We start from the raw sequence: 57,671 nt of genomic DNA, 5'->3' as shown, positions 1-57,671 counted from the left end.
ACGCTGCAGTACCAAATAATTATCGCTCATTTTTTTCTCAGACTCTCGTGCAAGCAAAATATAATCACTACCATGACGCGCCCCGATTTGGACTGCCCAAAGATCGTAATTCACTTTTTTGCTATCTACATTCGTTAGCTCAACAAAAAACGAAGGCTTGTGTTCTGCAGTTTCTAACTCGTTGCGTTCATAAGCCTCATACACATTTACCCAACAATGAAACACGCCATAGTTTTGAAAACGATACCACATATGATCACCATCAGAATCCGTAAATCGCCAATCACCAAATTTAGATCGATTTACGCAACCAAATTCGTCTTCATTTGTGAAATGTTGAGGCCAAACATTGTCATCAGAGGCTGACCACAGCGGCACATCAGAATGAATGAGATCATCATATAACTCATCATCTGAAGCTTGGGCCGTGCAAAATACGGTTAGCATTAGAGATAAAAACAATAATCGAAATCAACCCATTGTAGGTTAAATAGACCTTAGTTTGGATTTTTACAACCTCAGGCGTCCTAAAATAGCCTAGCTAAAATCAATTGGGTTATTTCCGCTTTCGGGGGTTTCATTAAATCAAATTTTAAAGCTTCTAACGTCCTGTGTGGATGGCTCCCACTTTGCAAGGGTTCATTCGAATGATTTTGACCTAAGTTAGGTACGGCCCTGTGTCCGGCCTGTTAGCGCGGTTTAGACCGCTGGCCCTAATGGTTTCCGCGAACAAGGTTCCATTCCGCAATTCGGACTATTGATGTCCGGGACATTAGACGGTTTATCCTCGCTCCCGGTCTAACCGGTTCGCCATCACTCTCATCGTCCTTGTAAACTGATTGCACCTACTCCTTTGTTAGTCTAGTTTTATTACGCTTTATGCCGCCGTTCTCGGTGCGTAAGGTTGATTCTTCGTCAGCACCGCCCAGATGATATGGGCCGTGCTATTCGCCATTGCTACTGTCGCGAGCCTTATTGGTTTGCGCTCCAATATTGAAAGGGTCCATGGGTCAACGCGTTCAGGATGACTGCGGGCCATTCTGACCCGCGAGGACATACCCACGACGACAAGCTGGCGTAGATACCGATCTCCCATACGCGATATTTTGCCAAGGCGTTCTTTACCGCCGTTGGATTTATTGAGCGGCGTTAGTCCGATCCATGCTGCAAGGTCACGCCCGCTCTTAAACTGATGAGCACTGCCGATGGTCGCAACAATGGCTGACGCATTGTTCGGGCCGATACCTGGTATGGTCTGGAGGAGTTTGATACGCCCATCTGCTTTCGCGACGTCTGCAATGGCCTTGCCAAGCTCTATGATACGAACGTTCAAAGACAGAAGCTGCTGACACAATGACTGGATAACACCTAGCGCCACATCTGGCAGGTCTGGATAAATATCTCGCTTAACATCTTCCGCAAATCGGCGGATATGGTCCAAGCCCTTCGGGATAATCACACCGAACTCGCCGAGAAGGCCGCGTGTCGTGTTCGAGAGTTGTGTCCTTTGCCCAACCATGACTTCACGCGCACGGTGTTGAGACAATAAGGCTTGTTGCTCGGCTGATTTAATCTCGACAAAGCGCATGGTCGGACGTGTCACCGCTTCGCATATGGCTTCTGCATCAGCAGCATCAGACTTGCCACGTTTGACATAAGGCTTCACATAACTCGGCGGCATCAACTTAACCTGATGACCGAGGGCTGTCAGCTCGCGGCCCCAATAATGGGCGCTACTGCAAGCTTCAATACCTATGAGGCAAGGCTCAAGCTTGGCAAAGAACGGCAGTACGCGTGCTCGCCGCAGGGGTTTATTGAAGGCGATACTTCCATCTTCCGTCACACCGTGGACTTGAAAAATGTTCTTGGCTAAGTCTAATCCTATTGTGGTAATACGCATTTGGGTGGCTCCTATGGTTCACAGTTATTGATAACAACTGCATTATGGCGAAGCTAAACGCCGGGGACAGGAGCCATCCACACCATCCGCTAAGTCCCCACGCCTGCCTAAACTCCGCCCCGCACTAACCGTCCCGGTCTTGCCTCTGTCACCGCGTCATTCGCGATAACTTGCTCCCCTTTCACAAAGGTGGCTTTATAGCCTTTGACGGACTGTATGAGGCGTTGGCCGCCTGCGGGAAGGTCTTGGACCATTTCTGGCATGGCGAGGTCTAGGCCGTCATAATCGATGATGTTGATGTCGGCGCGCATGCCAACTTTTAATCTTCCGCGATCTGTGAGGCCGAGATAATCCGCGCCATCCGCTGTGAGCATTTGCACAGCGCGTTTTAGCGCGATTCCGTCGTTGCCTTTGCGAATGCGGTCGCGTGTCCAGTGGGACAGCAGATAAGTCGGGAAACTGGCATCGCAAATTGTGCCGACATGGGCGCCGCCATCAGAGAGTCCCGGCAGCGCTTTGGGGTGTTTCATCATGGTCAGCACATTATCGTAATTCATCTCGTAATAATTATAGACGGGGTAATAGATGAGGGCTTTGCCATCATCTTCAAGCATCATGTCATAGGCTTGTTCCCAGACACTCACGCCATTTTTACGGGCTAGGGCGGCGATAGACGTGGCGTTGGTTTGCTCGTAATCGACTTTACCGGCGTAATCTAATTTGAATTGCTTCTCGGCGATGTGTTCAAAATTTTCAATCATCACATCAACAACGGGCGGGACGGGGCTACCTTCTCCGGACAGCTTTATCGGCGACTCCGAGAGGAGCTGTTTTTTAAACTCTGGGTCTTTTAAAATCGCGACACGCTCGGCCAAGGTTTTCTCGCGAATGGCGAGATAGCTTGGAAAAGCCATAAGCGGATGAAAGGTGCAGTTCAGCCCTGTAAAAGACCCGATAGCACGAGGCGCGACTTGGAAGGAGATATCCAGACCATCGGCATTCATGGCCTCTGTGCGGCGTATGATGTTCTTCCAATCGTCAGGCGCGAAGTCGCGTTCCATAAGCGACATCGAGCCTTTATGGCCGTGACCTGCGCGGTAAAAGGCTTCCATCAAATCGAACTCAGTCTCAAAGCTCTCGCCTTCACGGAGCATGTCAAAATCATTCACGACCTGTAATACGCCGTGATCTAGGCCTTCAAAGGCTTGGGCGATGCCGACAAGCTCGTCCTTGCCTGCCTCAGAGCCGGGCGTCCATTGACCGTCGGAACTTTTGTGGAAATCACTGCGGCCAATGGAAAAGCCGAGCGCGCCTGATTCTAAAGCTTCGCGGGTGAGCTCGCGCATTTTCTTGATATCTGTATCATTAGCGGGTTCATTAAAGACGGCGCGGTCACCCATTGCGTAAACGCGCAAGGGGTCATGGGGCATCATGACAGCGAAATCTATCGTGTGCGGCTTGGCATCAATGGCGTCCATATATTCGGGGAAGGTCTCCCATTGCCAATCCATACCTTCATGCAGGGCGGTTCCGGGGATATCTTCGACGCCCTCCATGAGGCGGATGAGCTTATCGCGGTCTTCGGTGCGGCAAGGCGCAAAGCCCACGCCGCAATTGCCAAGCAGGGCGGTGGTGACGCCGTGATTGACGGAGGGTTTCATTTCCTCATCCCAGCTAATTTGCCCGTCATAATGGGTGTGTAAATCGATAAAGCCGGGGGTTACGATATGGCCTTTAGCGGATATGGTTTGGGCCGCTTCGCCAGCGCAATCCCCGATCTCGATAATGAGTCCGTCTTTAATCCCGATATTGGTTATGACGCCGTCATCGCCATTACCGTCAAACACTAATCCGTCTGTGATTTTGAGATCAAACATGTCTGTCGCTCCATCTGTAAAAGGCTACCAAAGCCGTTCCGCCTATAATATGCCACGCGCCCCAAGCCCCTGCAATAGCGCCTGCACCGCCTAGGCCTTCGAGTTGGGTCAGGAGTATAACAATGCCCAAGCCTGAATTTTGTATACCGACTTCAAGCGTTATGGCGCGGCGCGAGGGGATGTCCGCGCGAGCCAGTCGCGCAAAGATATTTCCCAATAAGAAAGCCAGAAGATTATGAAGGATCACGATCCCGACTAGTCCTAAGCCTAGCGTAATATAGACAGGCGTAAATTTCCAACAGGCCATAATGATGATACCCGCGAGTAAAGCTGCGCCCAATGTCGCCATAGGCTTTTGTAGTTTTTCAGCGGCGGTAGGGCGAAACTTTGCCAATAGCATTCCAGCAATCAGCGGCAGGGCCAATATAATCAATGTCTGCATTAAGAAGCTAACAATGTTCAGGTTTATCTCTGTCAGTAGGTTATTGGTTGGCGGATATAACGAACTCCAAAACAGGATGGAGACTGGCGTTAGAAAGGCCGCAAAGAGGCTTGACGTCGCGGTTAAGGAAACAGAGAGGGCCGTATTCGCCCGCCCGAACAGCGCCAAGATATTGGACACGCTTCCGCCGGGGCAACAGGCGACAAGGATCATGCCCAGAGCCACGCTGGGAATTGGCTTTAGAATAAAGCACAATCCTATTGTCAGAAGCGGCAGGCCAATAATTTGCCCGATCACGCCCGCCAAATAAATCGCGGGTTGTTGTTTAAAAAACCGAAAATGCTCAAGGCGAAGGCTAAGCGCGACGGCGAACATCATAATGGCAATCGCTATAGCGAGCGCGCTCTCCGCTCCGCCGCCCATAGAGAGGCGGAAGTTATCTATTTCGCTAGGACTCATTTTTGAACGGGACGAATATCACCGGCCAATACGACGCCCCAGACCTCTATGTCAGGCCAGTTTTCTGGCGCGGTCGTAAGCGGGTTTGTTTCCAATATCGCAAAATCGGCACGCTTTCCGACTTCAAGCGAGCCTATTTCGTCTTCGAGACCCAGAGACCAAGCCGCGTCGAGTGTGATAGCTTTAAGGGCTTGCTCGCGCGTAATCTTTTCATCTGCATTGCTTACACCGCCTTGGCGCGTTTCGCGGGTCATATGTACGCTAGCCGCCTTAAGCGGTTGGGGCGGGGCGAGCGGCGCGTCTGAATGAACTGTCGTATGAATGCCAGCTTTAATTGCGGAGGCGAGGGGCGTTATGAAATCTGTCTTATCACCAATCGCCTCTTTGTAATCCTCGCCCATATATTTGACGTAGTGAGAGGCTGCGGAAATACCAACGCCAAGCTCGGCGGCGGTTTTTATCTGCTCAGGCGTGAAAAGCCCGCCATGCTCAATGACTAGCCTTTGACCGCCCTCGCCAGGTTTCATTTCTGAAAATGCCTTCAGTGTCGAGTCTTGCGCCGCGTCTCCATTAGAGTGGATATGGATATCCAGGCCCACATCCCAATAACGCCGCATGAGAGATGCCAAGTCTTGCGGTTCTGTCACCCAAAGACCATCCGTGCCTTTGGATTGCCCGCCAATATATCCGGGAGCGGACATTTTCATGGTCTGAGAATAAAAAGCAGCATCAGTGAATAATTTGACTTGCGGCAAGACACGCGGAATGGCGTCTTTATTGCGGGCCATCTCTATGATGCGCAGATTGGCTATATTCTGAAATTCTTGCGTAAAGGCGCGGTGTTCCGGCACGAGGTAGAGGTTATAATTATCCTCAGCAGAATAATGCGCCTTGATGTAGTTGTCTTCCAAGGCGCGGCCAAAAATTCCGTAGCCCATTTCAGCCACACTTGTGACGCCGGAGCGCGCAAAAATCGCTTCATAGCCTTCCCAGCCGCGCTGAATATGCTCGGGCGCCAAGAGGATAGGGCCAACTGTTTGGAAAAGTGCCAAACCCGCATCTTCATATATACGGCCGTTAAGCTCGCCATTATCGTCAAGCCCAACTCCATGAAATTTTTCGGCCAAGGCAGGCGTCAGATTGGCGGCATCTATCGCGGCGCTATTCAAGTAAAAATCATGCCCCGAAAAATGCCAGATGAAAATAGGGCGCGTTTTAGATATTAAGTCAAGATCTTGGCGCGTCAAATCCCCTTGGACGAGATTATGATAGCCATAGAGTATAAGCGGGCCCTCAGCTGCTATGCTTTCAAACTCTGCGATTTTTGCCATAAGCGAGGCTTTGTCAGGTAATCCTTTCACGGTGCCTTTCGGTGTTTCCATATCCCAAGGCGGAATGAAGTCGAGACCATACATCATTGAGCCCAAAACCATATGGATATGAGGATCGATTAAACCCGGCGTGATTGTTTTGCCTTCAAAGCGGTTATCTATATCCGCACCTTTCAGTTGAGCGCTTAAGGGTTTCAGATCGCCAATAGCAACGATGTTGCCCTCGCTGTTCACAGCAATAGCTTCCGCGTTAGGCATGTCCTCATAAACAGTTAGAATATGGTTTGCTGTATATATCGTGATGTCTTTGCCCGGTAAGTTGCTGGAATTCGAACAGGCCGTTAGGAAAGCCAGCCCCGCGCATAATAATAATCTCTTCATTCCCCAAACCTTTTTCATTTTTCTTTAGTCTAGCTTGACTCCGGCTCTAATTCCAAGCTTAAAGCCGCCTGTCAGAGGGTCAGACGATCGCGTTCAGAAATGTGCGAGGAAAGTCCGGGCTCCATTAAGGCAGGATGCCGGTTAACGCCCGGCCGCTGAGTTTTCGGACTTGGTGAGGGAAAGTGCCACAGAAAACAAACAGCTCATTATGAGCAATGGTGAAAAGGTGCGGTAAGAGCGCACCGCCGCAAGGGCAACTAAGCGGGCAAGGTAAACCCCATCCGGAGCAAGACCAAATAGGAACGGCATTATGGTGAGCCTTATCATCGCTGTTCGGGTGTGTCGCTTGAGGGCGTTGGTAACAGCGTTCCCAGAGGAATGATCGTCACGGCGTAAGCCGTACAGAACCCGGCTTATTGGCTCTCTGGCATCAACAATGACCGCTCGCCCCCTTTGGGCGGGCTGTAGTGTCATTGTTGATGGGGTGCGTTTGTGAAATCACTTAAAACTTAAAAGTCAAATCAGCGGGGGCTGTAGTGGGTTTGTGAGTGCTCTATCGCCTTGGTATTTTGTCGAGTTTGAATTTGTGAGTCGCGGTCTTAGGGGCATGGTGTTTTATAAATTCACAAGCTTCGTAAAAATCAGCTGGGTTAATACCTGTGCTAACCATACTAAATGCGGCTGAGCGATTGAAGGTCATGTAAGAAAAATGAACTCTATCATCCTTAAAGTAAATTTTCTTCAAGCCCGTCCATCTCTGCGTTTCACCACGATGGTTTGTGATGCCGTCAGGTGTTAATTCATAAATTGTCACACCATCTCGTAATTGACGGTCAAGCAAGCGGCTTTGAGACCAGAGCAATTTGCCTCCCCAGATGGTACCGAATAAAATAGCAATACCCAAAAATTTTGCATTTGTTGCTTGCGGTTCAAGAGCCGTAACTGTGATTAGTTCATAAGAGATCCAACAGGCACCGAAGAATGCTAATAGAAGGGGTAGGAGCCTCCATTTCGTATTATCAGATTCGCGAACAGTCTTTTCATCAAGCTTCAGCGCTATGATCTCTTTCAATTCAACTACTCCGGTACCGGAAATCCGCGATCCCGCATGAGGGGCGCGATATCCGCGTCGCGGCCTCTGAACGCGCGATAGGCGTCAGCAGGGTCCATCGCATTGCGGGGCTCGAACAGATACTTCACGAGCTTCGCCGCGACATCCGCATCATAATAACCACCAGGTGCTTCCTGAAACGCTTCTGATGCATCCGAGGTTAAAACGTCCGCCCACATATAGCCGTAATAGCCCGCGCTATAGCCTTCGCCTGAGAAGATGTGCCCGAAATGAGTAGAGCGGTGGCGCATAACGATCTCTTCTGGCATGCCCAACTCTTTGAGGGTTTCACGCTCAAAGGCGTCAGGATCAATGCCTGTTGGGTCGGTCGTGTGATAGCGCATATCGACCAGCGCTGAAGCCAGATATTCTGTTGTCGAAAAGCCTTGGTTAAAGGTCGCGGCATCTTTGATTTTTTGTCTTAAGTCTGCAGGCATCGGTTCGCCTGTTTCGTGATGGATGAGATATGTCTCAACCACTTCATCAGTAGAGAGCCAACGCTCTAAGAGCTGTGACTGAAACTCTGTGTAATCGCGCACACCGCCATTCAGAGTCGGGTAAGCGACATTGCTTGAGAGGAAATGGAGCGCGTGACCAAATTCGTGGAAGAAGGTCGTCGCATCATCCCAAGATACCAAGACAGGTTCTCCCGGCGCCGCTTTGACAAAATTTGAATTGTTCGAAGACAGCACATTTGTCACGCCGTCATATGTCGTATGTGATCGATAAGTCGTGGCCCACGCGCCAGAGCGTTTGCCAGGGCGGGCAAAGGGATCAAGATACCAGAGGCCGATATTCTCTCCGCTATCCTTATCTGTTACTTCCCAAACATTTACGTCAGGATGGAAGACAGGAACGGAGCCTTTGGGAACAGGGGCAAAGCTGAAATTGAAAAGTTCACCTGCCACAAAGAACATAGCATCGGTGAGTTTATCGAGCTGTAAATACTGTTTCACCTCATCACTGTCGAGATCATATTTGTCCTTGCGGACTTTCTCGGCGTAGTAGCGGTAATCCCAAGGCGCGATGGTAATGTCTGCGCCTTCCTTATCGGCAATGGCTTGCATATCCGCAACTTCCTCAGCAACACGGCCAATCGCGGCGGGCCAAACAGCTTCCATAAGCTCCAACGCGCGTTCAGGCGTTCCGGCCATGCGGTCTGCGAGACGCCATTGCGCATAATTGTCATATCCAAGCAAAGCAACCCGTTCGTCGCGGAGTTGTAAAATTTCAGCGATAATATCATTATTATCATGCTCATCGCCATTATCACCGCGCGAGTAATAGGTCTCCCAGACTTTCTGGCGCAAATCCCGCTCATCTGAATAGGTGAGGAAGGGGGACATAGAGGAGCGTGTATTTGTAATCGCATATTGCCCGTCTTTGCCATTTGCTGTGGCCGTTGCAGCGGCTGCCTTAATGTAGCCTTCTGAAAGGCCGCTTAATTGGTCTTCATTGATATAAAGGATATAACCTTCTTCATCGGCGAGTACATTATTGCCAAACTTTGTATGCAGGGCTGAGAGCCGCTTATTGATGGCGGCGTAGCGGGCTTTGTCGTCAGCGTTCAATGTTGCGCCATTGCGGGCAAATCCGTCATAGACGAGCTTGATGAGGCGCTGTTGGTCCGGGCGCATGTCCTTTACTGCGTCGCTTTCATAGATCGCTTTGATACGATTAAAAAGTTTTTCGTTCTGCGTGATTTTCGAACTGAACTCCGAGAGCTTTGGAGCCATTTCGCCTTGGATAGCGCGAAATGCGGGTGACGACTTATTTGAACTCCATATGCCCCAATATTCAAACACGCGTCCCAGCTCTTCGCCGGATTTTTCCATCGGCAATATCGTGTTTTCAAAAGTTGGCGCTTCAGGATTATTGGCTATCGCCTCTACCTCTTTGAGGTTTTTCTCCATACCCCACTCAAGCGCGGGCTTGAGGACTGAAAGGTCCATTTTGTCAAACGCGGGGACGCCGCCATAGGGGCCTTTAAACTCAGAGAGCAAAACATTGTCGATAGCGGGCATTTCCACTGATGGCATAATAACCTTTGAGTTTTGTGGGGCGGAGTTTTCAGACATGCTCATATCATTAGGCGCTTTCATGGAGGAGTCAGAGCACGCGATAAGCGTAATAGCGAGAATGGATGTGGCTGTTAGAAGTGTTTTGCGCATGATGAAACCTTTTGTGAATCTTTCCTCTGTATAAGCATATTTTACGGGCTTCCAAGGGCTGCCCCGATTTCGCGCGGCTATGGGTCGAAAATTCAGGCTAAATTCACGGATTTTTCCCAGATTTATGCTTAATAATTACATAAATAGGCATTGTATCCCATATAATCCCATGTTATCCCATATGAATGCGGCGGTATTAGGCACTGGCGTTAAAGGGAAAATCGGGATGTTTTTGTCCACCGTGACGAATAGCTTGGATGCTAAGGGGCGTGTTTCTGTCCCTGCAGATTTCCGCGCGACAATTTCTGAGACGCCGTCCAAATCAGCGTTTGATGGGATTGTGGTCTGGCCCAGCCTTGATGGGGCCTATCTTGAGGGCGGTGGTATTTCGCTTCTAGAGGACTTTCAAAATTCACTAGATGAGCGCGAGCATTACGATGCTGAGCGGTCCGCCCTTCAGTATAAGATTTTTGCGGCTTCGCGGCAGCTCGCCTTTGATGGCGGCGGTCGCGTGTCTCTGCCTAAAGACTTGCATGAATATGCAGGGCTCAACGGTAAGGTTACATTTGTAGGACTGGGCCGAAGGTTTGAAATTTGGAGCCCGAAAGCGCTCGAAGATCGTCAGGAAGGTTTATTGGCGCTTGCGCGGGAAAGCCGCCATCTGCTCAAAACCGTTAAGCCTTCGGGGGCAAGCTCATGAAGCACTACCCCGTAATGCTCCCTGAGGTTTTGGCGGCCTTAGCTCCGCAAGCGGGTGAAGTTTATGTGGACGGCACATTTGGAAATGGGGGTTACAGCGAGGCTTTTCTAAAGGCGGCTGATTGTAACGTGGTCGGACTTGACCGTGATCCAAATGTTCAACCGAGAGCTGGTGAGTTGGCGGGGCTTTATAATGACCGCTTTCGTCTTATTGAGACCCCTTTTTCAAAGATGGATGAAGTTGGGTTGTCAGGTGTTGATGCCGTTGTTCTCGATATAGGGGTCTCTTCCATGCAGCTTGATCAGGCTGAGCGCGGGTTTTCTTTTATGCGTTCTGGGCCTCTGGATATGCGGATGGGGAATACGGGGCCAACGGCAGCGGATGCAGTGAGAGTTTTGCCTCACTCTGATCTCATTCGCATTTTTCAGGTTTACGGCGAAGAGCGCCGTGCGCGCCGCGCTGCGGATTTTATCCTTCGTGCCCGGGAGGAGGGCGATATTGTTACAACTGAAGAACTTGCGGATATTATAGAGCGGGCTTTGGGTCGCTCGGGTAAAAACCATCCTGCGACGCGGGTCTTCCAAGCCTTACGTATTTTTATCAATGATGAATTGGGTGAATTATATCGTGGCTTATGTGCGGCGGAAAAAATTCTTAAGCCAGGCGGTCGCTTGATTGTTGTGACCTTCCATTCTCTCGAAGACCGTATCGTAAAGTCTTTTGTGCGCCGCCGTGCTGGTGATGTCACGGGAGGGTCTCGTTACTCGCCTGAGGTGAAGCATGAAGGTCCTGCGCCAAGTTTCCTTGAGGGTAAGCGTTCGGTCATCAAGCCGTCCAAAACGGAAGTCGCGGAAAATGCCCGCTCGCGCTCAGCGAAGCTCCGTTTTGCTATTCGTACGGAAGCTGTCCCATTCCCTATGGATGATGACTTGCTGCCGCGCGTGTCCAACCTATCTGATTTGGAGGCGCAATTATGAGCGGCGTTTATATCCCGTCTCATATTCGTGCCGCCAGGCGCATGACGGGCTTCATATTGTTTTTGATTGGTGTCGCTCTGACTGTCGGTCTTTATTATGTTAAAACAAGATCGCAAACGGCGCGAAAGCAATCCGCCGCGTTAGAGCGCCAGATCTCGCAAGAGGAAGCTAATCTTAGCGTGCTTCAGGCTGAAATTGCTTATCTGGAAAGTCCGGACCGTCTTAAGCAATTATCACAACGGCATCTGGGCCTTGAGCCGATAAAAGTGAAAAATGTTCTTGCCGTAAAAGATGTTATGGAAGAATTTCCGTTGCGGCCTAAAATTATTGAGCGTGAAGCCTTAAGTGACGGAGGTGAACCATGAGCGTGACGCCGCCTGATCACTTCCCTCAAGCTCGCACAATGACGGTTGCGGATGATGAATTCGCCTCAGTGTCCGAGGGGCGAATTCGTATTCGCATTGGCGCTTTCATATTTATGTTCGTCCTCTTGCTTGTCGTTTTGCGCTTGGCGGAAGTTTCCCTGTTTGGCGATAAGCGCGGCGCTAATCTTCTGCCCAAAGAGATCACGACGACGCGGGCGGATATTAAGGATCGCAATGGTGAAGTTCTCGCTACAACCCTCAGCACTTACTCTCTTTATGCGGAGCCGCGTAAGGTTTGGAATGTTGAAGAGACTGTTCAAAAGTTAATTTCGGTCAGGCCAGAGTTGGACATAAATGTGCTGCGCGAAAGGCTTTCGGCAAAGCGGTCATTCGTGTGGATTGAGCGCGGCTTAACGCCAAAGGAGCGCCAATCTGTTTTCGCTTTGGGTTTGCCGGGTTTGGCCTTTCGTCAAGAACCAAAAAGGGTATATCCGCGCGGTAACCTCGCCTCTCATATTGCCGGGTTTACGGATGTAGATTTGAATGGTTCGGCGGGAGTGGAGCGGGCCTTTAATGACAGGCTTGCTGAGAAAAACGCGCCCTCTTTAGCGCTTTCAGTTGATATGCGTGTTCAATATGCCGTCGCGGATGAGTTGCAAAAAGGGCTTGAGCGTTTTGAGGCTCTTTCAAATGCGGGTGTCGTTTTGAACCTAAAAACTGGCGAAATTGTTTCCATGGTGAGTTTGCCGAATTTTGATCCGAATGATCCTGGCGCAACATTGCCCGAAACTCGCTTTAATCATGCCTCAATGTCCACCTATGACTTGGGTTCAGTCTTTAAACCCCTGACCATGGCAATGGCTTTGGAGGAGGGGGTTTCCAGCTTAACGGAGCCTCACCCGGTGCAAAAGCCTTTCAAAGTGCGTGATAAATTTATTCGCGAGGATCATCCCAGTAAAGTGCCGCTCGCAATGCCTGACATTCTGGCGCAAAGCTCTAATCGCGGTACAGCTATTTTGGCTTTGCGGGTTGGTGCAGAAAAGCAAAAGCAATATCTTAAAGCTCTGGGATTATTTGATCGTGTGCCGTTCGAGCTTGCTGAAAGCGCTAAGCCTCAAGTTCAAAACCGGTGGATTGATCTGACGACCGTGACTGTGTCTTATGGGCATGGTATTTCAGTCACGCCCTTGGGTCTTGCAGCGGCTATTGGGGCGACGCTTAATGATGGTTTATATGTCACGCCGACCCTTATTAAGCGTGATGCAGCTAATGCAGCTACGCCCCGCCGGGTTTTCTCTTCGAGTACATCACGACACACGCGCGATATGATGCGTTATGTGGTGACTCATGGAACGGGTAAAAAGTCCCGTGTGAAAGGCTATGGCGTCATGGGCAAAACTGGCACGGCCGAAAAGCCTGCTATGGGGGGGTATGATGAAAAGCGTTTGGTTACGTCATATGTAGCGGCTTTTCCTTATGAAGATCCGACATATGTTGTCATGATTACTTATGATGAACCTAAGGCCGTCGAGGGGACATATGGATATGCCACGGCGGGTTGGAATGCCGCCCCAACAGCCGGAGCCGTGATTGAGCGTATTGCGCCGATGCTCGGTGTTCAGCGCAGAATTGACCCCATCGCCATGAGTCCTTTTTCGGAAGAAGCCTTGCCATGACATTGCGTGAGTTAGGCTTTGAAAGCGATGCCCCTGTAACGGGCTTGACCTGTGACAGCCGTGAGGTGAAGCCGGGTTATGTCTTTGCAGCCTTGCCTGGCACGGTAACAGATGGCCGAAAATATATTGAAAGCGCTTTGGAAAATGGCGCTGAGGCTATCCTCTCTACGGGAGCTTTAGAGCTGCCTGTTCCTTATTTAAAGAGTTCAGAGCCGCGCCTGAGTTATGCACAAATGGCTGCTAAACTTTACGCAGGGCAACCCCAAACACTTGTCGCAATGACAGGCACAAATGGAAAAAGTTCGACGGTCGAGTTTTTGCGTCAAATATGGGCCTTTGCCGGTAAACAGGCTGCGTGCTTTGGGACCTTGGGGGTCCAGGCACCCAAGGGATATCGTCCCTTAACTCACACTACGCCCGACGCTGTTGCCTTGCACAAAACTTTGTCTGAATTGAAGGATGAGGGCGTGACTCATGCTGCGATGGAGGCGTCGTCTCATGGCTTGGATCAATACCGCCTGGATGCTGTGAAAATCACGGCGGCGGGTTTCACAAACTTAACGCAGGATCATTTTGATTATCATAGTGACGCCGAAGATTACTTTATGGCCAAGGCTCGTCTTTTTGCAGAGCTGACGCCATCGGATGCGCCTGTAGTTATTAACACGAATGACGCATACGGGCAGCGCCTTGCCCAGATGTGCGAAGAGCGCGGACAAGGTGTCATGCAAGTCGGATGGTCTGGTCAGGATATCCGTATTGATGAAGTTATGCCGCGTGCGTCAAGCCAGATTGTGACACTGGTTGTTGAAGGTGAGCGTCATAAAATTGAACTGCCGCTCGCTGGTGAATTTCAGGTCTTAAATGCTGTGTCTGCTTTAGGCTTGGCACTTGTCACAGGCATCGATAAAATCACGGCGCTTAAAGCTCTTGAAAATCTACACGGCGTCGCAGGCCGCATGGAGCGGGCGGGGCAAACCAAAGACGGGGCGCCAATATTTGTGGACTTTGCTCATACCGAAGATGGTCTTGATAAGCTGCTGCGTTCAGTGAGACCTCACACTATGGGCGACGTGATCGTCGTCTTTGGCTGTGGAGGTGATCGTGACCCGGATAAGCGCTCCAAGATGGGACAAGTTGCGGCGAAGTTAGCCGATGGTGTGATCGTGACTGACGACAATCCGCGCAATGAGGATGCGGCAAATATTCGAAAAGCCGTTCTTGTGGGCTGTCCTGATGCAACTGAAATTGGCGACCGGGCCGAGGCCATCCGAGAGGGCATTAAACGCTTGAAACCTCAAGACTGCCTTGTCATTGCTGGAAAAGGGCATGAGCAAGGCCAAATAGTCGGAACCAAAGTCATCCCGTTTTCAGATGTGGATCAGGTCAAGTGGGCGCTCAAGGAGTTGGGTCATGTCTAAGCCGCTTTGGACATCAGGCGACATTACGCGGGCCGTGGGCGGCGAGTCGGCAGAGCCATTTGAAGTAAACGGGATTTCTATCGATACGCGCACAATTCAGGCCGGAGATTTATTTGTACCGTTAAAAGATATGCGAGATGGTCACGATTTTATACCTATGGCTCTGGAGAAAGGCGCCGGCGGAATACTATCTGAAAAGCCCATGGAGGGTGCTGCGGTCATCATCGAAGATAGCTTACAAGCCTTGCGTGATATGGGGCGGACTGGGACTGAACGGTCAGAGGCCTTGCGCATCGCCGTCACGGGAAGCGTTGGGAAAACCAGCGTAAAAGAAGCGCTTGCTGACATGTTTGCCGCTTTCGGACCTACACATAAGTCTCTCAAATCATATAATAATCATTGGGGCGTCCCGCTTACTATGGCGAGAATGCCCATCAACTCCAAATATGGCATTTTTGAAATGGGAATGAACCATGCCGGAGAACTTGCCGATTTATCTAATTTGCTAAGTCCTGAAATAGCACTGATTACAACTGTGGCGCCTGCTCACTTGGCGCATTTCGAAAATGTTGACGCGATTGCTGATGCCAAATCAGAAATCATGGACGGACTTGCCGAAGACGGCATTCTGATTTTGAATGCAGATAATCCTCATACGCCTCAAATACTTAGAAAAGCCAAAGGCAAAAAAGTCATTACATTCGGCCATGACGATAATTGCGATGTAACGATTGTGACCTCGCAAACACATGAGCATGGCAGCAATACGCGCCTTCGTATAAATGCGCAGCAAATTGACGTAACACTGCTAGTGCCAGGAGAGCATTGGATCATGAATGGCGCGGCTTGCATGGCTGTGGCCTATGCTGCAGGTGTCGATCTTCGCAAAGCTGCCAAGGCCCTGCGTGGTGTTAGGGCAGAAAGCGGCCGTGGTGAAATGCACAAGCTTTCATTGGACGGTAAGTCAATAACGGTGATTGATGAAAGCTATAATGCAAATCCGACATCCATGCGGGCGGCCATCAATGTGCTCGGACTCAAGCATGGGCGCCGACTTGCCGTTTTGGGGGATATGGGGGAGTTGGGGAAAGATGAACTTCAATTCCATTCAGATTTAGCAAAACCATTAGAGGCCGCGGCAGTCTCGCGCGTTATTGTAACAGGCGAATGTATGCGGGCGCTCAAAGGGGCCCTGCCTCAATCAATGCGAGGCGCTTGGGCCAAGGATTGGGATGCGGCTTTGCAGGCGCTCAAAGATGAAATTCAAGAGGGCGATGTCGTCTTGGTAAAGGGATCAAACAGTGTCGGCCTTGGTAAGCTGGTAGCGGCATTAAAAAAGGGCACAGCTTAATGTTATACGAAATTTTGGCGAGATATGCAGAGGATTTTCAGGTCTTCAATCTCTTTAATTACATCACTTTCCGCGTTGGCGGAGCTTTGATGACATCAATGATCATTGCCTTCATATTGGGGCCGCGCATGATTGATTTATTGCGCGCCAAGCAAGGTAAAGGACAGCCGATCCGAGAGGATGGGCCGGAAGGACATATTATTAAAAAAGCGGGCACGCCGACAATGGGCGGGCTCTTGATTTTACTATGTGTCATTATTTCGACGTTGCTCTGGGCGGATTTGAAAAACCCGTTTTTATGGACGGTTATGCTGGTCACAGCAGCTTATGGCCTCATTGGCTTTTATGATGATTACTTAAAAGTCTCGCGGCAAAACCCAAAAGGTTTTAGCGGCAAAATAAAAATCATCTTGGAATTCGGGATTGCCGCTGTGGCGTGTTATGTTCTGACAACGGCCTTTCCTCAAACACCAGACGGCTTTGAGACAGGTCTCGCTATACCGTTTTTAAAGGATTTTACGCTCAATCTAGGGGTCTTCTTCATTCCTTTTGGGTGTCTTGTTATTGTAGGCGCGTCCAATGCTGTAAACCTAACGGACGGTTTGGACGGTTTGGCGATTGTTCCCGTGATGATCGCCTGTATGAGCTTGGCCTTTATCGCCTATCTTGTCGGTAATGCAGTATTCTCTGATTATCTTGGCGTTCCCTATGTCCCGGGCTCTGCTGAAATTACGATCTTCTTGGGAGCTATTATAGGCGCCTCATTGGGCTTTCTTTGGTATAATGCACCTCCGGCGATGGTCTTTATGGGTGATACAGGATCACTGGCACTTGGCGGTGCGTTGGGCACCACTGCTGTCGCCATCAAACATGAAATTGTATTGGCCGTTATTGGCGGCTTATTTGTGCTCGAAGCTGTTTCCGTTATTGTGCAGGTGGCTTCATTTAAGCTCACGGGGAAGCGGGTATTCCGCATGGCCCCAATCCACCACCATTTCGAGAAAAAAGGCTGGGCCGAACCCACCATCGTTATACGCTTCTGGATCATTGCAATTATTCTTGCGCTGATCGGTCTTTCCACATTGAAACTTCGGTAACCACATGATCAAAGCCGCCACATTTCAAGGTCAAAAAACCGCTGTCTTCGGATTAGGGCGAACAGGAAACACTGCTGCCCTATCCCTTGCCAGAGGCGGGGCGGATGTCTGGGCATGGGATGATAATGAAGCGGCTCGCAAGGCTGCAAAAGCCCAAGGCGTGAATGTAAAAGACCTGTCCAAAGCCGATTGGTCAGACTTTAATGAGCTTGTGCTCTCACCCGGTGTTCCGCATGAGTTGCCAAAGGCGCATTGGACGGCTGCAAAAGCCAAGACGCACGGCGTTCCGATTATCTGTGACATTGAAATTTTTGCCAGAGAAGTTGCGGCTCGACCCGAACATCAGCGTCCCAAAATTATTACGATTACAGGCACAAATGGAAAATCTACAACAACAGCTTTGATTGGTCATATCCTAAAAGCTTGCGGTAAAGATGCTGAGATCGGCGGAAATATCGGACGCGGTGTACTTGATCTAGATAAGATGCATGCGGGGAAATATTACGTTCTAGAGTTATCTTCTTATCAGCTAGAGCGTACGCAATCCTTACGCGCTAACGCAGCCGTCTTCCTAAATCTCTCACCTGACCATCTTGAGCGGCACGGAACGATGAAGGCTTATGAAGCAGCAAAGCTTCGTATTTTTGATAATCAAACCCATGATGATTCTGCCATTATTGGTGTGGATAATAAAGAAACCAAACGCCTCTTCTCGGAGCTTACAGCTAAAAATGGCCGCCGCATTATTCCCGTGTCTACAAAGAAGTCCTTAGGCCGTGGTATTTCGGTTATGAAAGGTAGGCTCTATTGCAATGTGAGCAGTAAATGTGTGGAGGTGTGTGACCTAACTCACGCCAAAGCCCTGGAAGGTCAGCATAACCATCAAAATGCCGCTGCCGCATATGCTGCTACTCAGTCTCTTGGTTTGGATCCCAAAGCCATAGGCGAGGCGATATTATCTTTTCCAGGACTTGCGCACCGCATGGAAACAATTGGGTCGGCGGGACCTGTGCGTTTTGTCAATGACAGTAAGGCCACAAATGCGGATGCGGCGATGCAAGCTTTGAAGTCCTATGAGAATATTTACTGGATTGCCGGAGGCGTCGCAAAAGCTGGAGGCATTACCCCGCTGGAAAAACATTTCCCGAATATTTCTAAAGCTTACCTCATTGGTGAGTCGTCGCCGGAATTTCATAAAACGCTGACTAAGAAAAACGTCGAACATAAAATCTCAGGCACGCTTGAAAAAGCCGTCCTCTGCGCCACACGTGATGCAATGCAATCCGGCATAGAAAATCCTATAATTTTATTATCTCCGGCTTGCGCAAGTTTTGATCAATTTAAGAATTTTGAAACCAGAGGTGAGGCATTCCGTGAACACGCGAGTCGAATCATTGATTTATTTGAACAAGAGAAAAACAGAATGAGCGCGGCATAGGCTCTGGCCTCCGCTATGGAATTTATCAAGGTATGAGACAAAATCGTATAATTTTAGGAAAAGACTCGAAGGCGTGTGTCAACACGGCGAGGGTCTTTGACGCTACAATAGACGATTTTGACCATACCGCTTTGCAGCGTAACGCTTTTACGCGAGGGCGTCGTCGCAAATGCTCGAAATTGCTAGCAGTTACTTGCGCTTTGCTCCTATCCCTCGCGCAAAATCGTTTCCGTCTTGAAAAATCCATAGCGGAGGCCAGAGCCTAGATGGCATTTACGGCGACACTTTCAACCTCAAGAACAAACCGTTCGCTTATAGGGGAATGGTGGCGAAGCGTTGATCATATTACGCTTGGGTTTTTGGTGTGTCTGATTGGAGCAGGTTTAATCTTAGGCATGGCGGCGTCCCCGGCGGCCAGTGCGCGCTTGGGGATTGAAAACCCTTTTTACTTTCTTTTCCGCCAAGGCTTATTTGTATTTGTAGGTCTTATTGGCGCTTTCATTCTATCTCTAATGACGCCGAGTAATGCACGGCGTATTGGGGTTTTGGCGCTTATAGGCTCTGCGGGGCTTATGGTTTTGTTGCCGTATATTGGGTATGAAGTGAAAGGCTCTGTCAGATGGTTTCGCATTGGGCCCTTTGGCTTGCAACCCTCGGAATTCGCAAAACCCGCCTTTATTGTTTTTGCGGCTTGGATGTTCTCAGTGCGCAAACGTGATGCCAGCGTTCCGGCTGTCGCCATTGTATTTGCTGCTTATCTGGGTCTGATCGCATTGCTGATAAGTCAGCCCGATTTCGGACAGAGTTTTCTCTTAACGCTGTGCTTTGCCGCAGTATTTTTCTTCGCAGGTTTATCGCTTGGCTGGGTCTTATTTATGATGAGTATTTCTATCTTTGGCGCAATTGCGGCTTATATGTCGCTTCCGCATGTCCGCGCACGAGTGGAGAAATTTATGAGCCCCGATAGTTCGGATACCTATCAAACAGATAAGGCCTTGGAGGCCATATCCAATGGCGGGTTTTTTGGGCGCGGTCCGGGTGAAGGCGCCGTGAAATATAGCCTCCCCGATGGGCATACAGATTTCATTTTTGCCGTTACTGTCGAAGAGTTCGGGTTTATGATTTCACTGCTTTTGATTTTTCTGTTAGCCGGTTTTGTCATTCGGTGTTTTCGCAATGCGCTAAAGCTCAATGATTATTTTAGCCAATTAGCAGTCGCGGGACTTGCGACCATGATTGGGATGCAGGTTGTTATCAATCTCTTCGTTAATTTGAATATGGCTCCGTCCAAAGGCATGACATTGCCGTTCATTTCTTATGGCGGATCTTCCATGTTAGCGCTGTGTTTTACGGCCGGACTTATATTATCCTTCACCCGCAAGCGTCCCGGAGCTTACGGCTATGGGCAATAGGCTACTCCTCGCCGCAGGGGGCACAGGCGGTCATATGTTTCCCGCGCAAGCCTTGACGGAAACCCTGAAAGCACAAGGTTGGGACATCGCCATGATGACCGATGCGCGGGGTAAGAAACATGCGGGGCGTATTCCCGCTGATCCAATAATCGAAGTGAAGGCCGCGAGCATAACGCCGCGTAAACCGATTGCCGCCATTCTCGGCACATTCAAACTCGCCAAGGGTGTGATGCAGGCGAGGAGCTTTATCAAAGATTGGAAACCGGATGTTGTTGTTGGGTTTGGCGGCTACCCTGCCTTCCCCGCTATGAGAGCTGCACAGAGCATGGGCGTGCCGACCATAATCCATGAGCAAAATGCAGTTCTGGGGCGCGTCAACCGCGTCTTTGCCACAAAGGCCTTGCATGTAGCGTCAGGGTTTGAGGAATTGCAGCGGCTACCAGAAGGGGCAAGCCATATTTGCACAGGTAACCCATTGCGTGAGCAGGTGCTTAAGGCCGTCCCCAAAAGCTACACGCCTCCCAAAAGCGATATCAACCTTCTTATTGTTGGCGGGAGTTTGGGCGCTAAAATTATAAGTGAAACTATGCCGGCTGCAATTGCTCTATTGCCGCGCGAGATGCGCAAACGCCTGAAGGTCGTGCAGCAGACCCGTCCTGAATATCAAGAGGCCGCCAAAGAAGTTTATAAAGAAGCGGGTGTAGAAGCCATATGCGAGACGTTCTTTTCTGATATAGAAACACACCTCTCCAGAGCACATTACATTGTCGGGCGCGCGGGCGCATCGTCTGTGTCTGAAATGGCGGTGATGGGATTGCCAGCTTTGCTCGTTCCATTGAAAATTGCGATGGATGACCATCAAACGGTCAATGCAAGGGCGTTATCCCGCCTCGATGCCGCCGATATTTTGCCTGAATCAGAGTTTACCCCAGAACAAGTGAAAACTACTCTGGAGGCGAGACTAAATGATTCGAACTGGCTTAAAAGAGCGTCCAAGCAGGCCAAGCTTGCGGGCCGCCCCGACGCCGCAGCAAAATTGGCCGATCTGGTCATATCAGCTGCTAAATAATAAAGGCGCAGCAATGCCCCAACCTGATTTGAAACAACGTGCGCTCGCCACGAAAGTCCCGTTTGATACTGGGCCTATACATTTTGTCGGAATAGGCGGGATTGGTATGTCCGGCATTGCCGAAGTCATGCTGAATTTAGGATATACGGTGCAAGGCTCAGATGGGCGCGAGTCCGCGATTACCAAGCGGCTCGAAAAATTGGGCGCAACAATTTATCTGGGCCAAAAGGCTGAACAGGTTCATGGAGCAGGGGCGATTGTCATGTCTTCTGCCATCAAGGCTGATAACCCTGAACTCGTCGAAGCCCGCGCCCGTTCTATTCCCGTTGTCCGCCGCGCCGAGATGTTGGCCGAGCTGATGCGCCTGAAATGGGCGGTGGCTGTCGGCGGGACACATGGCAAGACCACAACGACAACCATGATTGCGGCGCTGCTCGAAGGCGGCAATCTAGACCCCACCGTAATCAATGGCGGCATTATCAATGCTTACGGCTCAAATGCGAAGCTTGGCATGGGCAAATGGATGGTAGTGGAGGCGGATGAGTCAGACGGCTCATTCCTCAAACTCTTCCCGACAGTCGCCGTCGTGACTAATATCGACCCTGAGCATATGGAGCATTATGGCGACTTTAATGTGCTGCGTTCCGCCTTTGATACCTTTGTCGATAATCTTCCCTTTTATGGTTTTGCGGTTCTCTGTATCGACCACCCTGAAGTTCAAGCCCTCGTTAGCCGCGTTTCTGACCGCCGCGTGATTACTTACGGGTTCAATCCGCAAGCTGACGTTAGGGCAGAAAACCTAAAGCTCGAAACCACGGGCTCGCGCTTTGATGTCGTCTTTCGCGGTGTAGACGGAGTCGAAGACCGCTGGGACGGTCTGTTCCTGCCTATGGCCGGCAAGCATAATACGCAAAATGTACTTTCGGCTATCGCGGTCTCGCGTGAGCTTGGCCTGAGCGAGGCGCAAGTCCGCGCAGGACTCGATAGCTTTGGAGGTGTTAAACGCCGCTTTACCCATGTCGGAGATTGGAACGGCATCACAATTATTGATGATTACGGTCATCATCCGGTTGAAATCTCTGCCGTACTCCAAGCTGCAAGGCAGGTCAGCAAAGGCAAGGTTCACGCTGTCGTGCAGCCGCACCGTTATTCACGCTTGCAGGATTTGTTTGAGGATTTCTCGACCTGTTTTAACGATGCGGACCATGTTTATGTGGCTGATGTCTATGCGGCAGGGGAGACTCCTATCGAGGGTGTCAGCGGCGCAAGTCTGGTTGAAAGCCTTACATCTCATGGCCATCGAAATGTGCAATCTATTTCCAAAGAAACTTTACCCAAGACACTCAAGCCAAATCTCGAAAAAGGGGATTTGATTGTTTGCCTTGGCGCTGGAGATATTACTTACTGGGCAGCAGATTTGGCTGAGAATTTGGATGCTGTATGAGTCTGATTCACAGGCTTCCAACCGTGCGCGGAAAGCTCACTGAGAATGTCCCCCTCGCGCCTTATACATGGCTGCGCGTTGGCGGACCTGCCCAAGTGCTTTTCATGCCGAAGGATGAAGCTGACCTCGCGCACTTTCTCTCCTCTACGCCAGATGACATTCCCGTCACGATTTTAGGTGTGGCATCTAACACCATCATCCGGGATGGCGGCATTAAGGGTGTCGTCGTGCGCCTCGGGCCGGGTTTTGGGAAGATTACGACGGATAGCTTAACACTTCGCACAGGCGCTGCGGCGTTGGACAACAAAGTCGCGAAAGAAGCGGCAAAGGCGGGTATAGCGGGACTGGAGTTTTACGCTGGTATTCCCGGCACTGTTGGCGGGGCGCTTCGCATGAATGCTGGCTGCTATGGCACAGAGACAAAAGATGTTTTGGTTGAGGCTGTTGCCCTTGATCGCACGGGGCGTAGGCAAGTCATGCCGCTCTCTGAATTTGGATATTCTTACCGTGATAGTGAGGCTCCGAATGACCTCATATTTGTTGAGGCCGTCTTTAAAGGCGAGGCGGATGACCCTGCTGCAATAACCGCTCGTATGGCCGAGATTACGGCCCGCCGCGAAGAAAGCCAACCCATTCGCGAAAAGACAGGCGGCTCTACGTTTAAAAATCCGGATCAACTCCAATCGGGTGGCCGCGGAGCTTGGCAAGTTATCGACGCAGCAGGTGGGCGCGGCTTCAAAGTCGGCGGCGCGCAGATGAGCGAAAAGCATTGTAACTTCATGATAAATACAGGCGAGGCGACGGCGGCTGATTTGGAAGAACTGGGCGAGTCGATGATTGCGAAAGTCAAAGAAACGCAAGGGGTGGAATTGGAATGGGAAGTTAAGCGGATTGGGGTGCGGCTGTGAAGGTCGTTGTTACGACTCCCTCTCCTTGGGGAGAGGGTCCGCGAAGCGGGGGTGAGGGGGCGTTGATGAGCGAAGCGAATGCGTTACATAACTCAAGTTATATCCCCTCATCCGCCCTTCGGGCACCTTTTCCCCGAGGAGAAGGATAAGAAGTATGACTAAACACATAGCCGTCTTAAAAGGAGGAATGTCCTCTGAACGTGAAGTGTCACTCGTCTCAGGCGCGGAGTGCGCTAAGGCACTCCGCGCCGAGGGTTATAATGTTACTGAAATAGATGTCGCTCCGAACCTTTGGGAGCAACTTCATGCCGCAGACCCTGACGTGGTCTTTAACGCCCTCCACGGCGACTGGGGTGAGGATGGCCGTGTTCAGGGCGTTCTCGATCTCTTCGGCGCGCCTTATACGCATAGCGGCGTGATGGCCTCTGCTCTAGCCATGGATAAGCACCGCTCCAAAGCCGTTTTGCGCGATGTTGGGATTAATGTGCCTAAGGGCACTTTAGTCTCGCGCCATTCAGCTAGCCAAGACCATCCGATGGAACCGCCTTATGTGTTAAAACCTAATGGGCAAGGCTCAAGTCAGGGCGTCTATATCATCAAAGACGACGCGCATAATCATAGCGATGAAATTGCCGCAAATGCCGATATGGGCGATATGATTATCGCTGAGGAGTATATTGCAGGGCGCGAACTCACGGTGACCGTGATAGATGGCAAAGCGCTGGCCGTGACAGAGATTATCCCGACCTCTGGATGGTATGATTATGAAGCGAAATATGTTGAGGGCGGGTCGCGCCATGTTGTGCCTGCGCAAATCCCTGATGAGGTGACTGAAACGTGCAAAACCTGGGCTTTACTTGCCCATGAGGCCTTAGGCTGTAAGGGCCTAACGCGCTCTGACTTCATTTTTAATGATATTAATGAGGATTTAACAGACGTTGTAAACAAAATCGTAATGCTTGAACTCAATACTCAACCCGGAATGACTCCGACATCGCTTGCCCCTGAACAGGCCGCGTATGACGGAATGACTTTTGGCCAGCTTTGTCGCTGGATTGTTGAGGATGCATCATGGCCGCGGTAAGAAAAGGCAAATCTATACCTAAAGGCTCACATCGTGTAAGCCCCTTAAAACCCGGATTGCGCGGCGCCAGAAATTGGGCGTCAGCCAAAATGCGTGCTGCGAGTCACACGCGCAAGGGGTTTACGCGATTTGCATTATCAATACTTGGAACCCTCTTACTGGTGATATTTTTAGGGTTATGGCTTGGCGGCTTCCTTCCGAACGTGGCGCAGGCAGGTGAAACCTTCAAACGTAATCGTCTCATGTCTATGGGCTTTGTCATAGAGCGCGTTGATGTGATGGGTGAGGGCCGCTTGCGTGAAGAGGATGTGCGCCGCGCCTTAGGAGTCTATAGCGGCGATTATCTCTTTGGCGTCAACATTAAAGAGGCTCAGCAACGTGTCGAAAGTCTATCATGGGTGGACCGTGCTGTCGTGCGCCGCTTGTGGCCTGATCGCATTGTTGTGCAAATTATAGAACGTCAACCTTATGCGCTTTGGCAGCATGAAAGAGACGTTAAAGTGGTCGATATTGAAGGCCGCTCCATCATTGACGCTAAAGTTGAGGCTTTCACCCATTTAAAATTATTCGTGGGCGAGCAAGCCGGAGAACATGCGGCGTCTGTTCAATCTATGATGGCGGAGTTTCCAAATATTGCCCCTCGTGTTGAGAGCTATGTAAATGTCAGTGATCGCAGATGGGACTTGGTTTTAGATGAGGGCGCTTTACGCGTGATGTTGCCGGAAAAAAATATGAAGGGCGCTCTTCAGAATTTGCAGAGACTTCAAGTTCAAACACGAATTTTAGATCGCACAATCAAGACCATTGATATGCGGCTGCATGACCGCCTTACGCTCTCGCCGTCGCCTCCGGAACGCGCCTAACTCTTATGTTTAAGACTGGAGTGAATAAAAAGGCAGAGACAATCGCCGTTCTTGACATTGGGTCAAGCAAAGTCGTGTGCCTTATCGGCCAGAGAGAACCAAATTTTGGGGTCCGATTGATCGGGGCAGGGTTTGGTGTCAGTGCTGGGCTTAGGAATGGCGCTGTGATTGACATGGAAGCGGCTGAAACCGGTATTCGCATTGCTGTTGAAAAAGCTGAACGTGCTGCTGGCGTTACTGTCCAAAGCGTTTGCGTCAATGTTGCGCTTCGCTCCCTGCGCTCTCAACATATGAATGTGCAAACGGCTTTTGCGAGCGGAGAGGTTGCCGACCGCGATTTGAAACGTGTACTAAACTCCTCCTTAGCTGAGCTTGCGCAGCCTGAAGATGCTATTTTGCATGCGATCCCTCTGAACTGGTCTGTTGATGATGAGGCCGGCATACGTGACCCGCGCGGAATGTTTGGCCAGCGCCTTGGCGTGGATATGCATTTTATTTTGGCAGGTGTCGGGCCGCTTAGAAATTTAGCACATTGTATAGAGCGGTGCCATTTGGATATTAGCTCTGTGACAGTCTCGCCCTATGCTGCGGGGATTGGCGTTTTAACTGATGACGAGCGCGATTTGGGCGTAACGGTTATTGATATGGGCGGCGGAATTACTACAGCAGCTGTCTTTCGGGATAATACAATGGTGCATGTTGATGCACTTTCTGTCGGCGGTAAGAACGTAACGAATGATATTGCGCGGGGATTAACAACGCCAGCAGAAGCCGCGGAGCGAATTAAGACAATATATGGCTCTGCGCTCCACGGATCAGATGATAGCGACGTTATGGTGCCATGTCCGCCAATGGGCGCACAGGAAGAATTGCACCATCATCCACGGGATTTACTAACGTCTATCATTCGCTCGCGCATTGAAGAGACTTTTGAGCTCTTGCGGGACCGCATAGCAGAATCCGGGCTTGAGACTTATTCCGGACGCCGCATTGTCTTGACGGGCGGGGGGTGTCAGCTCAATGGCGTGCGCGAATTGGCTGAATATGTCTTTAATAAACGTGTACGGATTGGTCGCCCTCACGGTATTTTGGGGATGCGCGAAACAATGTCAGGGCCAGATTTTGCTGTGGCGACGGGGCTCTTGAAGCATGCCTTTATGGAGTCAGACGAAGCCATTTCGGGGCCGCCAGACCTTTCGGGACAACGTTACCGTCAAAGACGTTATTCCGGCAATACACTTGGCCGTTCTTTGCAGTGGTTAAAAGAAAACTTCTAAAAACCTGCATTGGTCCGCAAATTTTAAGATTAATTAATCACTGTTTAACCGTTTTAGCGGAAGTTGTGTTAACTAATCAATTACCATAATTTGCGGGACTGTTATGCCTATCTCATTATCCTTACCAAAAGCCGTAGAGTTAAAGCCTCGTATTGTCGTCATAGGTGTCGGCGGCGCAGGGGGTAATGCCGTGAATAATATGATCGGCGCAGGCCTTGATGGTGTTGAATTTATCGTCGCCAATACTGACGCTCAAGCGCTTGCCTTGTCCCGCGCAGACCGTAAAGTTCAGCTCGGCGGCGGTATCACGCAAGGCCTCGGTGCCGGTATGCGTCCTGAGATTGGTGAACAATCTGCCGAAGAAAGCCTTGATGAGATATTAGAGCATCTTGACGGCGCGCATATGTTATTTGTTGCGGCTGGTATGGGCGGCGGAACGGGTACAGGTGCTGCGCCTGTGATTGCCCGAGCAGCACGTGAGCGCGGTATTCTAACTGTGGGTATCGTGACCAAGCCGTTCCAGTTCGAAGGCTCGCGCCGCATGAAGTTGGCTGAGCAAGGCATTGAAAACCTTTATACAGCTGTCGATACGATGATCACCATTCCAAATCAAAACCTCTTCCGCGTTGCGACAGAGCAGACGACAATGTCGGATGCTTTCTCTATGGCGGATGAAGTTCTTCACAGCGGCGTTCGCGGCGTGACGGACCTTATGGTTGTGCCGGGTCTTATCAATCTTGACTTTAATGACGTCCGCACTGTTATGGACGAAATGGGCAAAGCTATGATGGGTACAGGCGAAGCCACAGGTGAGCGCCGTGCGATTGAAGCGGCTGAAGCGGCGATCAATAATCCGCTTCTTGATGACGTCTCGCTTAAAGGCGCTAAAGGCGTTCTTATCAATATCACGGGCGGACGAGATTTGACGCTATATGAGGTAGACGAAGCTGCAAGCCTTATCCGCGGCCAAGTCGATGAAGACGCCAATATTATTGTTGGCTCGGCTCTGGATGATGATCTTGACGGTATTGTCCGTGTTTCTGTCGTCGCAACTGGCGTTGACACGGAATATGTCATGGAAGCAAAGCCTGTTCCATCCCGTTATGTCGAGCAAGCTGCGCCCGAAGCCGCTTATGAGGAAGAAGACGAGTTTGCGATTGATGATGAATTTGAATCCGAGATGACTTATGCGCCGCAAACTGTGACGCCCGCGCCCGCGCCTCAACCCCAGCCGGCGGCTCAACAGCCCGCGCCGGCTTATGTTGCGCCAAAGCCATACCCACCGCAAATCCAAGCACCTGAGGCTGCTCCTGCGCAGCAATATGCGCCGCAAGCCGCGCCTCAGCGTCCACCCGCAAGAGAAGCTCAACCTCAAAATGTTGTGAAAAAGCCATTTGGATTTTTTGGACTCAAGAAACAAAAACCGGCGCCTGCGCCTGTCGTAAAGCGCCAAGCACCGCAACAAAGTGGTGACCTTTTCGGTGATAATATGGATGATGAGCTTGAAATTCCAAGCTTCTTGCGTCGCCAAAACCGCTAAGCTTAAAAGACATTAAAAGACAAAGGCGTCCCTTGAGAGAGGGGCGCTTTTTTTGATTGTCAGGGGCTTAGAAGACGTTGGGGGAAAGCCCAAAAATCGATCCAGTGAATCGATTTTAGTCGAATAAGGCCACGGCAGTGGCTTTGGGTGGTGCGAGGGCAAAGGAGACGTAAGAGTAAACCAACTTCACACTCTTTTTTTTTATTCTAAGCACTCTATAGAAAAATTAGCGTTGAAACTACTTTTTATGATACTTTAGTGAGGCGACATCCAGAAACGGCATATGCCTTTTAGGCATTGTTAGGATGTACTCACCTTCAAAGAAAAAATAATTAGTGTATGGAATATTATCGCATATTCGGTTTATTCGACTTTGCTCTTCATATTTTTTGTAGTGCTTATTCCGGTGCTCGGCAATTTTCCTTATTCTTTTCTGATCTTCAAGCTTCCTTTCCTCGTGAGTTAGCTCTGCACGTTTTTTTCTTCGCTTCTGAATTTCCAGACTTCTCTCTTCTTGAGTTAACTTGGAAACGTCTTCATCTTCTGGTGGAGGTTCTGGGATGGTGGCGTAACCTATATTTCTAATTTCCCAGATATCTGGACTAACTTCTCTTTTTTTACAGTGAAGACGTTCTTCCGCCGTTGTGTAAAACTTATCCAAATATTCTTCAGGAGAGTTAGTTTCACCAGTCTCAATGATAAGGGGTGGATATCCATACTCAAACGGTTCACCTATACCTCCTTCTTGCAACAAAGTGAATTTAACACTGCCTTGATCAACATTTACTTTGATCCGCTTAAATTCACATTCCTGATGAAGGAAACTAATGAATTCATCACCATTGAAGATAGGGACAATACTTTGTTTCCATTTGCATGATGGATCCATCATTCGATTTTCAGGTAATACTGAATCGGTCGGAAATTTTATGGTCTCAGAGAATGAATGCTGAGATATATCTCCACTCTTATCATTAGCTTGGCATCCATACAAAACAAGAATAGGTGCAACTATAAATAAACGAAACATAGTAATTCATAACACAGAGTCGTCATAAACCAAATAAAGCGTGAGTGTCCGCTTAATTCTGCGGCTTCAATTGATTTTAATCTGGTTGAACGACGGTTTTGGGCGACTTAAGCCTCTTGCGAGACGTCCGCAATGAGGATCTTTCCACTCTGCTCTACAATTCTTTATTTTTCTTCCCAACCCAAACTCTTACATCTTCGTCACACTCTGAAACACCGTGTAACGGAGCGTTTATTGCTCATTTTTTCGGGCTTGCTAAGTTATAGTTAAGGAAATCCCTGACTATGCCCAATGTAAGACGACAATCTACGCTGAACGGACCTGCTGTTACTGCAGGGATAGAGCTGCATGGCGGTGAGCATACACGCCTAGTTATGCGTCCTGCGCCCACGGGAACGGGTCTGGTCTTCGTACGAACAGACATAACAGATCGCGATAATGCTATTGCTGTGCGTCCGGATGCTGTGACAGGTGTCAAAAACTGCACGACCTTATCCAATGCAGGAGGTGTCAAAGTTTCTACGATTGAGCATTTATTGGCCGCGCTGGCAGCCTCTGGGATTGATAACCTTTACATCGATATTGATGGAGAGGAATTACCTGCTCTGGATGGAAGTTCTGAGCCTTTTCTCAAGCTTATTGAGCAAGTTGGTATTGTGCGCCAAGCTGCGCCACGCCGCTACGTAAGAGTGCTTAAGCCTCTTGAGGTGCGCAATGGCGATAGTTTTGCCCGTATTGAACCTCGCGAACGCTTGGAGCTCGACGTGACAATTGATTTTGAAGACAAAGCGATTGGGAAACAGCGTGTTGAGATTGTTCCAAATGTCCGCGCTTTCCGTGAGCGCTTGGCATCGGCACGAACATTTGCGCGTATGCACGAAGTGGCCGCGTTGCAAGCCGCAGGTCTGTCCAAAGGTGGCTCTCTTGATAATGCGGTGATCGTTGATGGTGATCAGGTCTTGAATCCCGAGGGGCTTCGCTTTGCAGACGAATTTGTGCGTCATAAGGCACTTGATTTGCTTGGCGATCTGTATCTTGGCGGGCCGATATTGGGCCGCGTGACGACCGTTAAAGGCGGGCATGGCTTGAATCATGATCTGCTTATGGCGCTCTATGGCCATGCAGATGCATGGGAGTTCACCTCAGTTGCGACGCGTTCACAAGCCCGCGAACTGGAATCAGTGTCTGCCTAACCGTTTTCTCACTTTCGCCGCGCGATAATCTCCGTTAGTAAGCTTTGAACTTTAACCCATTTGGGAATCGCTATGCGCTATCGCTCTGTTTTAAAACCTGTCTCTGTTGCGGCTCTGGCCCTAACACTATCGGCATGTTCCACGCTTGGTATTGGCGGGAATAAAAATGAGAAACTCGCTTATGTCGAGCGTCCTGCCGAGCAAATCTATAATCAGGGCTTCGACCGGATGGAGCGCGGGGATTGGGACCGCGCCAAGCTTTTTTTCCAAGAAGTCGAACGTCAGCATCCTTTTTCTAAATGGGCGCGCCGCGCCATGTTGATGCAAGCCTACGCGAATTATCGCTCAACAGATTATGAAGAGTCGATTGCGACGGCTCAGCGTTTTATCGGCCTGCACCCAGGCAATGAGAGCACGCCATATGCCTATTACCTGATCGCGATGAATTATTATGACCAAATTTATGATGTTGGCCGTGACCAAGCGACAACTGTGAACGCGGAATCAGCTTTACAGCAAGTCGTTCGCCGCTATCCCGATAGTGATTATGCGCGGGATGCCCGCCTAAAGCTTGAGCTGACACATGATCACTTGGCAGGTAAGGAAATGTCTATCGGACGATATTACCTCAAAGATAATCAGCAGCTCGCCGCGATTGGCCGTTTTAAAAACGTTGTCAAAAACTATGAAACAACGTCGCAAACCGAAGAGGCGCTTCACCGCCTTGTCGAAGCTTATACCTCTTTAGGTATTATCAACGAGGCTAAACTTGTGGGTTCGGTCTTGGGTTATAACTATCCGTCCAGTGAGTGGTATGAGGATAGCTATGAATTGCTAGCTGAATATGGCGTAAACCTTAATGATGAGATCAATAAGCCGCGCCGGCAGGGTTACTGGTCACGGCTTAAAGAACGTCTCTTCTAACTATGGTTTGATGACCTCATGCTAACCGGGCTGTCTATTCGTAATGTTGTTTTGATCGAGGCGCTTGACCTCGAATTTGGTACAGGATTGACGGCACTTACGGGCGAGACAGGCGCGGGTAAATCTATCATTCTTGATGCCCTTGGCATGGCGACGGGCGCGAGATCCGATCGTGGCTTAGTGCGTGCGGGCACAGATAAAGCGCAAGCTATTGCAGGTTTTTCGCTGTCTAATTCGGTCGCAAAACTTCTTGAAGCCCACGACATTGATGTGGACCCCAATGAGGATGTAACGCTGCGGCGAAGCTTAACGAAAGATGGCCGCAGTAAGGCCTTTATCAATGACCAAGCTGTGAGTGCAAAGCTCCTCTCGCAGGTTGGCAGCCTTTTACTCGAAGTCCACGGGCAACATGACGGGCGCGGGCTGCTGGATGCGGGGACACATATACATCTTTTGGACTTGTTTGGAGGGCACCAAACGTTAGCTGCGCGTTGCAGCGCGGCTTATACGAAGCGCCGTGAGACCCAAGCCCAAGTCGAGGCCTTAATGGCGTTGCGGGCGAAGGCGGCTGAAGACCGCGAGTTTTTAGAACACGCTATCGCAGAACTGGATCGCTTGGCTCCGAGTGCGGGTGAGGATGTTCGCCTTTCTGAGGAGCGCCGCTTCTTACAAGGCGCTGAGGGAGCCTTAACAGAACTTACCGCCGCGCAAGATGCGCTGGGCGAAGACGGTGCATTTGAGGCGAGATTAGCGTCGGCCTTAGCCGGGATTGATAGATTGCGTTCAAAATTTGCGGATAACCAAAGTAATGCGGCTAGGGCACTGGAGTCTGCAGCGCAAGCTTTGGAACGCGCGATGCTGGAAACACAAGAGGCGCGTGACGCGGTTGCAGTTGCGGCGCAGAGCTTTGATGTCGAACCCGGACGTCTTGACGAAACAGAAAAGCGGCTTTTTGCGCTTAGAGCGGCCGCACGTAAATATGACTGCGATATAGACGCGCTCATTGAGACGCGGAGTAAATTTGCGGGGGAGCTCTCCGCAATTGAAAATGCTGATATGGACTTATCCAAAGCCAAATCAGCTGCGAATAAAGCCAAAGAGACTTATGACAAAGCCGCCTTCGCACTGAGTAAAGCCCGTGAGAAATCTGCCCAAACCTTAGATAAAGCTGTGATGCGGGAATTACCGCCGCTTAAAATGGAGCGCGCGCAATTTATCACGCATATTGAAACCGGCGATGAGACAGCCTTAGGCGTTGATAAAGTTCGCTTTCAAGTTTCAACAAACCCCGGAACGGCCTTGGGGCCATTGGACAAGATTGCTTCAGGCGGGGAGATGGCACGTTTCGCGCTGGCAATTAAAGTGGCCCTTGCAGGTAAAAATGATGCTGTAATGGTCTTTGACGAAGTGGATCAAGGCGTTGGCGGTGCTGTGGCGGACGCGGTCGGTAAACGCCTTGCTCGCCTGTCAAAATCCGCGCAAGTTTTTGTAGTCACCCATAGTCCGCAGGTCGCGGCGGCGGCGAACCATCAATACCGCATTGAGAAATCTTCAACGGGTTCGACCACTACCACTAATGTTACGCTCGTCGCAGATGATGCCCGAGAAGAAGAAATTGCGCGGATGTTGGCAGGTGAAACCATTACGCAAGAGGCGAGGGCGGCTGCGCGCCAGCTCATGGCTTCATGAGTGAGATTGCCGCAAAAAAACGTATCGCGTTTCTAACGCGTGAAATTAAAGCGGCGGACGCTTTTTACTATCAAGAAGATGCGCCTGTTATGACGGACGCAGCTTATGATGCCCTTAGAAAAGAGCTTATTGCGCTTGAATCGGAGTTTCCGCATCTGGCTTCTAAAGACAGTCCGACACAAACAGTTGGCGCGAAACCCTCAGGCAAATTTGGTAAAATCAAACATAAGGTCGCGATGCTCTCGCTGGATAATGCCTTCACCGATGAGGATGTGTCAGATTTTGTTGCGCGGGTGAAGCGGTTTCTGTCTATGGATGAAACAGCAAAGATGTCTTTCACGGCAGAACCAAAAATAGACGGCCTGTCCGCAGCTTTGCGCTATGAGAAGGGGCGGCTCATTAGAGGGGCCACACGCGGAGACGGCAAAGTCGGTGAGGATGTCACAAAGAACCTCTCCACATTAGCAACTATTCCCAAAACGCTTAAAGGCGAGGGATGGCCAGATGTCCTCGAAGTTCGGGGCGAAGTTTATATTGATCATGCTGACTTTGAGACGATGAATGCCGCGCAAGTGGAAGCTGGGAAGGAGGCTTATAAAAACCCGCGTAATGCGGCCGCAGGATCGCTCCGCCAAATCGATCCAAATATCACCGCGCAACGTCCTTTAAAGTTCTTTGCTTATACGTGGGGCGAGATTAGCGCGCCTATTTCGGATACCCAAATGGGCGCGGTTGAGCGCTTTGCGGCTTGGGGATTTGAGGTCAATGACCAGATGAAACGTCATGACAGTGCCGAGCAAATGATAGCCCATTATCACGAGATTGAAGAGAAGCGGGCAGGGCTTGGCTATGATATTGATGGCGTGGTTTATAAGGTCAATGACCTTTCATTACAGGCGCGTTTGGGCTTTGTCTCGCGCGCGCCACGTTGGGCCATTGCACATAAATTCCCGGCTGAGAAAGCTATAACAAAACTCGAAGCGATTGATGTTCAAGTCGGGCGGACGGGGGCGCTGACTCCTGTGGCAAGGCTAACGCCTATTACGGTGGGCGGCGTGGTTGTGTCTAATGCCACGCTTCACAATGAAGATGAAATTCAGCGCCTCGGCGTAAAACCCGGAGACACGGTTGAGATACAGCGAGCCGGAGATGTTATCCCGCAAGTGCTGCGCGTTGTAGAGGATGGCGGCGGTAAGCTGACCCTTCTCCCGCATCATTGCCCGATATGCGGCGCGCCTGCCGTTCGTGATGTGGATAAAAAAACAGGCCGTATAGATGTCGTGCGCCGCTGCACAAATGGTCTTAGTTGTCCTGCGCAAGCCATTGAAGGGCTTAAACATTTTGTCTCCCGCCGTGCATTTGATATTGATGGGCTCGGCGCAAAACAGGTTGAGCTATTTTATCAAAAAGGATGGGTGAAAGAACCTGCGGATATATTCACTTTGGATTTTGAGCAGATTTCAAAACTTGAAGGTTTTGGTGAAACCTCTGCGAAAAATTTAAAGTCTGCTATTGAAGAACGTAAAGAAATTGACTTTGCCCGAGCCCTCTATGCGCTGGGCATTCGTCATGTCGGACAAGGTAATTCTGATTTGATATCTAAGCATTTTCTCTCATGGGGGAAAATGCAAACAGCTCTGATTGCGGCGAAGGACCATATGGGGGAAGAGTGGGCTGACCTTATTTCCATTGATGGTATGGGTGAAGCCGCCGGCGGGTCCCTTGTTGACTTTTTTAATGTCGAGCAAAATGCAAAAGTCATAGAAAAACTATTAAATCATATTAGCGTCATAGATGCGCAGGCTCCATCCTCCGATAGTCCCGTTTCAGGTAAAACAGTCGTCTTTACCGGCAAGCTCGAGAAATTTTCACGAGATGAAGCGAAAGCCAAAGCACAGAGCTTAGGTGCGAAAGTTTCGGGCAGTGTTTCAGCCAAGACTGATATTCTTGTGGCAGGCCCCGGCGCGGGCTCAAAGCTTAAGAAAGCGACCGAATTAGGAATTCAAACTTATACCGAAGATGAGTGGTTGGATTTAATTCATTGATCTAGATGCTATCGTATTTAGCTGATTGCAGTCTCTTTCATTACGGCATCCCACACTGCTGAGAGGGCGATAAAGTCACAGCTTTCATCCGGGTCACGGTCATTGTTTAAATCCGCAGGGCTGTTTCGCGTTATGATTACGCCAACAGGTTCACCGCTTGCCGCGTCAATAACTGGGCCCCCGCTCATGCCTGTTACAACAGGTTCATCAGGCGTTTGAATATGCGCAATCCATGTTCCAGGATGGCGCTCAAAATAGACTTTACCGCGCCGCTCTTCCAAGCTACGAGCCCCTGCGGGGAAGCCCTTGCATATAACCTGCTGACCGATGACGGGATCTGCGGGCCGTTTGGCGGGAAGGTGGCAGCCCATTATTGCGGCGTCCAACCCGTCCGGCCAAGTGGTGAACTCCCCATTTGCGAAGGGCGGCAATAAGTCGTTGGTTTCTGTGAGGCAGTGACCTGCTGTGATCCAACCGCCCCAATGAGCAAAAAAGCTTGCATAGCATTGAAAGCCGCGCTCATTGTAAAAATGGCGGCGAATATCAAGTCCCTGAACGGGTTTGGACGGGGCAGGGCTCCAAATAGACGGGGCCTCTTGGTTGGGCACCTGCGCTTTCGCAGGCATTTGCATGGGCTGGCCTTTACGGCGGAAGAAAGAAAAAAGACGCATAAGGCGTGATACAAACTCTATGCGCCAAGAGTAAAGCTATGTTACAGCTTTCATATGAAATATGTTGGTCTTTCCATATCAGCTCTTTTGGCGGCTTGCACGACGCAGGCATTGGAGGGAGGAGATAAACCTCCTGCCGTGTCTGAGGTGCAGTCCAAAACCGCGGATATATCTCATGACAATGGCGGCCATGCGCACAAGGTCCATGATGAACCTCGCCCTTATGACGCCACCGCAGATGCTGAACTTGATGTGAACCACACTTTAGTTTCCGCCAAGGAAAACGGCAAATTGGGACTGCTCGTCTTTGGCGCGAATTGGTGTCATGATAGCCGGGCTTTAGCGGCTCATTTTGAAAGGCCTCGTTTCCAAACACTGCTTAAGAAGCACTTTGAAATGACCTATGTAGATGTTGGGCAGAAGAACCGAAATATTGAACTGGCCCAAAGTTTTGGCGTCAAAGATATTGTCGGTACGCCGACCGTTTTTGTGACTAATTCTGACGGAATGGTGCTGAATTTGGATACAGCCCCAACCTGGCGGAATGCAGCGAGCCGCGCGGAAGGTGACGTCTTTGATTATTTTGAAGATTTTACGGCGGATTTTAAGGGGCCTGAATAAATGTTTATCGGGCATTATGGACCCGCCGTTTGGGATACACAGCGGGGGAAAGAAACGCCGCTCGTTACCTTATGGCAGGGCTTTTTGGCTGTTCAATTTATCGATATTATTTGGGCTGTGCTGACAATTTTCGGTATAGAAGGCCCTAGTGTTGCTGCGGACGGAACGCCTGTTTTCCATATTCCTTGGTCGCACTCTCTCTTGACATCATTGATCCTAGCTGGATTTGCAGGGCTGATGTTTCGGTTTTTTAAACCCTCAGCAGGTAGCCGCGGTTTTTGGGTGATTGCTGGTCTAGTGTTTTCGCATTGGATTTTGGACTTGATTGTTCATCGCCCCGATTTACCCCTTTATCCGGGCGGCTCATTGATGCTTGGCTTTGGCTTTTGGAATTTTCCCATAGCCGCTTACGTCCTTGAGATGGGGTTGGTTTTTTCAGGGTTTTTGTTTTGGCAGCGCGTTACGAGCGCTAAAAGCAAACGTTATGATTATGCTTTGTGGGCATTTTTCATCGTGATGGCCGCTTTGCAAGCCTATGTCATTTTGATTCCGGGATTAGCCCTCCAAGCAGGAAATTTTGATGCATCTGTGGGGCCGCGAGGGCCTGCTTTGGGTGTCACGACATTGATTATCTTTTTTGGTATGGCGTCTATTATAAGTTGGATTGAAAAAGGTCGGCCCTCGAAATTCAGTCCACAGAATCTGGGTTAATTTTATTCGGCAGAAACTTTGCATCATTGCGCCGTCCTTTATTTTTAAACCCGCGTCCTGTCATGACTGCATCTTTGCCAAATTTTTCGCGCGCTTTATCGGTAGCGCGTTCAGCTATGCCGCGCTTTATGGCGTTAGGGTCAAGCAGATCGCCGCCATCACCAACCGGAGCTGTAAGTCCTGAAATGCCCGCCCCAATTAAGCGGTAACTCTGCGAGCCGTTGGACTTTGAGACTTCTTTTTCCAGCATAGGTACACAGGTGCGAAAGATAACATCGGCAAGCTGTACGGGTTGCGGTAGAGTGCGGCGCCGTGTGATTGATTCAAATTGCTTTGTCTTGAGCTTAAGTGTCACGACTGTGCCGGCAATATTTTTAGCTTTGCTGCGATCCGCCGTTTTTTGGCAGACCTGCCAGAGCTTGTCTTTCAAGGCTTCGATATCCGAAATGTCCTCATTAAAGGTGGTTTCTGCTGAAACAGATTTTCTAAGGCGCGAACGCTTTACGGGGCGGTTGTCTTCTGCGCGTGCTAATCGGGCGAGATGTAAGCCCATATCGCCAAAACGCTGCGCCATTTTCTTATCCGTCCACCGCCTGACATCAGCTATGGTGTTCAGTCCTTCTTTGTTCAGGCTTCTGGCAAATGAGGGTCCGACCCCATAAATAAACCCCACAGGTTTATCGGCCAGAAAGTTGAGCGCATCCGCGCGGCCCAAAACGGCAAAGCCATTGGGCTTATCTAAATCAGAGGCCGTCTTAGCTAGAAATTTATTATAGGAGAGGCCAACAGAGACAGTCACGCCAACTTCTTTAAGGATATCATTTTGTAGTTTTATAAGGCTTTGACTCGGCTTGCGGCCATGAATACGTTCCGTGCCTGATAAGTCCAGAAAGGCTTCATCAATTGAAAGAGGTTCAACAGCGGGGGTCAGGTCGCGCATCATCTCGCGTATAATGCCGCCGTCCCGCGCGTATTTATCCATATTTCCGCGCACGACAACAGCTTCTGGGCAGAGCTTGAGCGCTTTAAACATGGGCATCGCGGAATGTACGCCATATATACGGGCATGATAACAGGCCGCAGAGACAACACCCCGCCGTCCGCCGCCTACAATAACAGGTTTGTCACGGATATCGGGATTATCCCGCTTCTCCACAGAACAAAAAAATGCATCGCAATCGACATGGGCAATGCTCAGACTTTGGAGTTCAGGGTGTGAAGCCAAGCGCGTTGATCCACAAGAACCGCAACTTTCTGCTTGTGTGAATGCCGCGCAATCACGACATAGTTTTGCCACTTTAAAAGGCATTCTTCTTGTTTCAAGCTCGGGCAGCTTCACTACTCCTTAACAATGTTCTATATATGTTCTATTTCTTAAAACTTGTGAAGTCCTCTTTATGGTTAACTCAACCCTAAAGCCGAGCAAACCTAAAGTTAAGGATATGGTGTCATAAAGAAGCTGTAAAATATAAGAATCGCGGGCAACGTCCTGCAAAATGGTGAATTGGGAATATGTTACAGATTATGCCGAAAAAAGTTCTCATCGTTGAAGACAATGAGCTGAACATGAAACTGTTCGCCGACCTTCTGGAAGCGCATGGATATGAGACGCGCCAGACACGCGAGGGCCTAAAGGCAATTGGTATCGCGCGTAGTTTTAATCCTGACCTTATTCTTATGGATATTCAACTGCCGGAAGTCTCTGGTCTGGAAGTCACCAAGTGGATTAAAGACGACAAAGCTTTGGCTGATATTCCGGTGGTCGCCGTAACTGCCTTTGCTATGAAGGGTGATGAAAAGCGCATTCGAGACGGCGGATGTGAGGCTTATATCGCAAAGCCGATCACAGTAACGTCTTTTCTGGAAACAGTTCGTAAGTTCGTCGAAGCCGCCTAAATGTCCGCCCGTATCCTCGTCGTAGATGATTTGGCGCCGAACCTCCATTTATTGGAGGTTAAGCTGCAGGCTGAGTATTATGACGTTGTAACTGCGAAAAGTGGTCAGGAAGCTTTGGACGTTGCAGGTGAGCAGAAACCTGACCTTATCCTAATGGATGCTATGATGCCTGGCATGAACGGTTTTGAAGCCTGCCAGAAGCTCAAGCAAAACCCAGAGACATGGCATATTCCTGTCATAATGGTGACAGCCCTCGAAGAAACCAAAGACCGTATTGCCGGGCTAGAAGCCGGGGCCGATGATTTTATAACTAAGCCGATTGATGATTTTAATTTGATGGCGCGCGTGAGATCTCTCTTACGCCTGAAAATGGTGACCGATCAACTCATCAGCCATACAGGTCATACCAGTTCAAATTCGAAGCCTTTGCTAGATAGTATCGATGCTAAGAAGGGCAATATCTTACTCATAGAAGACCATAAGCTGCGCTCTGAAAAGATTTCTGCACCGCTAAAAAAGCATCATAATGTTCTTAATGAAGGCGATCCCGTTGAAGCCCTTAAAAAAGCGAAGTCCGGGGTTGACCTTATCATCGTTAGCCTTGTTTCAGATAGCTTTGACGGGCTGCGTGTTTGCGCAAGTTTACGCTTTAATGAAGCCAGTCGAGATATCCCGATTTTAATTATTGGTGACCCCGAAGACGAGCAGCGGCTACTTCGCGCCTATGACATTGGTATCAACGATACTTTGATGCGGCCGATAGAAATTCAAGAGATGCAAGCGCGTGTAAATACTTTACTGCGCCGTAAATTTTACGCGGATAGTTTACGTGAGAATTTCAACGAAAATCTTGAAATGGTTGTATCGGATCCTCTCACAGGGCTTGGTAATCGCCGTTATTTTGAGCGTGCCATAGACCCGTTTTTTGTGGGTTTAAAAGAGAAACAAGAAGTGTTCTCTATCATTGTTTTTGACATTGATCATTTCAAACGCGTGAATGATATTTTAGGCCATGATATGGGCGATCAAATTCTCAAAGAAGTGGCCGCACGCTTGGTCACGAATATGCGTGCCATCGATGTTGTGAGTCGGTATGGCGGCGAAGAATTTATGATTGCTATGCCCAAAACCTCAGAAGAGGAAGCTTTGGTAGCCGCTGATAGGGTTCGAAGTCTTATAGCTGGAACACCTGTTTATGTTGACGGACAAGCGCTGCATATAACGACATCAGCTGGGGTCGCTGAAGTGGAGAGGGGAGAACAACTGCGTGATGTCTTTAGGCGCGCTGACGACGCTCTCTATAAGGCTAAGCAAGGGGGCCGGAACCAAGTGGTGTCCGCGGCGGCGTCACATTCTCAAGCGGCTTAGGTCTTAGATTGCTTTTATAGAAGTCTCTTATAATAGCTGCATTGCGGTTATTTGCCTTCCAACCCCAATCAAAAATATCGCCGATGAGGGGAATGAGGCCAATCAGCCAATCAATTCCCACATTGGCAGTCATTTTTATCAATTGAAGCTTTGGAAGCCCGAGTCTTGCGCCTTGAAGAATGATATAGGCTGACACAGATAGTCCGACTGTGTCTCCGATTCCAGGAATGAAACCAATTATAGTATCAAGCCCTAAAGGACTAGGAATGCCTGGGATATTAAACTGGCTATCCATCAAGCGGGCAAGCGACTCTATGGCTTCTACAGTTTGTTTCTGAGATGTCATAAAAAATTACGGCTATTCAGTTGAAATGTTCCCAAGAGGCATAAAAAAAGCCGCTCAAAAGAACGGCTCTTTCATGTTTTATAGAGGTCAAATTACTTGATTTTACCTTCTTTGAAATCCACGTGTTTACGCGCAACGGGATCATATTTCTTTTTGACCATTTTTTCAGTCATTGTACGTGAATTTTTCTTTGTCACGTAAAAGTAACCTGTACCGGCTGTACTGTTCAGGCGGATTTTGATTGTGGTTGGCTTCGCCATGGCTCCGGGCCCTCTTGTTGAATTCTAAGCGCGCCGATTAGGGCAGATAACAAGCTGTGTCAACACGCCAATTCATCGAGACGGAAATGTGTCCGTCAGAAATTTTCCATATTTTGCATGGGAGTAGAAGATGTGAGCTGGCGGGCGATCATAGGCCATAAATTGCTGTAAAACCTTCAGCATCATTTGCGTGGCGCGTTGTAACTCTAATTTCCAAATTTCATCAAATGTGAACCAGCCAACATTAAGCAACTCTGCGCTATCTTCGATTTTAGGGAGGTCTGGTGTGTCTAAGGCCTTAAGAAAAAACCAAGCATCGAATCGTTTATGGCGATGGGGTGGTGTGATGGCGCGTCCAAAGACTTCAATACCGTCAAGACTGGGTTTTAAGCCGGCCTCACGGAAGGCGTCCCAAGAGGGATCCCGGTGATTACGGATTACCTGGCTTGGCTTTCCTAGCAATAGCGAGGTTTCTTCATAAGTCTCTCTCACAGAGGCGAGAACAACGGCACGAGCTTTTCGAGGTGAGTAAGCAGCCTCCATTATAGCTTGCGTGCGGGGGGATAAATCATCTTCATAGTCGATATAGCTGTCACCTCGATCAACACGGCCACCCGGAAAAACATAAACACTTGGCATAAAGTCATGTTTCGAAGAGCGTTGTCCCATAAGAATGCGCGGGTTTTCTTTGGGGCCGTGCGTTAAAACGATTGTTGAGGCAATTTTTGGGCGAGGGGCACGCGCCAGGGCTTTACGGTTTTCGCGCTCTTTCTTCGTCATGCGGATTTGACCAAGACTTTGCGGGGAGAGGTCTTTCATCTGCGCCGCCGTCCGCGATTCTGTTTAGGCCGTGCGGAGCCTCCGCCATGATGACCGCGTTTAGGCTTTTTGCCGGGTTCTGGCTTTGTCAAAATTTCGAATATTAGTCCGCCTGTTATCGGGGTCGCTTCGACGAGTTTGACTTTTATCTGACGTCCAAAGCGATATGTACCGCCGCTATCCGCTCCAATCAGAGCTTTGCGTTTTTCATCAAAAACAAAATATTCTCGTCCTAAACTGCGTGATGGGATGAGGCCGTCCGCGCCAGTTTCGTCAAGGGTTATAAAGAGGCCAAATTTTGTGACGCCCGTTATTCTGGCGTCAAATGTCGCGCCGACCCGTTTTTCAAGAAAGGCTGCGATATATCTATCCTTCGAATCGCGTTCAGCTTTCATAGCGCGGCGTTCTGTCGTTGAAATATGCTCACTAATTTCTTTCAAGCGTGAGGCTTCTGACGGGCTGGTGCCATCTTCACCAAGATCAAAGGCATTAATCAAAGCGCGGTGGACGACCAGGTCTGCATAGCGGCGGATAGGGGAGGTAAAATGCGCATAATGCGTAAGGTTCAAGCCAAAATGCCCCTTAGGATCAGGGTCATATATGGCTTGGCTTTGGCTGCGTAGAACCGACATGCCGACGGTTTCTGCAAGGCCTTTTTCATCGGCTTGTTTTAATAATGTGTTGAGCCGTTTTGTGCTCGCCCGTTCGCCAAGTGACCATTTCAGGCCCAAGGCCGGAAGGAAATCAGACAAGCCTTGCAGCTTTTCACGAGAGGGCGGCTCATGGACACGGACTATAGTCGTGACGCCTTTACTGCCCAAGGCTTCTGCTGCCGCGACATTAGCTTGGACCATGAATTCTTCGACCAGCTTATGCGCGTCAAAGCGGTCACGAATGGTAATCTCTGTGACCTCGCCTTTATCGTTCACATGCACACGGCGTTCAGGTAGCTCAATGGCAAGAGGCGCGCGTTCATTGCGGGCTTTGCGCAGAGCTTTATAAGCACTGAAAATATCTCTCAAAATATCAACGACTGGCGCTGCAGCCTCTCCGGCATTTCCGGTAAAGGCTTCTTGCGCCTGGGCATAAGTAAGGCGGGCATGAGATCGCATGATTCCGCGGTGAAATTTATGGGATTTCTTTATGCCGTTTTTATCAAAGAACATATTTACCGCCATACATGCGCGGTCTTCATTAGGACGAAGCGAGCAAAGGTCAGAAGAGAGCTCATGTGGGAGCATCGGTTCTACGCGGTCTGGCAAATACACAGAGTTGCCCTTATTACGGGCCGCGCGGTCAAGAGGGCTGTCAGGCGTCACGAAGGCGGCGACATCGGCAATGGCGACCCATACATCCCAGCCGCCATTCTTGGTCGGCGTAGCCGTGATAGCATCATCGAAGTCTTTGGCATCGACAGGGTCAATCGTCACCAGAGGAAGATGCCGTAAGTCCTCGCGATATTTAGATAATTTCGGTAATTTCAGCGCTTTAGCTTCCGCAATCATATCATCAGGAAAGCCGACGGGGATTTCGTGTTGATAGAGTGAAATGAGAGAGGCCGCTTTGCCGCCATTGGCTGAGCCTACGGTTTCAACAATTTCGGCGAGGCGTAAGTCGCCTTGGTTGCGGCGTGTGGATTGGAACCAAACGAGGTCATTATTTTCAGACCCTTCCGGCACTTTGGTCGGTTTATAATCGTGACGTGCTTTTTTATCGACAGGCTGTATGCGCCAACCTCTGCCGCCTTGATACAAAATACCAAGGTTTTTAGTCGGCCCTGCGCCAAGGCGTTTCATCACCTGCGCTATGATGAGGCCCTTGTCTTTTTTGATACGACACAGCGCCCGTCCGCCCACACCGACCGTGGCCGCATTATGGCCTCTAGACTTTTTCGAAATCGGTTCTTCGCGGACGATCACTTTAGGCGACGGGCCGTCTTGTTTCCAGACTTCCGGCTCGCCGACCAAATCACCATGCTCATCCAGACCCGTAACGCGAATGACCATGACGCCAGGTAGGTCATCGGCCTCGCGAAAGGTTTTGTTTTTGGACTTTTTTAAAACGCCTTCATCCACCATTTCACGCAGCAGCTGACGAAGCACCCGGCGATCCTCGCCTTTAACCTTAAGCTGGCGTGCCAAGGCCTTATTATCAAACCTATCAGGTTGGCCGCTGACGGCTTTTAAGATGCTGTCGCGACTTAATTCCATAATTTGATTATAAACCTATTTTTTAGCTGTCGTCTTCTTTGCCGCGGGTTTCTTTTTTGCCGGCGGCTTTTTCTTAGCCGCTGGTTTCTTTTTGGCCGGGGCTTTGCGTTTTTTCTTAGCCGGTCCTTTGGCGATTTTTGCGGCGATATATTCCAGAGCCATTTCCATGGTTACGTCCGCAGGTTCTGTGCCTTTTGGAAGGGTCGCGTTGATTTTTTCATATTTAACGTAAGGACCATAGCGGCCTGACATGATTTGAACAGGTTTTTCGTCCTCTGGATGTTTGCCTAAATCTTTCACGACTGTACCGCCGCTGCGTCCGCGTCCTGGATTTGCAATTTTATCAGCAATGCGTGCGACGGCATCATTCATGCCAATAGTGAACATTTCTTCAGGGTCTTTGATACTTACATAGGTCGTATTGTGCTTAAGGTAAGGACCAAAGCGTCCGAGAGCTGTAATGATTTGGTTGCCATCATCCGGGTGAGAGCCAATTTTACGCGGGAGGTTAATAAGGCGCAGGCCTTTCTCAAGGTCCATTGCATCGTAAGGCCATGTTTTCGGCAGGCCTGTGCGCTTTGGTTTTTTTTCAGTTTCCATTTCGACATAGGGGCCGAAACGTCCTTCTTTAAGAACAATGTCTTTGCCAGTCTCAGGGTGTTGGCCAAGAATTTTATCTTCTGCTGGCGCATTATCTTCGCCGCCAAAGGGACGCGTAAACTTACAGTCAGAATAGTTGGAACAGCCAACAAACGCCCCGAACTTGCCAAGCTTAAGGCTCAATTTGCCGTCTTCACATAACGTGCATTTGCGGGGATCAGAGCCATCTTCTTTGTCAGGGAAGACAAGAGGACGCAAAGCATCATTGAGCGCGTCTAATACATTCGTAATGCGCAGTTCTTTGGTTTCATCAATGGAGGCAGAAAATTCATTCCAAAAATCATTGAGTAGCTTTTTCCAAGCGAGCTCACCTGCTGAAACCTTATCAAGGCGGTCTTCAAGATCGGCTGTGTAGTTATATTGCACATATTTTCCAAAGAAGTTTTCCAAGAAAGCAATCAGCATCCGCCCTTTGTCCACAGGTGTAAAGCGGCGCTTATCAAGCGTCACATATCCGCGGTCTTGCAACACTTTCAGGATTGAGGCGTAAGTCGAGGGACGGCCAATGCCGAGCTCTTCCATACGCTTAACGAGGCTGGCCTCAGAATAGCGCGGCGGCGGCTGCGTGAAATGCTGTTCCGTATTGACCTTAGTCGCCTCAACAGTGTCGCCCTTAACAACAGGGGCTAAAGTCGCGTTTTTGTCCTCACCGTCTTCGTCCGTTTTTGGCTTGGTTTCTTCATAGAGCTTTAGAAAGCCATCAAAGCGAATGACCTGGCCCGTGGCGCGAAGACCAACAGTGTTGTTGCTGTCTGCCATCTCGATCGTGGTGCGCTCAAGCTTGGCTGAAGCCATTTGAGAGGACATGGCGCGTTTCCAAATCAGCTCATATAATTTTTTCATGTCGCCGGAGAGCTTGAGGCTTTCAGGCGTACGGCTAAAACTTGTCGGCCGGATCGCTTCATGAGCCTCTTGCGCATTTTTGGCTTTGGATTTGTAGACACGGTGTTGTCCCGGTAAATAATCATCACCAAATTCTGAACCAATCGTGGCGCGGCATTCACTAATGGCTTCGCCAATCATGGAAATTCCGTCAGTACGCATATAGGTTATAAGGCCAGTTGTTTCGCCGCCAATATCCACACCTTCATAGAGCATTTGTGCGGTGCGCATGGTCTGCGTAGCCGAGAAGCCCAGCTTACGAGACGCTTCTTGCTGTAATGTTGATGTCATGAAGGGCGCCTGAGGATTACGCGTGAGTGGCTTAGCTTCGACGGAAACCACGGAGAGTTTAGCGGCATCGACAGCCGCTTTCGCTTTGGCGGCATCTTCGGCATTTCCTAGAGAGAACTTTGTTAGCTTTTCGCCGTTCAGTGACACAAGGCGTGCAGGGAAATCACCGCCTTTGCTGTTTTTCATCACCGTATCCAAAGACCAGTATTCCTGATTTTCAAATTTTTCGATTTCTGTCTCGCGTTCACATATTAAGCGCAGAGCCACGGACTGTACGCGCCCTGCTGAGCGTGCTCCTGGGAGCTTTCGCCAAAGGACAGGGGAGAGTGTAAAACCGACGAGATAGTCAAGTGCGCGGCGCGCGAGATAAGCTTCAACCAATTCCATGTCGATCTGGCGTGGGTTAGCAATGGCGTCCGTAACAGATTTTTTTGTAATGGCGTTAAAAACAACGCGCTCAATTTCTTTGTCGCCGAGTTTGTTCTTTTTCTTCTTGGAAAGAACATCAAGCAAGTGCCATGAAATGGCTTCGCCTTCTCTATCCGGGTCGGTTGCGAGTATAAGCTTTTCTGACTTCTGAAGAGCCATTTCAATATCTTTGACGCGTTTTTTGGATTGTGTATCCACGGCCCATGTCATCGCAAAATCATTTTCAGGATCTACGGAGCCGTTTTTACTCGGAAGGTCCCGGATGTGACCAAAGCTTGCGAGGACTTTATAGTCTTTGCCCAAGTATTTTTCGATGGTTTTGGCTTTGGCCGGAGATTCGACGATGACAAGATTCATGCGTGTGGTGTCCAAATGTAGCGACGCCGGAGGGCTTTCTGGCCGTCCGGCGGGTCTTTAAAATCAGCGCTCATTTGGGCGATGGACTATAAATTGTCAACACCATCCCTACAGTCTTAAAAATACAGATATCCCTTTTAAAGCGTTCATAAATATATTATACATCTTTTAAGTGTATAATAGGAGAATGCAATGAAGCAGGTAAAAATCACGCAGGACAACATTTCCGTACCATCTGAGAGTGCGCAATCATATATTGTAGAGATGTTGGAAGAGTTGTCAGTCATGGCAAGGGAAACGGGGCTTAGGCAGTTGTCCTCATTACTCAAGGCAACTGCGGCGGCCTCACAAATTGATATGCAATCAGAAACTGACGCCTAAGGCGACACGGCCATCTGCTTCCACGACGGCTTCACCGTTAAGCTCCATTTCCAGCAGAGCAGCTGTGACCAAGGCCGTGGTAAACCCGCTCAGCCGTATGATTTCATCGCGCGGCGTAGGGGTTGGGGATAAGAGTGAGAGCACAGCCACCCGCGCTTTCTCAATATCTTTTTCTGCTGATTTCCAGTCAAACTCAGCCGGCTCATAAGACGCATTGGGCTCCATCATTTGCGGCGGCCTGATATTTTCAAGACAGTTTATGATGTCTTGGGCACTTTCAATCAGCGCCGCACCCTGTTGTATGAGTCTGTTGCAGCCTTTAGTTCTGGGGTCTAGGGGCGAACCAGGCGCGGCCATAACTTCGCGGTTTTGCTCCGTCGCATAGCGCGCCGTAATTAAAGTACCTGATCTCTCAGCGGCTTCAATTACGATGACGCCCATGGACAGGCCTGAAATGATACGGTTTCGGCGCGGAAAATCACGGGCTGTCGCGCGGTATCCCAAGGGGCTTTCAGATATTAAAGCGCCTTGTTCGGCCATGGCTTCGTAAAGCTCTGTATTTTGGCGTGGATAGATATGGTCAACGCCGCCGCCTAAAACAGCTGCTGTACCCGTTTTTAGGGCTCCGCCATGGGCATTAGCATCTATGCCCCTTGCTAGTCCGGAAATGATTGTAAATCCTGCATCCCCAAGCTCGCCCGCGATCTGCCTTGCAAAGCGTTGCCCGATTGCAGATGCATTGCGTGACCCAACAATTGCGGCGCAGGGTTTATGCAATATATCGGTTCGGCCTATGACCGAAATGAGGGGAGGCGGCGGGTCAATGGCTTTGAGGTAAAGCGGATAGTCCGCTTCACAAGCCGCGAGAATTTTCACGCCTCTGCGATCCGCTTCCTCCATCTCCGCTTCGACCTCTTGACACTGTGGCACCACGCTGTCTTTGCGGCGCATGATAGAGGGCAGGGCGTCAATTGCGGCTTCGGCGCTTTTATAACGCGCGAGGAGATCGCGAAAAGCAACAGGGCCCACGCGCAGCGAGCGGGACAGTCTTAACCAGTCGCGTTTCTCGCTAAAGCTAAGTTCCCGAAGCTGCATCAGCCTTTTTTGCCTATGCGGGACTCAGTGCCTTTGATGATGCGCCCGATATTTTCAGCATGGCGGATATATATAATGACCGCCAGTACAGCCGCCATAATTGCGACGTGATAATACCCCATCATAAAGGCAATCAATGGCGAGGCACCTGCTGCCGCCAGAGCCGATAGCGAGGAAATACGTGTGAAAAATGCACAGGCCAGCCAGATGCCGCCTGCGATAAGTCCTAAGGGCCAAGCTGTTGCTAGTAAGCACCCAAAGAATGTGGCCACGCCTTTGCCGCCTTTAAATTTGAGCCAGACAGGAAAGCAGTGCCCGATAAGGGCGGCGGCTCCGGCAAAAAGACCAATGGGCATACCAAAAAAATGATTGAAAATCAGTGCGGCCACGCCAGCTTTGGCCGCGTCGAGTAAGAGCGTGATAAGCGCGATATCCTTTCGGCCTGTGCGCAAAACATTTGTCGCGCCAATATTGCCGGATCCAATATTGCGTATATCGCCTTGCCCTGTCGCGCGGGTGATGAGGAGCCCAAAAGGGATGGAGCCCAAAAGATAACCGCCAAGCAGAGCATATAAAATTGACATAGAGAACATAATAAGAACATATCTGTGTTAGTGTGAGGAGTCAAATACAAGGCGGCCCTTGCAAATCGTCTTGAGATTTCGGCCTGTCATGCGTCTTCCGTCCAGCGGAGTGTTTTTGGAGCGAGAGAGCAGAGCATCACTATTGCAGACCCAAGGTGCATTTGGATTGAAGATTATCAAATCAGCAGGTGCGCCTTTGGCAATACGACCGCTCTCTAATCCTAGTAAGGCAGCAGGGTTGGACGTCACGCTTGCCAAGAACGCCATAAGGTCTAAGCGGCCATCCGCGACTTGCGATAATCCTGCGGCTAATAATATCTCAAGCCCTACCGCGCCTGTCGTGGCCTCAGCATAAGGAAGGCGCTTCTCTCCTGCCGGGCGCGGATCATGGTCAGAGACGATCACATCAATCGTGCCGTCATTTATACCCTCGAGCAACGCCAAACGGTCGCTCTCTTCACGCAAAGGCGGATCAAGTTTGGCGAAGGTTCTGTAATCGCCAATATCGACTTCATTTAGCGACAAGTGATTTATGCTAACTGAGCAAGCGATTTCAAGGTCGCGTGATTTAGCACGGCGCACGACCTCCAAGGCCTCAGCGGAAGAAATCATATCAATCAAAAGCCGTCCGCCGGTAAGCTCCGCCAGAGCGACATCCCGCTCTGCCATTATGCGCTCAGCAGCTGCTGGAGCGCCTGTCAGGCCCAAGCGTGATGACAGATCGCTTTCATGCGCCACGGCTCCTTTTGAGAGTGAGGGCTCTATGGCGCGGTTCGCAATGAGTGCATTGAAGCTCGCAGAATAAGAAAGCAAGCGGCGCATGGTTTGCGCTTCGGCAATGGGGGAGGTGCCGTTTGAAAACATGACGGCGCCCGCTTGCGACATAAGCCCTATTTCCGTTAGCGTTTTTCCGTCTAAGCCTTTCGTCAAAGCCCCTGCCGCATAGACATTCACTGGCGCAGTTTCCGCCCGCCGCGTGATGAAATCAACAAGCGACATATCATCAATGACGGGGTCAGTTTCCGGCATAATTACGATAGAAGTTATGCCGCCCGCTGCGGCAGCTTTTGCAGCCGTGGCAATCGTTTCGCGGTTTTCCCGACCTGGCTCACCCGTTGTAACGCGCATATCGATTAGGCCTGGAGCGCAAATGTGACCGTCTGCGTCGATGATATCGCCTTCCGTTTGGACATGCGGCCCGAAAGCCATGATGCGCCCGTCACGAGTTACGATTGTCCCGAAATCATCATATCCGCTTGCAGGGTCAATGATACGCGCATTTGCGATTGATAACGTGCTCATCGGTTTGCCCCTTTCGATCTGTCTTGGGCTTCTGAAAGGGCGTGAAGGATGCCCATTCGCATAGCTACGCCTGTTTCGACTTGCTGCGTTATCAGGCTGATATCAGGATCGTCGGCAATATCTGAGCTGATCTCCACGCCTCGGTTCATCGGGCCGGGATGCATCACAAGCGCGCCGTCTTTGGCATAGCCGAGCTTTGTGCGGTCCAGTCCGTGAAAATGAAAATATTCGCGTTTGGACGGCACAAAAGCGCCGCTCATCCGCTCAAGTTGAAGCCTTAACATCATAACAACGTCGCAGCCTTTTAAGCCTGTTTTCATTTCATGAAATATATCAACGCCCCAACGATCCGCATCTGTCGGGAGGAGGGTTGGCGGCCCCACAAGACGCACTTCTGCGCCAAGCATATTGAGAAGCTTTACGTTGGACCTTGCCACGCGGGAGTGAAGAATATCGCCGCATATGGCGATACGAAGGCCGTCAATTTGGCCATCAAAAGCTTGGCGTAAAGTGAGCGCGTCCAGTAAAGCTTGAGTGGGATGCTCATGCATTCCGTCCCCCGCATTAACAACCGAGCAAGACACCTTTTGTGAGAGCAGGGCGGGTGCCCCTGAGGACCCATGGCGGACAACCAATATATCTGGATTCATTGCATTGAGCGTCGCAGCTGTGTCCAAAAGTGTTTCCCCCTTCTTGACTGAGCTGCTCGCGATTTGCATGGATATGACATCTGCGCCAAGCCGTTTTCCAGCTAGCTCAAAGCTCTTTTCGGTTCTTGTCGAATTTTCGAAAAATACGTTGATAAGAGTCTTGCCTTTTAGAACAGAGCGGTCAGGGTTTTTCTGGACATTCAAATCCAGATAATGCTCTCCGAGAGACAGTAACGTTTCTATGTCGGGCCTATGGAAATCATCGATGGACAGGCAATGACGTTTCTCAAAGGGGTATCCAAAGGATGACGCATCAGGCGATTTAACGGGGAAGAAGTCATCGGGGGTTAAATGATGATCAAACTCTTTGGCTGTTTTTATAACGTCATTCCAATGTTTTTGAGGAATGGTCCCCGCATCGTACCACCCTTGAATAGTTGTGGCCGCTTTGTCCAAAGCGCGCGCCGCAGGACGAATGCCGCCAAAAATATCATCAATGAGGGGTTTGGAATAGGTCATAAATGCTCTGTACGAAAAATTCGTACAGAGTCAATAGATTTAAGCCCTCAGGCGATCCAAGACGCCTTGCAAAATATAGCTCGCGGCGAGTTTATCGACATTTTCTTTGCGCTTTTTGCGGCTCATATCCGCTTCCAACATGCCGCGTGTCACCGCCATTGTCGAAAGGCGCTCGTCCCAGAGGAATATGGGCAAGTCTTTAAGCCGCAATAAATTCGTGCAAAAATCTCGTACTGATTGCGTGCGTGGCCCGTGCGTGCCGTTCATATTGACAGGCAGGCCGATAATAAGAGCTGAGGCTTGATCGCGTTCATAAACGTCTAAAAGTTTTTTTGCGTCGAGCGTAAATTTCTCACGGCGAATCGTCTCAAGTGGCGTTGCAATAAGGCGCGTGCGGTCACTAATCGCGAGGCCCAGAGTTTTTGTGCCAGGATCCAATCCGAGCAGGGCGCCCGAAGTCTCGCGTAAATCATCTAAGGTTATAATTGCCATTGGCGCGGCTTAGCGGCCTAAGCGAAAAACAGCAAGCCACATAAAAAAGGCCGCCTCAGGGGACGGCCTTTTCAAACTTTATTTAGGACTTAGAATCCCTCATAGCGCACTTGTAATTTGCCTGTTGCCGTGTCCCCTCCAGAGGCTACAGATGCACCAATCGCGAAGTTACGGCTCGCACGGATGGCCAACGTCGCGCCGATCCCGACGTCATCACCATACATACCCACGCCGCCAGCGGCAGACCATTTTGCATCTGGCGATAGATACATATCAGGTAGAGCCGTTACGGCTGCAAGGCCTGAGCTTAATTCGGCAATTTCTTCGCTGTTTCTGACAATCGCTTGTGAGTTATCCAAGATGGACCCCATCGCCAATTCGATACGCTGTGCATTTTGAGAAATGCTCGTAGCATTTGACGCAATACGTTGTGAATTGACGCTTACACGCTGGGAGGTGACAGCTACATTTTGCGCATTAGTTGCAATGTTGCCTGCATTAGTTGCAATATTACTCGAATTTGCTGCGCCTTGCTGTGTCGTGACCTCAAGGTTGGAGCCGTAAAGTTCAGCCGGTGCTGCTTCAGCTACGGAGCGTGCGGGTTGGACAGGTGAAGCTGTTTTAACAGTTGTATAATTTGCACTTGCTTGTGCAGTAGAATGATCTGCGAAAGTTACTGTATCATCTGCAAAGCTTCTCATCTCTTGAGAGACTCCGCCTTCTAGCCCAGTGATTCTGACCTCGTGATCGGCAACTGAAGCTTGAAGAGCACCTCCGTCCGACGCAATATTGCCACTGGCATCTGTCGTCAAAATTCCGACAACAGCACCTTGCTGTCCTCTTGAGGCTGCGGAGGTGACCCCTGCTAGCGTATATGTACTTGTTGCACTACCAAGTATAACTTGGTTTGTGCGCGTTGCCGTAGCATCATTACCTATCGCAACACTATTCGCAAATGTTGCTGAAGCGCCATTACCTATGGCAATGGAGTCAGGAGCTGTGGCTTGCGAGTCAACGCCCATGGCGAGTGAAGCCGGGCCTGAAGCATTAGCATTGCGTCCAAAACTTTGCGCATAATCACCGCTTGCTGTGCTGTCTAAGCCGATAGCCGTAGCACCTGCGCCAGCGGCATTTGCATTTCGGCCAATAGCTTGGGCAAAATTACCTGACGCGTCAGCTCGAAGACCTATGGCCGTAGCGCCAATACCGGATGTGTTGGCATGAACGCCAATCGCTGTGGACAATGACCCTGTAGCATCTGCATTGTTGCCAACGGTAATAGATCCAACACCACTAGAAACAGTGTTTGCTCCCAGAGCTGTAGCGCTCGATCCTGATGCATCCGCATTTACACCGCATTGCAAGCTATCGCTACCATCACCTGCCTGACAAGCATCTCCAACATTCGGGGCATCTACAGGACTCCCGTCAGCGTCCTGAGAGAGCTGTTCCTGAGAGGCGAGTTCGCCTGATTTAATAACAGTGGCCTGTTCTGACATTAAATTAGCGGTGTCTTTCATCTCTTGAGATATGCCGCCTTCCAAGCCCGTAATACGAACTTCGTGATCCGCTACAGACGCCTGAAGCGCGCCGCCATCGGAGGCTAAATTGCCGTTTGCATCTGTCGTTAATAAGCCTGTGACAGCGCCTTGCTGACCGCGTGAAAAGGCTGAGTTGATACCCGTCATCGTGTAGGTGCTTGAGGCGTTCCCCAAAACAATTTGATTGGTTCTTGTTGCAGTTGCGCCATTACCAATGGCAACGCTATTAGCAAATGTGGATGACGCCCCTTTACCGATGGCGATAGAATTGGATGCGCTCGCAGTGGAGTCAACTCCCATCGAGATAGAGGTAGCCCCTGAAGCAACAGCATTTCGTCCCAAGCTTTGCGAATAATCGCCAGACGCCGTGCTATCAAGTCCGATAGCCGTTGACCCCGTACCTGAAGCCGTTGCATTTCTGCCTATAGCGTTTGAAAAATTTCCAGATGCGTCTGCTCGCAAACCAATAGCATTAGCGCCAATACCACCTGCATTTGAATGAACGCCCATTGCTGTTGAAAGAGACCCAACAGCATCTGCATTATTCCCAATAGCGGTTGATCCTACGCCGCTTGCGATTGTGTTTGCGCCTAAAGCTGTAGCGCTTGATCCGGAAGCATCTGAGTTAATTCCGCATTGAACCGTGTCACCTCCGTCGCCAGCATTACATGCTGCGCCTACATTAGGTGCCTCTAAAGGGGATGATGACTTTGCATTAGAGAGATCACCCAGGCTCTCAGCCCCGCGCAAAAACAATCCGGTCGGTGCGTCTGCGGCAATAGCTGGCGCAGTTAGTAATGCTGTAAAAGTGAGTGTTGCTGCTGTGCTTAATAGCAGATGAGAATATTTATGAGACATGGTCAGCCCTTCTTTATGCAGTCTAATGCTGCTTTATAATGAGGAACGATTGGGCATAGCTGTGATAACAAGTTGCCCAAATTCACCCCGACGATGCTTCCTTAGTATTTTGTAAAGCTTAACTCTTAGTAATTTCGCCTTTAGGGATTTGATAATGTTGGTTAACGTGGATTCAGAAAAGCCGCGCCTACAAGGGGTAGGCGCGGCTACGGTTTGAAAGCTCTAAGAGAGCAATAATAGGGTTATGCTCTAGAAGCCTTCATACCGAATTTGTAATTTACCGGTAGCTTCATCACCTGCTGTTGCGGCACTGGCGCCAAAAGCCCAGTTGTCATTTCCGCGGAAGGCAAGTGTTGCGCCGAAACCGACATCATCGCCATAGAAACCGACGCCGCCGGCGGCTGACCATTTGGCATTAGGCGAGAGATACATATCAGGCAGTGAGGCGACAGCTGCAAGACCTGAGCTCAGCTCTGTAATCTCTTCATTGATACGCACGATTTGATCCGCATTGGCTCTGATAGATGTTTCGGCCAAACCTATGCGAGAGGCATTCGCCGAGATATTGCTCGTATTGGAAGCAATAGCTGTACGGTTCTCAGACACACCTGTTGTATTCATTCCAATAGCGTCAGAATTAGTCTGTATGCCTGCACTATTTGTCTGAACACCTTCGGCATTCGTGGCAATATTATCTGTATTTGTAGAAATATTGTCGGAGTTCGTACTGATATTGGTCGAATTTGTGGCTATCGCGGACGAGTTTGTCGCGATGGCGGTTGTATTCGTATCAATATCAGCGCGGTTTTCATCAATATCCATACGATTTTCTGCAATATCCATGGTGTTCTGATCCGTTGTCATAGTTAGTGGTTCATCAACAATAGGGGCCTGAACAACTGTTGCTTTGGGCGCTTCAGACGCAACCGTTGCCATAGTCGAAGCCGCTTGTTGAGCAGTTACAGCTTGGAGTTCCATATTGAAAGATACAGGTGCATTTGAAGCGGTAGGCTGCCCGGCAAAGGGGTCTCCCTCTGTTAGTCGTCTATCCAATTCATTGAGGAATTGTCCGAAACTGGAAATACCGCTGGTTATAAGCCCAAAGTTTGAACCGTAAAACGAATTGTCTGAGGCTAACTCGCCTGCCGCATTTGTCGTTACGAGGCCTGTTGGTGTGCCTTGAACTGATGCAGACGTATTTGAGACAACACCTGGCATGACATAGGTGTAGTTCGCCGCACCTAGCATTATTTGGTTTGCCAATGTCGTCGTGGCCAAGCTACCTAAAGCGAAGGAATTCAAGTGAGAACTATTGGCTTCGTTACCTAAAGCATAAGCAAAGTTTGCAGATGCATTTGCTCTGCGTCCAAAAGCACCACTTCCGATTCCGCTGGCGTTAGAGTCCCAGCCGATAGCTGTTGCCAGAGTGTTACTAGCCGTAGCGCGATTGCCGATAGCTGTACTGGCTATACCAGAGGCAACGCTGGCGGCGCCTAAAGCCGTTGCATTTGAGTTTGTAGACTCAGAACCAGATCCGATAGCAACCGCGTTCTCCATAGTAGCTTCTGCGCCTTGGCGCGTTAGAACACCGCTCGTATCATATGTGGCTCCGCCGATTGCCACAGAAGCATTGCCGGTAGCTTCAGCGCCAATGGTTGCCGCACGACCGCCGCCAATGGCGATGGCTGACTCTTCGGTATTTGCGCTTGCAAATGTACCTGATGCGATAGCGTTGCGGGCAAGTGCTTCTGCCTTATAACCCATTGCAAGGGCCCCCAAACCATTTGTCATGGAGTCTGTGCCTAAGGCTGTTGAAAAAGTACCAGTTGAGTTTGCGCCTTTACCAATCGCATTACTCGCAACACCGTTAGAGGTAGAGCCCCACCCGATGGATGTTGATAGGTTGGCAAGGGCTTTAGCCTGGTTGCCAAAAGAGCTTGACCCTGCATTTGAAGCGATACTTTGCGAGCCAACAGATGTGCTGTTAGCACCTGTTGCTTGTGATAATGACCCTATAGCAATAGCTGCCTGAGCTGTAGACTTTGCACCCGCAAAACCCCCAAATTGACCACCAATCGCGATGCCGCCATCCATTTGAGCCTCTGCCGCCGTGGCTTGTGAGATACCGCCGCCTAATGCAACGCCGCCTTGACCCGCTGCTTGCGAGTTAGCCCCAATCGAATTGGTATAGCGTGCTGTAGCCTCAGCATTTGTACCAAAAGCGTTGGCATTGAGCTGATTGGACAAGCTGTTTGTACCAATAGCATTGGTGCCTGTATCACTGGCTTCTGAATTAAACCCAATAGCCGTTGCTTGTAGTGCCGTCGCATCAGATTGATAGCCAATTGCTGTTGCAAAGTTCGACGTCGCTGCAGAATATTGACCGATTGCTGTGCTTGCTGTGCCCGAGGCTTCTGAAATCGGACCAACAGCTGTGGAAAGATTGCCTGATGCTTCTGATAACACCCCAATCGCGACGGCATTTATGCCGGACGCTTCGGATGTTGAGCCAATTGCTGTCGATCTAAAACCTGATGAGCGGGCTCCGAGCTGCGTGCTGAAACCGCTACCAATGGCAACCGATGAGTCGCCTTGAGCAAAAGCTGCAGTATTGTTGTCTGTACCACCACCAATAGCTGTTGAGCGATCACCAAGTGTAACTGCATATGCACCAATAGCTGTGCTATCTACGGCATCAGCTACAGCGCTACGGCCAAAGGCTGAAGCGTTTTCTAAAAAGGCACCTGAGTCTGCGCCAACTGCTGTTGTTCCAGCTCCATTCACGGCTTGTGCGCGGTACCCAATGGCTGTTGATCTGTCTGCGTCAGCAGCGGCTACGTCACCAATCGCTGTGCTGCGATCTCCGCTGGCATCCGCTCCATCGCCGCACTGCAAAGAGTCGATATTGGTTGCTCCGTCGCGACAGCTATCATCGGGATTTGGCGCGGAAAACGCCGTCACTGAAAATGCGCAGGACAAGGCGAGACCTGCTGCGCTATTGAGTAGTAATTTTGTATTTAAATAAGTCATAAGACGCTCCGATTTACAGAGAACGCTGGCAGCCCCTTGCCCCCAATCGACGTTCTCCAAACAGGACGCGCTATGTCTTCAACAAAAAAAAGCGCCCTGCAATGAGGACGCTCTAAACCCGTGATAACGGGGAAGTATGTGACCACTGTCACGCTCTTAATAATTTATTTACTTCACAACATAGGTCACAATATTTTCAAGATATTCCTGTCGTCCTGAAATCGGGGCCGGGGATGTATTTTCTTCAAGGCAGTAATTGGCCATGTCGTCTAAGGTCGCATTTCCGTCCATCATTTGCTTGCCCATACCTTTGTGCCATTCGGCATATCGGTCGTCCTTAAACGCTTGCAATTTATCATTTTCGATCATCTCGGCGGCGTTCATGAGCGCGCGAGCGAGCAGGTCCATGCCGCCAATATGGGCGTGGAACAGATCTTCGGCATCGCTGGACTGACGGCGGACTTTGGCGTCAAAATTTGCGCCGCCATTTTTAAAGCCACCGCCTTTGAGGATGTAATAGAGC

48 protein-coding genes and 1 other RNA gene (2 of these 49 only partly in view) are annotated in these 57,671 nt (G+C 50.0%); 26 read left to right on the top strand and 23 right to left on the bottom strand.

Going from position 1 to position 57,671, the window contains the following annotated elements; translation table 11 throughout:
- The 5 genes from F569_RS0103165 to F569_RS0103145 form a co-directional block, all read right to left on the bottom strand.
- Positions 1-462, bottom strand: the 5' portion of a protein-coding gene (locus F569_RS0103165; protein ID WP_162143728.1) for a hypothetical protein. 90 nt of this gene lie to the left of the window's left edge; only the first 462 of its 552 coding nucleotides appear in the window; its start codon is at positions 460-462; the stop codon falls past the left edge of the window.
- Between the two features lie 415 nt (positions 463-877).
- Positions 878-1,900 (bottom strand): IS110 family RNA-guided transposase, encoded by a 1,023-nt coding sequence (locus tag F569_RS0103160; RefSeq protein ID WP_026941008.1) that lies wholly within the window; start codon positions 1,898-1,900, stop codon positions 878-880.
- A gap of 107 nt (positions 1,901-2,007) precedes the next feature.
- On the bottom strand, positions 2,008-3,777 hold the full coding sequence (locus tag F569_RS0103155) for an N-acyl-D-amino-acid deacylase family protein (protein WP_026941007.1): 1,770 nt from the start codon (positions 3,775-3,777) through the stop codon (positions 2,008-2,010).
- Positions 3,770-4,678 carry a bile acid:sodium symporter family protein gene (locus tag F569_RS0103150; RefSeq protein ID WP_051279192.1) on the bottom strand — a complete coding sequence of 303 codons (909 nt, stop codon included), beginning with the start codon at positions 4,676-4,678 and terminating at the stop codon, positions 3,770-3,772. Before F569_RS0103150 ends, F569_RS0103155 begins: the two co-directional genes overlap by 8 nt.
- The gene (locus F569_RS0103145; protein ID WP_162143727.1) at positions 4,675-6,390 is read right to left on the bottom strand and encodes an amidohydrolase; all 1,716 of its coding nucleotides are present in this window, start codon (positions 6,388-6,390) and stop codon (positions 4,675-4,677) included. The genes F569_RS0103150 and F569_RS0103145 overlap by 4 nt, the downstream gene beginning before the upstream one ends.
- A gap of 71 nt (positions 6,391-6,461) precedes the next feature.
- Between F569_RS0103145 and rnpB the strand changes: the two genes are divergently transcribed.
- Positions 6,462-6,822, top strand: an RNA gene (gene rnpB, locus F569_RS18820) — RNase P RNA component class A.
- A 121-nt stretch (positions 6,823-6,943) separates the two neighbouring features.
- On the opposite strand, the gene F569_RS0103135 is transcribed toward rnpB, so the two are convergent.
- Complete coding sequence (locus F569_RS0103135) at positions 6,944-7,462, bottom strand: hypothetical protein (RefSeq protein WP_026941004.1); 519 nt, start codon at positions 7,460-7,462, stop codon at positions 6,944-6,946.
- Positions 7,463-7,467: 5 nt separating this feature from the next.
- Positions 7,468-9,540, bottom strand: coding sequence for a M3 family metallopeptidase (locus tag F569_RS0103130; RefSeq protein WP_407637004.1), 2,073 nt, complete (start codon positions 9,538-9,540; stop codon positions 7,468-7,470).
- A 301-nt stretch (positions 9,541-9,841) separates the two neighbouring features.
- Here F569_RS0103130 and F569_RS0103125 point away from each other — a divergent pair, with 301 nt between their 5' ends.
- From F569_RS0103125 to ftsZ, 16 genes are all read left to right on the top strand, one after another.
- Positions 9,842-10,372: a division/cell wall cluster transcriptional repressor MraZ gene (locus F569_RS0103125; protein ID WP_233353581.1), complete on the top strand. Its 531-nt coding sequence runs from the start codon at positions 9,842-9,844 to the stop codon at positions 10,370-10,372.
- On the top strand, positions 10,369-11,349 hold the full coding sequence (gene rsmH, locus F569_RS0103120; protein WP_026941001.1) for a 16S rRNA (cytosine(1402)-N(4))-methyltransferase RsmH: 981 nt from the start codon (positions 10,369-10,371) through the stop codon (positions 11,347-11,349). The genes F569_RS0103125 and rsmH overlap by 4 nt, the downstream gene beginning before the upstream one ends.
- Positions 11,346-11,714 carry a cell division protein FtsL gene (gene ftsL / locus F569_RS16230; RefSeq protein WP_051279191.1) on the top strand — a complete coding sequence of 123 codons (369 nt, stop codon included), beginning with the start codon at positions 11,346-11,348 and terminating at the stop codon, positions 11,712-11,714. The genes rsmH and ftsL overlap by 4 nt, the downstream gene beginning before the upstream one ends.
- Positions 11,711-13,390, top strand: a complete 1,680-nt coding sequence (locus tag F569_RS16225; RefSeq protein ID WP_051279189.1) for a peptidoglycan D,D-transpeptidase FtsI family protein — start codon at positions 11,711-11,713, stop codon at positions 13,388-13,390. The genes ftsL and F569_RS16225 overlap by 4 nt, the downstream gene beginning before the upstream one ends.
- Positions 13,387-14,811, top strand: coding sequence for a UDP-N-acetylmuramoyl-L-alanyl-D-glutamate--2,6-diaminopimelate ligase (locus tag F569_RS0103105; RefSeq protein ID WP_026941000.1), 1,425 nt, complete (start codon positions 13,387-13,389; stop codon positions 14,809-14,811). Before F569_RS16225 ends, F569_RS0103105 begins: the two co-directional genes overlap by 4 nt.
- On the top strand, positions 14,804-16,162 hold the full coding sequence (locus tag F569_RS0103100; protein WP_026940999.1) for a UDP-N-acetylmuramoyl-tripeptide--D-alanyl-D-alanine ligase: 1,359 nt from the start codon (positions 14,804-14,806) through the stop codon (positions 16,160-16,162). Before F569_RS0103105 ends, F569_RS0103100 begins: the two co-directional genes overlap by 8 nt.
- Positions 16,162-17,259, top strand: a complete 1,098-nt coding sequence (gene mraY / locus F569_RS0103095; RefSeq protein WP_026940998.1) for a phospho-N-acetylmuramoyl-pentapeptide-transferase — start codon at positions 16,162-16,164, stop codon at positions 17,257-17,259. Before F569_RS0103100 ends, mraY begins: the two co-directional genes overlap by 1 nt.
- A gap of 4 nt (positions 17,260-17,263) precedes the next feature.
- Complete coding sequence (gene murD, locus F569_RS0103090; protein WP_026940997.1) at positions 17,264-18,697, top strand: UDP-N-acetylmuramoyl-L-alanine--D-glutamate ligase; 1,434 nt, start codon at positions 17,264-17,266, stop codon at positions 18,695-18,697.
- A gap of 266 nt (positions 18,698-18,963) precedes the next feature.
- On the top strand, positions 18,964-20,109 hold the full coding sequence (locus tag F569_RS0103080; protein ID WP_026940995.1) for an FtsW/RodA/SpoVE family cell cycle protein: 1,146 nt from the start codon (positions 18,964-18,966) through the stop codon (positions 20,107-20,109).
- Positions 20,099-21,178: an undecaprenyldiphospho-muramoylpentapeptide beta-N-acetylglucosaminyltransferase gene (murG, locus tag F569_RS0103075; protein ID WP_026940994.1), complete on the top strand. Its 1,080-nt coding sequence runs from the start codon at positions 20,099-20,101 to the stop codon at positions 21,176-21,178. The genes F569_RS0103080 and murG overlap by 11 nt, the downstream gene beginning before the upstream one ends.
- A gap of 13 nt (positions 21,179-21,191) precedes the next feature.
- Entirely contained in the window at positions 21,192-22,622 is a 1,431-nt protein-coding gene (gene murC, locus F569_RS0103070; protein WP_051279187.1) for a UDP-N-acetylmuramate--L-alanine ligase, read from the top strand.
- Positions 22,619-23,530 carry a UDP-N-acetylmuramate dehydrogenase gene (gene murB / locus F569_RS0103065; RefSeq protein ID WP_026940992.1) on the top strand — a complete coding sequence of 304 codons (912 nt, stop codon included), beginning with the start codon at positions 22,619-22,621 and terminating at the stop codon, positions 23,528-23,530. Before murC ends, murB begins: the two co-directional genes overlap by 4 nt.
- A gap of 154 nt (positions 23,531-23,684) precedes the next feature.
- The gene (locus F569_RS0103060; protein ID WP_026940991.1) at positions 23,685-24,614 is read left to right on the top strand and encodes a D-alanine--D-alanine ligase; all 930 of its coding nucleotides are present in this window, start codon (positions 23,685-23,687) and stop codon (positions 24,612-24,614) included.
- A complete protein-coding gene (locus tag F569_RS0103055) occupies positions 24,602-25,477 on the top strand; it encodes a cell division protein FtsQ/DivIB (protein WP_026940990.1) in 876 nt (291 codons plus the stop codon). The genes F569_RS0103060 and F569_RS0103055 overlap by 13 nt, the downstream gene beginning before the upstream one ends.
- 20 nt (positions 25,478-25,497) lie before the next feature.
- Entirely contained in the window at positions 25,498-26,754 is a 1,257-nt protein-coding gene (gene ftsA, locus F569_RS0103050) for a cell division protein FtsA (protein WP_233353579.1), read from the top strand.
- A 103-nt stretch (positions 26,755-26,857) separates the two neighbouring features.
- The gene (ftsZ, locus tag F569_RS0103045; protein ID WP_026940988.1) at positions 26,858-28,294 is read left to right on the top strand and encodes a cell division protein FtsZ; all 1,437 of its coding nucleotides are present in this window, start codon (positions 26,858-26,860) and stop codon (positions 28,292-28,294) included.
- Between the two features lie 238 nt (positions 28,295-28,532).
- On the opposite strand, the gene F569_RS0103040 is transcribed toward ftsZ, so the two are convergent.
- Positions 28,533-29,324, bottom strand: a complete 792-nt coding sequence (locus tag F569_RS0103040; RefSeq protein WP_026940987.1) for a hypothetical protein — start codon at positions 29,322-29,324, stop codon at positions 28,533-28,535.
- Between the two features lie 284 nt (positions 29,325-29,608).
- On the opposite strand from F569_RS0103040, the gene lpxC reads away from it, so the two are divergent.
- From lpxC to ligA, 4 genes are all read left to right on the top strand, one after another.
- Positions 29,609-30,517 (top strand): UDP-3-O-acyl-N-acetylglucosamine deacetylase, encoded by a 909-nt coding sequence (lpxC, locus tag F569_RS0103035; protein ID WP_034387136.1) that lies wholly within the window; start codon positions 29,609-29,611, stop codon positions 30,515-30,517.
- Positions 30,518-30,589: 72 nt separating this feature from the next.
- Complete coding sequence (locus F569_RS0103030) at positions 30,590-31,441, top strand: outer membrane protein assembly factor BamD (protein WP_026940985.1); 852 nt, start codon at positions 30,590-30,592, stop codon at positions 31,439-31,441.
- Positions 31,442-31,459: 18 nt separating this feature from the next.
- Complete coding sequence (gene recN / locus F569_RS0103025) at positions 31,460-33,130, top strand: DNA repair protein RecN (RefSeq protein ID WP_026940984.1); 1,671 nt, start codon at positions 31,460-31,462, stop codon at positions 33,128-33,130.
- The gene (ligA, locus tag F569_RS0103020; RefSeq protein ID WP_026940983.1) at positions 33,127-35,175 is read left to right on the top strand and encodes an NAD-dependent DNA ligase LigA; all 2,049 of its coding nucleotides are present in this window, start codon (positions 33,127-33,129) and stop codon (positions 35,173-35,175) included. The genes recN and ligA overlap by 4 nt, the downstream gene beginning before the upstream one ends.
- A gap of 17 nt (positions 35,176-35,192) precedes the next feature.
- Here the strand turns inward: ligA and F569_RS16220 are convergent, their stop codons facing one another.
- Positions 35,193-35,807 carry a S1 family peptidase gene (locus F569_RS16220; protein WP_162143726.1) on the bottom strand — a complete coding sequence of 205 codons (615 nt, stop codon included), beginning with the start codon at positions 35,805-35,807 and terminating at the stop codon, positions 35,193-35,195.
- Positions 35,808-35,900: 93 nt separating this feature from the next.
- Between F569_RS16220 and F569_RS18690 the strand changes: the two genes are divergently transcribed.
- Together F569_RS18690 and F569_RS16210 are read left to right on the top strand one after the other, a co-directional pair.
- Positions 35,901-36,467 carry a thioredoxin family protein gene (locus tag F569_RS18690; protein ID WP_051279183.1) on the top strand — a complete coding sequence of 189 codons (567 nt, stop codon included), beginning with the start codon at positions 35,901-35,903 and terminating at the stop codon, positions 36,465-36,467.
- Positions 36,468-37,178, top strand: a complete 711-nt coding sequence (locus tag F569_RS16210; protein ID WP_051279181.1) for a hypothetical protein — start codon at positions 36,468-36,470, stop codon at positions 37,176-37,178.
- Here the strand turns inward: F569_RS16210 and F569_RS16205 are convergent.
- The gene (locus tag F569_RS16205) at positions 37,156-38,475 is read right to left on the bottom strand and encodes a DNA polymerase IV (RefSeq protein WP_154813621.1); all 1,320 of its coding nucleotides are present in this window, start codon (positions 38,473-38,475) and stop codon (positions 37,156-37,158) included. The two genes, F569_RS16210 and F569_RS16205, sit on opposite strands and share 23 nt — an antisense overlap.
- Positions 38,476-38,702: 227 nt before the next feature.
- Between F569_RS16205 and F569_RS0102995 the strand changes: the two genes are divergently transcribed.
- Together F569_RS0102995 and F569_RS0102990 are read left to right on the top strand one after the other, a co-directional pair.
- Positions 38,703-39,074, top strand: a complete 372-nt coding sequence (locus F569_RS0102995) for a response regulator (protein WP_026940982.1) — start codon at positions 38,703-38,705, stop codon at positions 39,072-39,074.
- Positions 39,075-40,442, top strand: coding sequence for a PleD family two-component system response regulator (locus F569_RS0102990; RefSeq protein ID WP_026940981.1), 1,368 nt, complete (start codon positions 39,075-39,077; stop codon positions 40,440-40,442).
- Here the strand turns inward: F569_RS0102990 and F569_RS16200 are convergent.
- The 5 genes from F569_RS16200 to topA form a co-directional block, all read right to left on the bottom strand.
- Positions 40,381-40,788: a DUF4112 domain-containing protein gene (locus F569_RS16200; protein WP_034387133.1), complete on the bottom strand. Its 408-nt coding sequence runs from the start codon at positions 40,786-40,788 to the stop codon at positions 40,381-40,383. The genes F569_RS0102990 and F569_RS16200 overlap by 62 nt on opposite strands.
- Positions 40,789-40,880: 92 nt before the next feature.
- On the bottom strand, positions 40,881-41,048 hold the full coding sequence (gene rpmG, locus F569_RS0102980; RefSeq protein WP_026940980.1) for a 50S ribosomal protein L33: 168 nt from the start codon (positions 41,046-41,048) through the stop codon (positions 40,881-40,883).
- Positions 41,049-41,120: 72 nt separating this feature from the next.
- The gene (locus F569_RS16195) at positions 41,121-41,867 is read right to left on the bottom strand and encodes an NUDIX hydrolase (protein ID WP_051279177.1); all 747 of its coding nucleotides are present in this window, start codon (positions 41,865-41,867) and stop codon (positions 41,121-41,123) included.
- Entirely contained in the window at positions 41,864-44,077 is a 2,214-nt protein-coding gene (rnr, locus tag F569_RS0102970; protein ID WP_034387131.1) for a ribonuclease R, read from the bottom strand. The genes F569_RS16195 and rnr overlap by 4 nt, the downstream gene beginning before the upstream one ends.
- A gap of 15 nt (positions 44,078-44,092) precedes the next feature.
- The gene (gene topA / locus F569_RS0102965) at positions 44,093-46,696 is read right to left on the bottom strand and encodes a type I DNA topoisomerase (protein ID WP_026940978.1); all 2,604 of its coding nucleotides are present in this window, start codon (positions 46,694-46,696) and stop codon (positions 44,093-44,095) included.
- 192 nt (positions 46,697-46,888) lie between these two features.
- Here topA and F569_RS0102960 point away from each other — a divergent pair, with 192 nt between their 5' ends.
- The gene (locus tag F569_RS0102960; protein WP_026940977.1) at positions 46,889-47,077 is read left to right on the top strand and encodes a hypothetical protein; all 189 of its coding nucleotides are present in this window, start codon (positions 46,889-46,891) and stop codon (positions 47,075-47,077) included.
- Here F569_RS0102960 and dprA read toward each other — a convergent pair.
- The 8 genes from dprA to xylA all read right to left on the bottom strand — a co-directional run.
- Positions 47,060-48,172 (bottom strand): DNA-processing protein DprA, encoded by a 1,113-nt coding sequence (dprA, locus tag F569_RS0102955; RefSeq protein WP_026940976.1) that lies wholly within the window; start codon positions 48,170-48,172, stop codon positions 47,060-47,062. The genes F569_RS0102960 and dprA overlap by 18 nt on opposite strands.
- The gene (gene plsY / locus F569_RS0102950; RefSeq protein WP_233353578.1) at positions 48,172-48,756 is read right to left on the bottom strand and encodes a glycerol-3-phosphate 1-O-acyltransferase PlsY; all 585 of its coding nucleotides are present in this window, start codon (positions 48,754-48,756) and stop codon (positions 48,172-48,174) included. The genes dprA and plsY overlap by 1 nt, the downstream gene beginning before the upstream one ends.
- A gap of 27 nt (positions 48,757-48,783) precedes the next feature.
- The gene (gene pyrC / locus F569_RS0102945; RefSeq protein ID WP_034387127.1) at positions 48,784-50,058 is read right to left on the bottom strand and encodes a dihydroorotase; all 1,275 of its coding nucleotides are present in this window, start codon (positions 50,056-50,058) and stop codon (positions 48,784-48,786) included.
- Positions 50,055-51,227, bottom strand: coding sequence for an aspartate carbamoyltransferase catalytic subunit (locus F569_RS16190; RefSeq protein ID WP_084168738.1), 1,173 nt, complete (start codon positions 51,225-51,227; stop codon positions 50,055-50,057). The genes pyrC and F569_RS16190 overlap by 4 nt, the downstream gene beginning before the upstream one ends.
- Before the next feature lie 39 nt (positions 51,228-51,266).
- Positions 51,267-51,719: a Holliday junction resolvase RuvX gene (gene ruvX, locus F569_RS0102935; RefSeq protein WP_051279175.1), complete on the bottom strand. Its 453-nt coding sequence runs from the start codon at positions 51,717-51,719 to the stop codon at positions 51,267-51,269.
- Between the two features lie 89 nt (positions 51,720-51,808).
- Positions 51,809-54,118 (bottom strand): hypothetical protein, encoded by a 2,310-nt coding sequence (locus F569_RS18685; protein ID WP_051279173.1) that lies wholly within the window; start codon positions 54,116-54,118, stop codon positions 51,809-51,811.
- Between the two features lie 249 nt (positions 54,119-54,367).
- Positions 54,368-57,148, bottom strand: coding sequence for a hypothetical protein (locus tag F569_RS0102925; RefSeq protein ID WP_154813620.1), 2,781 nt, complete (start codon positions 57,146-57,148; stop codon positions 54,368-54,370).
- Positions 57,149-57,316: 168 nt separating this feature from the next.
- Positions 57,317-57,671, bottom strand: partial view of a xylose isomerase gene (gene xylA / locus F569_RS0102920; RefSeq protein ID WP_026940971.1) — the end only. The gene runs 962 nt beyond the window's last position; the window shows 355 of its 1,317 coding nt (coding positions 963-1,317); its start codon lies beyond the right edge, outside the window; it ends in the stop codon at positions 57,317-57,319.

Source organism: Hellea balneolensis DSM 19091, from assembly GCF_000428525.1.
Classification (GTDB): domain Bacteria; phylum Pseudomonadota; class Alphaproteobacteria; order Caulobacterales; family Maricaulaceae; genus Hellea; species Hellea balneolensis.
This window is presented reverse-complemented; position numbering and strand designations above follow the sequence as displayed.

Excerpts from the sequence above, each read along its gene's own strand:
- F569_RS0103160 (WP_026941008.1), bottom strand. The coding sequence starts at position 1,900 with ATGCGTATTACCACAATAGGATTAGACTTAGCCAAGAACATTTTTCAA.
- F569_RS0103155 (WP_026941007.1), bottom strand. The coding sequence starts at position 3,777 with ATGTTTGATCTCAAAATCACAGACGGATTAGTGTTTGACGGTAATGGC.
- F569_RS0103150 (WP_051279192.1), bottom strand. The coding sequence starts at position 4,678 with ATGAGTCCTAGCGAAATAGATAACTTCCGCCTCTCTATGGGCGGCGGA.
- F569_RS0103145 (WP_162143727.1), bottom strand. The coding sequence starts at position 6,390 with ATGAAGAGATTATTATTATGCGCGGGGCTGGCTTTCCTAACGGCCTGT.
- F569_RS0103130 (WP_407637004.1), bottom strand. The coding sequence starts at position 9,540 with ATGCCATCAGTGGAAATGCCCGCTATCGACAATGTTTTGCTCTCTGAG.
- F569_RS0103125 (WP_233353581.1), top strand. The coding sequence starts at position 9,842 with ATGTTATCCCATATGAATGCGGCGGTATTAGGCACTGGCGTTAAAGGG.
- rsmH (WP_026941001.1), top strand. The coding sequence starts at position 10,369 with ATGAAGCACTACCCCGTAATGCTCCCTGAGGTTTTGGCGGCCTTAGCT.
- ftsL (WP_051279191.1), top strand. The coding sequence starts at position 11,346 with ATGAGCGGCGTTTATATCCCGTCTCATATTCGTGCCGCCAGGCGCATG.
- F569_RS16225 (WP_051279189.1), top strand. The coding sequence starts at position 11,711 with ATGAGCGTGACGCCGCCTGATCACTTCCCTCAAGCTCGCACAATGACG.
- F569_RS0103105 (WP_026941000.1), top strand. The coding sequence starts at position 13,387 with ATGACATTGCGTGAGTTAGGCTTTGAAAGCGATGCCCCTGTAACGGGC.
- F569_RS0103100 (WP_026940999.1), top strand. The coding sequence starts at position 14,804 with ATGTCTAAGCCGCTTTGGACATCAGGCGACATTACGCGGGCCGTGGGC.
- mraY (WP_026940998.1), top strand. The coding sequence starts at position 16,162 with ATGTTATACGAAATTTTGGCGAGATATGCAGAGGATTTTCAGGTCTTC.
- murD (WP_026940997.1), top strand. The coding sequence starts at position 17,264 with ATGATCAAAGCCGCCACATTTCAAGGTCAAAAAACCGCTGTCTTCGGA.
- F569_RS0103080 (WP_026940995.1), top strand. The coding sequence starts at position 18,964 with ATGGCATTTACGGCGACACTTTCAACCTCAAGAACAAACCGTTCGCTT.
- murG (WP_026940994.1), top strand. The coding sequence starts at position 20,099 with ATGGGCAATAGGCTACTCCTCGCCGCAGGGGGCACAGGCGGTCATATG.
- murC (WP_051279187.1), top strand. The coding sequence starts at position 21,192 with ATGCCCCAACCTGATTTGAAACAACGTGCGCTCGCCACGAAAGTCCCG.
- murB (WP_026940992.1), top strand. The coding sequence starts at position 22,619 with ATGAGTCTGATTCACAGGCTTCCAACCGTGCGCGGAAAGCTCACTGAG.
- F569_RS0103060 (WP_026940991.1), top strand. The coding sequence starts at position 23,685 with ATGACTAAACACATAGCCGTCTTAAAAGGAGGAATGTCCTCTGAACGT.
- F569_RS0103055 (WP_026940990.1), top strand. The coding sequence starts at position 24,602 with ATGGCCGCGGTAAGAAAAGGCAAATCTATACCTAAAGGCTCACATCGT.
- ftsZ (WP_026940988.1), top strand. The coding sequence starts at position 26,858 with ATGCCTATCTCATTATCCTTACCAAAAGCCGTAGAGTTAAAGCCTCGT.
- F569_RS0103040 (WP_026940987.1), bottom strand. The coding sequence starts at position 29,324 with ATGTTTCGTTTATTTATAGTTGCACCTATTCTTGTTTTGTATGGATGC.
- lpxC (WP_034387136.1), top strand. The coding sequence starts at position 29,609 with ATGCCCAATGTAAGACGACAATCTACGCTGAACGGACCTGCTGTTACT.
- F569_RS0103030 (WP_026940985.1), top strand. The coding sequence starts at position 30,590 with ATGCGCTATCGCTCTGTTTTAAAACCTGTCTCTGTTGCGGCTCTGGCC.
- recN (WP_026940984.1), top strand. The coding sequence starts at position 31,460 with ATGCTAACCGGGCTGTCTATTCGTAATGTTGTTTTGATCGAGGCGCTT.
- ligA (WP_026940983.1), top strand. The coding sequence starts at position 33,127 with ATGAGTGAGATTGCCGCAAAAAAACGTATCGCGTTTCTAACGCGTGAA.
- F569_RS16220 (WP_162143726.1), bottom strand. The coding sequence starts at position 35,807 with ATGCAAATGCCTGCGAAAGCGCAGGTGCCCAACCAAGAGGCCCCGTCT.
- F569_RS18690 (WP_051279183.1), top strand. The coding sequence starts at position 35,901 with ATGAAATATGTTGGTCTTTCCATATCAGCTCTTTTGGCGGCTTGCACG.
- F569_RS16210 (WP_051279181.1), top strand. The coding sequence starts at position 36,468 with ATGTTTATCGGGCATTATGGACCCGCCGTTTGGGATACACAGCGGGGG.
- F569_RS0102995 (WP_026940982.1), top strand. The coding sequence starts at position 38,703 with ATGCCGAAAAAAGTTCTCATCGTTGAAGACAATGAGCTGAACATGAAA.
- F569_RS0102990 (WP_026940981.1), top strand. The coding sequence starts at position 39,075 with ATGTCCGCCCGTATCCTCGTCGTAGATGATTTGGCGCCGAACCTCCAT.
- F569_RS16200 (WP_034387133.1), bottom strand. The coding sequence starts at position 40,788 with ATGACATCTCAGAAACAAACTGTAGAAGCCATAGAGTCGCTTGCCCGC.
- rpmG (WP_026940980.1), bottom strand. The coding sequence starts at position 41,048 with ATGGCGAAGCCAACCACAATCAAAATCCGCCTGAACAGTACAGCCGGT.
- F569_RS16195 (WP_051279177.1), bottom strand. The coding sequence starts at position 41,867 with ATGAAAGACCTCTCCCCGCAAAGTCTTGGTCAAATCCGCATGACGAAG.
- rnr (WP_034387131.1), bottom strand. The coding sequence starts at position 44,077 with ATGGAATTAAGTCGCGACAGCATCTTAAAAGCCGTCAGCGGCCAACCT.
- topA (WP_026940978.1), bottom strand. The coding sequence starts at position 46,696 with ATGAATCTTGTCATCGTCGAATCTCCGGCCAAAGCCAAAACCATCGAA.
- F569_RS0102960 (WP_026940977.1), top strand. The coding sequence starts at position 46,889 with ATGAAGCAGGTAAAAATCACGCAGGACAACATTTCCGTACCATCTGAG.
- dprA (WP_026940976.1), bottom strand. The coding sequence starts at position 48,172 with ATGCAGCTTCGGGAACTTAGCTTTAGCGAGAAACGCGACTGGTTAAGA.
- plsY (WP_233353578.1), bottom strand. The coding sequence starts at position 48,756 with ATGTCAATTTTATATGCTCTGCTTGGCGGTTATCTTTTGGGCTCCATC.
- pyrC (WP_034387127.1), bottom strand. The coding sequence starts at position 50,058 with ATGAGCACGTTATCAATCGCAAATGCGCGTATCATTGACCCTGCAAGC.
- F569_RS16190 (WP_084168738.1), bottom strand. The coding sequence starts at position 51,227 with ATGACCTATTCCAAACCCCTCATTGATGATATTTTTGGCGGCATTCGT.
- ruvX (WP_051279175.1), bottom strand. The coding sequence starts at position 51,719 with ATGGCAATTATAACCTTAGATGATTTACGCGAGACTTCGGGCGCCCTG.
- F569_RS18685 (WP_051279173.1), bottom strand. The coding sequence starts at position 54,118 with ATGTCTCATAAATATTCTCATCTGCTATTAAGCACAGCAGCAACACTC.
- F569_RS0102925 (WP_154813620.1), bottom strand. The coding sequence starts at position 57,148 with ATGACTTATTTAAATACAAAATTACTACTCAATAGCGCAGCAGGTCTC.